This is a genomic window from Stutzerimonas stutzeri (genome assembly GCF_000952685.1).
Classification (GTDB): Bacteria; Pseudomonadota; Gammaproteobacteria; order Pseudomonadales; family Pseudomonadaceae; genus Stutzerimonas; species Stutzerimonas stutzeri_E.
In genome coordinates, this window is sequence record NZ_JYHV01000004.1 from 127,744 (window position 1) to 183,266 (window position 55,523).

General features: G+C 62.4%; 56 protein-coding genes (1 of these 56 running past the window's edge). 33 read left to right on the plus strand and 23 right to left on the minus strand.

What is annotated here, in order from left to right; all coding sequences use genetic code 11:
- The first annotated feature begins 194 nt into the window (after positions 1-194).
- Together UF78_RS01460 and UF78_RS01465 are read left to right on the plus strand one after the other, a co-directional pair.
- Positions 195-2,153 (plus strand): HAMP domain-containing methyl-accepting chemotaxis protein, encoded by a 1,959-nt coding sequence (locus UF78_RS01460; protein WP_045160254.1) that lies wholly within the window; start codon positions 195-197, stop codon positions 2,151-2,153.
- Positions 2,154-2,374: 221 nt separating this feature from the next.
- A complete protein-coding gene (locus UF78_RS01465; RefSeq protein WP_045160256.1) occupies positions 2,375-3,049 on the plus strand; it encodes a hypothetical protein in 675 nt (224 codons plus the stop codon).
- Positions 3,050-3,215: 166 nt separating this feature from the next.
- Here UF78_RS01465 and UF78_RS01470 read toward each other — a convergent pair whose 3' ends face one another.
- The 4 genes from UF78_RS01470 to UF78_RS01485 form a co-directional block, all read right to left on the minus strand.
- The gene (locus UF78_RS01470) at positions 3,216-3,662 is read right to left on the minus strand and encodes a DUF2147 domain-containing protein (RefSeq protein ID WP_045160257.1); all 447 of its coding nucleotides are present in this window, start codon (positions 3,660-3,662) and stop codon (positions 3,216-3,218) included.
- A gap of 104 nt (positions 3,663-3,766) precedes the next feature.
- Complete coding sequence (locus UF78_RS01475) at positions 3,767-4,717, minus strand: alpha/beta hydrolase (protein WP_045160259.1); 951 nt, start codon at positions 4,715-4,717, stop codon at positions 3,767-3,769.
- Positions 4,714-5,031 carry a DUF2218 domain-containing protein gene (locus UF78_RS01480; protein ID WP_045160262.1) on the minus strand — a complete coding sequence of 106 codons (318 nt, stop codon included), beginning with the start codon at positions 5,029-5,031 and terminating at the stop codon, positions 4,714-4,716. The genes UF78_RS01475 and UF78_RS01480 overlap by 4 nt, the downstream gene beginning before the upstream one ends.
- Before the next feature lie 54 nt (positions 5,032-5,085).
- A complete protein-coding gene (locus tag UF78_RS01485) occupies positions 5,086-7,224 on the minus strand; it encodes a TonB-dependent siderophore receptor (RefSeq protein ID WP_045160263.1) in 2,139 nt (712 codons plus the stop codon).
- A gap of 172 nt (positions 7,225-7,396) precedes the next feature.
- On the opposite strand from UF78_RS01485, the gene UF78_RS01490 reads away from it, so the two are divergent.
- The 5 genes from UF78_RS01490 to UF78_RS01510 all read left to right on the plus strand — a co-directional run bounded on the left by UF78_RS01490 (position 7,397) and on the right by UF78_RS01510 (position 11,919).
- Positions 7,397-8,365, plus strand: coding sequence for a helix-turn-helix transcriptional regulator (locus UF78_RS01490; protein ID WP_045160343.1), 969 nt, complete (start codon positions 7,397-7,399; stop codon positions 8,363-8,365).
- A gap of 111 nt (positions 8,366-8,476) precedes the next feature.
- On the plus strand, positions 8,477-8,800 hold the full coding sequence (locus UF78_RS01495) for a hypothetical protein (protein ID WP_052679263.1): 324 nt from the start codon (positions 8,477-8,479) through the stop codon (positions 8,798-8,800).
- A 267-nt stretch (positions 8,801-9,067) separates the two neighbouring features.
- Complete coding sequence (locus UF78_RS01500; protein WP_045160265.1) at positions 9,068-9,835, plus strand: substrate-binding periplasmic protein; 768 nt, start codon at positions 9,068-9,070, stop codon at positions 9,833-9,835.
- A complete protein-coding gene (locus UF78_RS01505) occupies positions 9,823-11,172 on the plus strand; it encodes a GGDEF domain-containing protein (protein ID WP_155397583.1) in 1,350 nt (449 codons plus the stop codon). Before UF78_RS01500 ends, UF78_RS01505 begins: the two co-directional genes overlap by 13 nt.
- Positions 11,173-11,187: 15 nt before the next feature.
- Positions 11,188-11,919, plus strand: coding sequence for a substrate-binding periplasmic protein (locus tag UF78_RS01510; RefSeq protein WP_080890533.1), 732 nt, complete (start codon positions 11,188-11,190; stop codon positions 11,917-11,919).
- A 36-nt stretch (positions 11,920-11,955) separates the two neighbouring features.
- Here UF78_RS01510 and UF78_RS01515 read toward each other — a convergent pair whose 3' ends face one another.
- Complete coding sequence (locus tag UF78_RS01515) at positions 11,956-13,575, minus strand: NAD(P)/FAD-dependent oxidoreductase (protein ID WP_045160267.1); 1,620 nt, start codon at positions 13,573-13,575, stop codon at positions 11,956-11,958.
- Positions 13,576-13,738: 163 nt separating this feature from the next.
- Positions 13,739-14,470: a carbonic anhydrase gene (locus UF78_RS01520; RefSeq protein WP_045160268.1), complete on the minus strand. Its 732-nt coding sequence runs from the start codon at positions 14,468-14,470 to the stop codon at positions 13,739-13,741.
- 301 nt (positions 14,471-14,771) lie between these two features.
- On the opposite strand from UF78_RS01520, the gene UF78_RS01525 reads away from it, so the two are divergent.
- The 3 genes from UF78_RS01525 to UF78_RS01535 all read left to right on the plus strand — a co-directional run bounded on the left by UF78_RS01525 (position 14,772) and on the right by UF78_RS01535 (position 17,131).
- Positions 14,772-16,046, plus strand: a complete 1,275-nt coding sequence (locus tag UF78_RS01525) for a PQQ-dependent sugar dehydrogenase (protein WP_045160269.1) — start codon at positions 14,772-14,774, stop codon at positions 16,044-16,046.
- A gap of 97 nt (positions 16,047-16,143) precedes the next feature.
- Positions 16,144-16,461 (plus strand): c-type cytochrome, encoded by a 318-nt coding sequence (locus tag UF78_RS01530; protein ID WP_045160270.1) that lies wholly within the window; start codon positions 16,144-16,146, stop codon positions 16,459-16,461.
- 211 nt (positions 16,462-16,672) lie between these two features.
- On the plus strand, positions 16,673-17,131 hold the full coding sequence (locus UF78_RS01535) for a DUF1456 family protein (protein WP_045160271.1): 459 nt from the start codon (positions 16,673-16,675) through the stop codon (positions 17,129-17,131).
- Positions 17,132-17,213: 82 nt separating this feature from the next.
- On the opposite strand, the gene UF78_RS01540 is transcribed toward UF78_RS01535, so the two are convergent.
- Complete coding sequence (locus UF78_RS01540) at positions 17,214-17,603, minus strand: DUF4168 domain-containing protein (protein WP_045160272.1); 390 nt, start codon at positions 17,601-17,603, stop codon at positions 17,214-17,216.
- Positions 17,604-17,755: 152 nt separating this feature from the next.
- Here UF78_RS01540 and UF78_RS01545 point away from each other — a divergent pair, with 152 nt between their 5' ends.
- Positions 17,756-19,243 carry an ATP-binding protein gene (locus UF78_RS01545; RefSeq protein ID WP_045160273.1) on the plus strand — a complete coding sequence of 496 codons (1,488 nt, stop codon included), beginning with the start codon at positions 17,756-17,758 and terminating at the stop codon, positions 19,241-19,243.
- Entirely contained in the window at positions 19,236-20,630 is a 1,395-nt protein-coding gene (locus UF78_RS01550) for a sigma-54-dependent transcriptional regulator (protein WP_045160346.1), read from the plus strand. Before UF78_RS01545 ends, UF78_RS01550 begins: the two co-directional genes overlap by 8 nt.
- An 86-nt stretch (positions 20,631-20,716) precedes the next feature.
- Here UF78_RS01550 and UF78_RS01555 read toward each other — a convergent pair whose 3' ends face one another.
- The 3 genes from UF78_RS01555 to UF78_RS01565 all read right to left on the minus strand — a co-directional run bounded on the left by UF78_RS01555 (position 20,717) and on the right by UF78_RS01565 (position 24,934).
- Positions 20,717-23,074: a putative bifunctional diguanylate cyclase/phosphodiesterase gene (locus UF78_RS01555; protein WP_045160274.1), complete on the minus strand. Its 2,358-nt coding sequence runs from the start codon at positions 23,072-23,074 to the stop codon at positions 20,717-20,719.
- On the minus strand, positions 23,061-24,149 hold the full coding sequence (locus tag UF78_RS01560; protein WP_045160276.1) for a polyamine ABC transporter substrate-binding protein: 1,089 nt from the start codon (positions 24,147-24,149) through the stop codon (positions 23,061-23,063). Before UF78_RS01560 ends, UF78_RS01555 begins: the two co-directional genes overlap by 14 nt.
- Positions 24,150-24,358: 209 nt before the next feature.
- Complete coding sequence (locus UF78_RS01565) at positions 24,359-24,934, minus strand: antibiotic biosynthesis monooxygenase (RefSeq protein WP_045160277.1); 576 nt, start codon at positions 24,932-24,934, stop codon at positions 24,359-24,361.
- Between the two features lie 470 nt (positions 24,935-25,404).
- On the opposite strand from UF78_RS01565, the gene UF78_RS01570 reads away from it, so the two are divergent.
- The 15 genes from UF78_RS01570 (at position 25,405) to UF78_RS01640 (ending at position 40,409) form a co-directional block, all read left to right on the plus strand.
- Complete coding sequence (locus UF78_RS01570) at positions 25,405-26,955, plus strand: T6SS phospholipase effector Tle1-like catalytic domain-containing protein (RefSeq protein WP_045160278.1); 1,551 nt, start codon at positions 25,405-25,407, stop codon at positions 26,953-26,955.
- Positions 26,955-27,611 carry a DUF2931 family protein gene (locus tag UF78_RS01575; RefSeq protein ID WP_045160348.1) on the plus strand — a complete coding sequence of 219 codons (657 nt, stop codon included), beginning with the start codon at positions 26,955-26,957 and terminating at the stop codon, positions 27,609-27,611. Before UF78_RS01570 ends, UF78_RS01575 begins: the two co-directional genes overlap by 1 nt.
- 190 nt (positions 27,612-27,801) lie before the next feature.
- Positions 27,802-28,176, plus strand: coding sequence for a CDP-alcohol phosphatidyltransferase family protein (locus UF78_RS23075; RefSeq protein WP_230623564.1), 375 nt, complete (start codon positions 27,802-27,804; stop codon positions 28,174-28,176).
- Between the two features lie 201 nt (positions 28,177-28,377).
- Positions 28,378-28,977 carry a lysophospholipid acyltransferase family protein gene (locus UF78_RS01585; RefSeq protein WP_045160279.1) on the plus strand — a complete coding sequence of 200 codons (600 nt, stop codon included), beginning with the start codon at positions 28,378-28,380 and terminating at the stop codon, positions 28,975-28,977.
- Complete coding sequence (locus UF78_RS01590) at positions 28,974-29,918, plus strand: phosphatidate cytidylyltransferase (RefSeq protein WP_045160281.1); 945 nt, start codon at positions 28,974-28,976, stop codon at positions 29,916-29,918. The genes UF78_RS01585 and UF78_RS01590 overlap by 4 nt, the downstream gene beginning before the upstream one ends.
- Positions 29,919-30,168: 250 nt before the next feature.
- Positions 30,169-31,128, plus strand: a complete 960-nt coding sequence (locus UF78_RS01595) for a PfkB family carbohydrate kinase (protein WP_045160282.1) — start codon at positions 30,169-30,171, stop codon at positions 31,126-31,128.
- On the plus strand, positions 31,121-33,523 hold the full coding sequence (locus tag UF78_RS01600) for a glycoside hydrolase family 65 protein (RefSeq protein WP_045160283.1): 2,403 nt from the start codon (positions 31,121-31,123) through the stop codon (positions 33,521-33,523). Before UF78_RS01595 ends, UF78_RS01600 begins: the two co-directional genes overlap by 8 nt.
- 112 nt (positions 33,524-33,635) lie before the next feature.
- Complete coding sequence (locus UF78_RS01605) at positions 33,636-34,124, plus strand: Na+/H+ antiporter subunit E (RefSeq protein ID WP_045160284.1); 489 nt, start codon at positions 33,636-33,638, stop codon at positions 34,122-34,124.
- A complete protein-coding gene (locus UF78_RS01610) occupies positions 34,124-34,375 on the plus strand; it encodes a monovalent cation/H+ antiporter complex subunit F (RefSeq protein WP_045160285.1) in 252 nt (83 codons plus the stop codon). Before UF78_RS01605 ends, UF78_RS01610 begins: the two co-directional genes overlap by 1 nt.
- Positions 34,368-34,664 (plus strand): cation:proton antiporter, encoded by a 297-nt coding sequence (locus UF78_RS01615; RefSeq protein ID WP_045160286.1) that lies wholly within the window; start codon positions 34,368-34,370, stop codon positions 34,662-34,664. The genes UF78_RS01610 and UF78_RS01615 overlap by 8 nt, the downstream gene beginning before the upstream one ends.
- Positions 34,657-35,568 carry a hydrogenase subunit MbhD domain-containing protein gene (locus tag UF78_RS01620; RefSeq protein ID WP_045160287.1) on the plus strand — a complete coding sequence of 304 codons (912 nt, stop codon included), beginning with the start codon at positions 34,657-34,659 and terminating at the stop codon, positions 35,566-35,568. Before UF78_RS01615 ends, UF78_RS01620 begins: the two co-directional genes overlap by 8 nt.
- Positions 35,565-35,846 (plus strand): NADH-quinone oxidoreductase subunit K, encoded by a 282-nt coding sequence (locus tag UF78_RS01625; RefSeq protein ID WP_045160288.1) that lies wholly within the window; start codon positions 35,565-35,567, stop codon positions 35,844-35,846. The genes UF78_RS01620 and UF78_RS01625 overlap by 4 nt, the downstream gene beginning before the upstream one ends.
- On the plus strand, positions 35,843-37,267 hold the full coding sequence (locus UF78_RS01630; RefSeq protein WP_045160289.1) for a complex I subunit 5 family protein: 1,425 nt from the start codon (positions 35,843-35,845) through the stop codon (positions 37,265-37,267). Before UF78_RS01625 ends, UF78_RS01630 begins: the two co-directional genes overlap by 4 nt.
- Entirely contained in the window at positions 37,264-38,760 is a 1,497-nt protein-coding gene (locus UF78_RS01635; RefSeq protein ID WP_045160290.1) for a complex I subunit 5 family protein, read from the plus strand. The genes UF78_RS01630 and UF78_RS01635 overlap by 4 nt, the downstream gene beginning before the upstream one ends.
- A complete protein-coding gene (locus UF78_RS01640) occupies positions 38,757-40,409 on the plus strand; it encodes a proton-conducting transporter membrane subunit (RefSeq protein ID WP_045160292.1) in 1,653 nt (550 codons plus the stop codon). Before UF78_RS01635 ends, UF78_RS01640 begins: the two co-directional genes overlap by 4 nt.
- Before the next feature lie 229 nt (positions 40,410-40,638).
- Here the strand turns inward: UF78_RS01640 and UF78_RS01645 are convergent, their stop codons facing one another.
- The 7 genes from UF78_RS01645 to UF78_RS01675 all read right to left on the minus strand — a co-directional run bounded on the left by UF78_RS01645 (position 40,639) and on the right by UF78_RS01675 (position 46,142).
- Complete coding sequence (locus UF78_RS01645) at positions 40,639-40,992, minus strand: hypothetical protein (RefSeq protein WP_045160293.1); 354 nt, start codon at positions 40,990-40,992, stop codon at positions 40,639-40,641.
- A 327-nt stretch (positions 40,993-41,319) separates the two neighbouring features.
- Positions 41,320-41,763 (minus strand): ketosteroid isomerase-related protein, encoded by a 444-nt coding sequence (locus UF78_RS01650; protein WP_045160294.1) that lies wholly within the window; start codon positions 41,761-41,763, stop codon positions 41,320-41,322.
- Between the two features lie 79 nt (positions 41,764-41,842).
- Positions 41,843-43,240: an ATP-binding protein gene (locus UF78_RS01655; RefSeq protein ID WP_045160295.1), complete on the minus strand. Its 1,398-nt coding sequence runs from the start codon at positions 43,238-43,240 to the stop codon at positions 41,843-41,845.
- The gene (locus tag UF78_RS01660; protein ID WP_045160296.1) at positions 43,237-43,914 is read right to left on the minus strand and encodes a response regulator; all 678 of its coding nucleotides are present in this window, start codon (positions 43,912-43,914) and stop codon (positions 43,237-43,239) included. The genes UF78_RS01655 and UF78_RS01660 overlap by 4 nt, the downstream gene beginning before the upstream one ends.
- 70 nt (positions 43,915-43,984) lie before the next feature.
- On the minus strand, positions 43,985-44,587 hold the full coding sequence (locus UF78_RS01665) for an outer membrane protein (RefSeq protein ID WP_045160297.1): 603 nt from the start codon (positions 44,585-44,587) through the stop codon (positions 43,985-43,987).
- A 137-nt stretch (positions 44,588-44,724) separates the two neighbouring features.
- Entirely contained in the window at positions 44,725-45,735 is a 1,011-nt protein-coding gene (locus tag UF78_RS01670; protein WP_045160298.1) for an SDR family oxidoreductase, read from the minus strand.
- Between the two features lie 137 nt (positions 45,736-45,872).
- Positions 45,873-46,142 (minus strand): hypothetical protein, encoded by a 270-nt coding sequence (locus tag UF78_RS01675; RefSeq protein ID WP_045160299.1) that lies wholly within the window; start codon positions 46,140-46,142, stop codon positions 45,873-45,875.
- A 287-nt stretch (positions 46,143-46,429) separates the two neighbouring features.
- Between UF78_RS01675 and UF78_RS22405 the strand changes: the two genes are divergently transcribed.
- Positions 46,430-47,110, plus strand: a complete 681-nt coding sequence (locus UF78_RS22405) for an acyltransferase family protein (protein WP_052679264.1) — start codon at positions 46,430-46,432, stop codon at positions 47,108-47,110.
- A complete protein-coding gene (locus tag UF78_RS22410; protein WP_052679265.1) occupies positions 47,103-47,573 on the plus strand; it encodes an acyltransferase family protein in 471 nt (156 codons plus the stop codon). Before UF78_RS22405 ends, UF78_RS22410 begins: the two co-directional genes overlap by 8 nt.
- Here UF78_RS22410 and csgH read toward each other — a convergent pair.
- The 5 genes from csgH to UF78_RS01705 all read right to left on the minus strand — a co-directional run bounded on the left by csgH (position 47,559) and on the right by UF78_RS01705 (position 50,647).
- The gene (gene csgH, locus UF78_RS01685; RefSeq protein WP_045160300.1) at positions 47,559-47,996 is read right to left on the minus strand and encodes a curli-like amyloid fiber formation chaperone CsgH; all 438 of its coding nucleotides are present in this window, start codon (positions 47,994-47,996) and stop codon (positions 47,559-47,561) included. The two genes, UF78_RS22410 and csgH, sit on opposite strands and share 15 nt — an antisense overlap.
- A 32-nt stretch (positions 47,997-48,028) precedes the next feature.
- Complete coding sequence (locus UF78_RS01690; protein WP_045160301.1) at positions 48,029-48,961, minus strand: hypothetical protein; 933 nt, start codon at positions 48,959-48,961, stop codon at positions 48,029-48,031.
- 16 nt (positions 48,962-48,977) lie between these two features.
- On the minus strand, positions 48,978-49,463 hold the full coding sequence (locus tag UF78_RS01695) for a curli production assembly protein CsgB (RefSeq protein WP_045160303.1): 486 nt from the start codon (positions 49,461-49,463) through the stop codon (positions 48,978-48,980).
- A 117-nt stretch (positions 49,464-49,580) separates the two neighbouring features.
- Positions 49,581-49,997: a curli production assembly/transport protein CsgE gene (locus UF78_RS01700; RefSeq protein WP_045160304.1), complete on the minus strand. Its 417-nt coding sequence runs from the start codon at positions 49,995-49,997 to the stop codon at positions 49,581-49,583.
- Complete coding sequence (locus UF78_RS01705) at positions 49,985-50,647, minus strand: helix-turn-helix transcriptional regulator (RefSeq protein WP_196298626.1); 663 nt, start codon at positions 50,645-50,647, stop codon at positions 49,985-49,987. The genes UF78_RS01700 and UF78_RS01705 overlap by 13 nt, the downstream gene beginning before the upstream one ends.
- 201 nt (positions 50,648-50,848) lie before the next feature.
- On the opposite strand from UF78_RS01705, the gene UF78_RS01710 reads away from it, so the two are divergent.
- The 3 genes from UF78_RS01710 to UF78_RS01720 all read left to right on the plus strand — a co-directional run bounded on the left by UF78_RS01710 (position 50,849) and on the right by UF78_RS01720 (position 53,489).
- Positions 50,849-52,549 (plus strand): OPT/YSL family transporter, encoded by a 1,701-nt coding sequence (locus UF78_RS01710; protein WP_045160305.1) that lies wholly within the window; start codon positions 50,849-50,851, stop codon positions 52,547-52,549.
- 203 nt (positions 52,550-52,752) lie between these two features.
- Positions 52,753-53,067: a hypothetical protein gene (locus UF78_RS01715; protein WP_155397584.1), complete on the plus strand. Its 315-nt coding sequence runs from the start codon at positions 52,753-52,755 to the stop codon at positions 53,065-53,067.
- A gap of 128 nt (positions 53,068-53,195) precedes the next feature.
- A complete protein-coding gene (locus UF78_RS01720) occupies positions 53,196-53,489 on the plus strand; it encodes a hypothetical protein (RefSeq protein ID WP_045160307.1) in 294 nt (97 codons plus the stop codon).
- Positions 53,490-53,551: 62 nt separating this feature from the next.
- Here the strand turns inward: UF78_RS01720 and serA are convergent, their stop codons facing one another.
- Complete coding sequence (gene serA / locus UF78_RS01725) at positions 53,552-54,781, minus strand: phosphoglycerate dehydrogenase (protein ID WP_045160351.1); 1,230 nt, start codon at positions 54,779-54,781, stop codon at positions 53,552-53,554.
- A 198-nt stretch (positions 54,782-54,979) separates the two neighbouring features.
- On the opposite strand from serA, the gene UF78_RS01730 reads away from it, so the two are divergent.
- A protein-coding gene (locus UF78_RS01730) for an FAD-binding oxidoreductase (protein ID WP_045160308.1) crosses the window boundary here: on the plus strand, positions 54,980-55,523 show its beginning. It continues 863 nt past the right edge of the window; 544 of the gene's 1,407 nt are visible here — the first part of the coding sequence; its start codon is at positions 54,980-54,982; its stop codon lies off the right edge, out of view.

Below are 55,523 nucleotides of genomic sequence, written 5' to 3' on the forward strand. Positions count from 1 at the left end.
GATATGGCTAGACCTTCCGTGAAGTCGTGTCGGCCCTATTACTCCAAACGACACCGCCATTCTAGAAAACGACCCCTATGAAGCCGATTCAGGCAGTCCAGCTAAAAACAATTGCCATGCGGTCGACAGAGTGAGAGACAGACATCTATGGCCAGTGGCCATTTCATTTGCCACACCTCGAATGGAAGATGACGATGCTCGGTTTCGCAACGGCCAGACTGGCCAATTTGGGAACGGCCACGAAGCTCGCCCTCGGTTTCGGCCTGGTCTTGCTGTTAACCGCCGTGGTCGCCGTCGTTGGACTGACAGCCTTGCGTTCGGTAGATATGCGATTCGACGAACTCAAGCACGTGTCGTCGATAAAAACCGAGGTCCTGTACATCCGCAGCATCGAGCAGCATTTCACCGCTAGCGGCGACGCTAAGCATGTAAAGGCGCTCAACGACAAAGTCGCCACTACCCTGGCCAACGTCGCGGAACTCAAGTCGCAACTTGGTGAGGCCCAGCAAGAGGGCCTCACCAGCGTTGAGCTAGCGCTCGCTGAATACCAAGATGCATTCACCCGTTTCGTGCAGGTTTCAGACGCCAAGGCCATTGCGCTCGACTCCGCCTACTGGTCAGTGGTCAGCGCTTCCAACAGTCTCGATATCCTGCAGAGTGGGCTGGTGGAAGACGGCCTCTATGATTTAAAGGAATCCCAGGGGCAGCAAGGCGCCGAAATGGTCGGCCAGGGCCAGCAGATCGCTCAGCTGTACAGCTTGATTCTTTCTGCACTGAATGAAGCCCGCCAACGCCTGCAGCAGAGCGACGAAACGTCTGCTACAACCATCCACCAGGCCCAGGCAGCGCTTGACCTCGCTAACTCGCTCATGGAGGCGCTGGACCGTGGCATGTACGGTGCGGTGTTGACCGAGGTGGTGGGCAACATCAGGTCGTTCAACGACAGATTGGGGGATTACACCCAAGCATTGGAAGACGGTGCCCGCCTTTACACTGAAATGAACAATCGTGCGGAAGGCGCGCTTGAGGCTGCGGATAAGGCCTATCAGGCTCAGCAAGACGCCATGCAGGTCGATCTAGTCGCGAGCAGCCGCTTGATTTTGCTTGCTTCCGGATTGGCGCTAATCGTCGGCATTCTCGCTTCGCTGTTGATAACCCGCCTCATCGTCCGCCCCCTGCGCGAAGTGATACAGGCCGCCAATCAGATCGCTCGGGGAGACCTGAGCGCGCAGATTGTAGTTAATCGTCGTGATGAGTTCGGCCAGCTGATGCAGGCGATGCAGGAGATGTCGAAGAGCCTGCGTGGGATCGTAGGCCGCCTGCAGGGCGCGGTGACGCAAATCGCTGACTCTGCGGAGAAGGTCGCGGGCGTTACCGCCAAAGCGAGGGACGGCGTGTTGCGGCAGAGAGTCGAGATCGATCAGGTTGCCACCGCGATGAATGAGATGTCCGTTACCGTTCACGAAGTGGCTCGCAACGCCGAGGAGGCGGCTGGTTCAACTCGAATGGCCGACCGCACGGTTGGCAACGGGCATGCGATGGTCAAACAAAGCCTGGAGCGGGTGACTCAATTGGTCGACTCGGTCCAGGAAGCGGTCCGAGGCATCGATGCGCTGAGCGAAGAAAGCCAAAACATCGGCACTGTGCTCGACGTCATCAAGAGCGTTGCCGAGCAGACCAACCTGCTCGCGTTGAACGCTGCCATCGAGGCGGCGCGCGCCGGCGAGCAAGGGCGGGGCTTTGCCGTGGTGGCCGATGAGGTCCGCTCGCTCGCCCGGCGCACCCAGCAATCGACGGCCGAAATCCAGCATCTGATCGATACGCTGCAGAACGGCGCGAAGGTGTCGGTGCGGCAGATGCAGCACAGCAACGATCTTGTCCAGTCGACAGCCACCGACGCGAACCAGACGGCACTCGCTCTGAGCGAGATCGCCGCCGCGGTATCCATCATTCAGCAGATGAACCAGCAGATCGCCACGGCCGCCGAGGAGCAGACCGCTGTGGCCGAAGAAATCAATCGCAGTGTCATCAGCATCCGGGACGTCGCAGACCTGTCGTTCACGACGATGGAAGAAACGACAAACTCGCTCGATCAGTTCAGGGAACTCAGCCATGAACTGCAGGCGCTGACCGGACATTTCCGTGTGAATTGAGCGTTGGGCAGCGGGCCCTAGGGGGGCTGTAGCCGAAAAAAAATACGGCACGCCATGGGCATTGTTTCAGCTGTGACCACAATCACGTCGCGCCTGGACTCACCGACTAATGGCGATTGAGTGTCACGGCGTTATCCGCAAGTATGCGCCCCTCTTTGACCCGTGCTGACAAGCAAGTCAGCGCATGTCGTCTGTAATCATCGGAACGGATGCCTTTCCCCATGTCTCGTCTTGTTGCGCTCGCGATTGCTTTTGTCTTGCTCAGTGGTTGTGCCTACGGTCGAAAGGCCGATTACGCACATAGCTATCCGACCCTTTCAGCCGCTCCCATCCAGGCGGTCGAAGTGCAGGTGACGGACGCACGACCGTACGTGCTATCAGGTAACAAGAAAGGCACCTTCGTTGGCCTTGTGCGCGGCAGTTATTACATCCCCTACGACGTGAACACCCGCTCGGGTCTGCCATTGGCCGAAGATCTGCAAGCTGCGTTGGTCGGTGGGTTCGAGCGCAAGGGCGTCTCGACGCACTTGGCTGAGGCAGACGCACGAAAGGCATCGAAATCGGAAACCTTGCTGCTTGCCGTCTTTGTACACGAATGGAAAAGCGAAGCCGCCTTTGGAGAAATCCTGACCTACTCGCTACGTGCGGAGCTGATCGACCAATCCGGACAGCGCCTGGCGACGGCACAGGCCAGCGGGTCGGACCGTGTTTACGACTACACTCAAGCAGGCCAGGCGGCGCTCGCTTCGCTGCTGGCCCAGCCAACGCTCATGCAGGTGTTCGGCGGTGATGCCGTGACCGACACAGCACAAGACGAGCCGGTACAGATCGCGCCGGTGCGCAAGGCGGCGGCCGAACTGTATATACCGGGCTTCGGGCGGGATGGCGTTTATTGATCGTCGCCGGCGCCCGCTTCACCGACCATCTGCCATCATCCAAGCGCCCCGCGCCAGTAACGGAACGGGGTGCTTACAAACAACCGAATGTTCGGCTATCCCGAGCCGGTCGCGCCGAGTCCCCAGCCGGTGAGCCTGCCAGGCGCGCCCCGGTAGAGGTTTAAGCTTACTGGCGAACCCAGGTCTGGGTGCGGCCCAGCGCTTCAATGCCGACGTACCCGCGCATCTCCAACTTATCCCCACCTTCGAGCAGCGTCACCTTGGCGCGGTAAGTCTTGCCTTTGGCTGGATCGAGGATGGTGCCGCCGGTCCATACACGTTCGCCGTCGGGCTTGAGTCCCCAGAGAATGGTCATGCCGGTGATCGGCTGGTCTTTGCGCTCGCCGTCGCAGGCACTGCATATCGGATTCTGGCCATGGTCCGATTGCAGGATCTCCGCCACTTTACCGCTCAGTGTTCCGTCGGCGGCCTCTTGAATGTCGACGATGGACTTGGGCTTGCCGGTTTCGTCATCGATGGTCTGCCAGCGGCCGGCGGGTGACTCGGCGGCAAGGGCCAGTGACGAGAGCGAGAGTGGCAGGGCCAGCAGCAGGGCATTGAAAAGAGGACGCATGGTGTCTCCAGTGATGGAAAAGGCAGCGCCGACTCTAGCATCGGACATTTGCCTGCACTTGCCCTGGCCGGCTGACCGGTCGGTTCTCGTCGCTTTCGTCATCTTCAGTCGTCCTGATCGCGGGATGGCTGGCGTCCGATCGCGGCCGCCAACACCAGTGCCACGACCGAGCTGTGTGCGGCGTTGGTGCCGTGGTTGGCTCCCGGAAACAGCTGGAATGCGCTGTTCAGGCCGTGGCCGGACAGCCGCTGCAGACGGTCGACCAGATCCCGGGCATTGCCGACCATGCGCCGCTCGGCCATATGGCGCTGGCGCGGGTCGTCCATGTCGGCATCCGCCGCGGGCTCTTCGGCACCGCCAGCGGTGACCAGCAGGCGCGCGGCGACAGGCTGGTCCGCGAGCTGCCATTCGAATGCGGCGAGTGTGCGTTCGACATAGCCCTGGTACCACCAGATCGACGGACTGGCGGCCACATAGCCCTGAAATGCCTGCGGATTGGTGAACAGTGTGTAGAGGGTGAACAGGCCGCCGTAGGAATGGCCGAACAGGGTCTGCCGTCGGGCGTCTACCGGGTAGCGCTTGGCGATCACGGGTTTGAGTTCGTGCTCGATAAAGGCCAGAAAGTCATCGGCACCGCCCGATGGCGGTGGTTCGCGGCCCGGCAGGCGCTGGCGATCGTCGGCTTTGGGCGTGTAATCCTCGGCACGCGCCTTGAAGTCGTACAGGGCCTCGCCGGTGTAGCCGATGCCGACCACCAGTACCGAATCGCGAAGATTAGGGGCGGGCCGATCCTCTAGGGCCTGGGCCTGGATCGCCAAGCCCGGAAACAGGGCGTTGCCATCCAGCACATAGAGCACCGGATAGCCACCCGGCGGTGGCGCGTGTCGCGGCTCCGAGACGAAGATGCGGTAGTCCTTGCCAGTGCGTTGCGAATGCAGGTCACGCTGGCTGCTGTGCGGTAGCTGAACTGGCTGCCAGCCGGCTTGTTCCCTGGCGTGTGCCTGTACGGCGGCAAGTCCCAGAATGGCGAGCAAGGCGAGCAGGGCGCCTTTCATGGCTCGGCCTGCCTGTGGCTTGGCGGTAGCGGCCCGTCCAGCCAGTTCACCTTCAGTGCTTCGTCGCCCGAGAAGCGATGGAGGTGGTCGTCGATGACGAAGCGCAGGCGCTTTTCCGCCTCGCCGGCCTCGGCCTGGCAGTCGATCAGCAGTCGCTCGTCATCGGCGAGCATCCGGCACTGGCCGAAGGCGAATTCGACCTGCGCCTGACGCTCATCCAGCTGGACTTCGGCCTTGTGCGCGAAGTGTTTGCACAGCCGCATCATGTTGCGGGACGCGCGGGGTGTCGCCACCTGGGCGTGAAAATGGGGCATGGTGATCTCCGGAAGTCAGCCGCCGACGCCTACGGGCGCAGGCGGCCAGGTGGATCAGAACTCGTAACGGGCGCCCACCGTGAAGCTGCGTGACGGCCCGTAGAAGTTGAAGGTGCCGACGCTGCCAACTCGCGAAACGTATTTGCGGTCGAGCAGGTTGTTCACGTCGAAGGTGCCGGTCAGCTTGTCGGTGATCGGGTAGGACAACTTGGCATCCACCACTGCATATCCCGGTGCGCTGAGGCGCGGGCTGCCGGCGCGTTCGATGTAGTAGTCGCTCATCGCGGTCACGCCACCACCGATCCCCAGGCCGCGCAGGGCACCGCCGGGCAGGGTGTACTTGGTCCACAGCGAGGCCTGGTGCTGGGGCATCAGCGCGAAGAGCGCGTTGTCGTCACCGGCCAGGTTCTCGGTCTTCATGTAGGTGTAGCCGGCCAGCACTTCCCAGTCGGAGGTCAGGTAGCCGCTGATTTCCAGTTCGCCACCGCGGATGCGGGTCTTGCCGGTGGCCTCGTAGACGCCGCTGATCGGCGCGCCACTGTCATCGATGGCGCCGGCCGCGCGGTTCTCGTCGGTGAGCTGGAAGGCGGTGATGCGCGCGTTCAGGTCGCCGCCGAAATAGCTGCCCTTGATGCCTACCTCGTACTGCTCGCCTTCGCGCGGGTCGATGATGCGGCCGTCGGCACCGGCCTCGCTCTGTGGCTTGAATACCTGCGAGTAGCTGGCGTAGAGGGAGTGCTGGTCATCCAGATCGAACACCAGGCCGCCGTAGGGCGTGATATAGCCGGACTCGCGCACATCCTGCGTGGCGCTGCTGTTCTCGCCTTCGAAGCTGCTGACCCGCGCGCCACCGATCAGCGCCAGGCGCTGGATCGGGCGGAAGGTCAGCTTGGCGTAGAGGCCGGCTTCGCGCTCATCGGTTTCGGTCGGTGTGCCGAAGGTGACGTTCGGCTTGCTGGTGTCGCCCGGCTGGTAGCTGGCGACGTCGATGGCGCCGAGATTGCCGCGGGCGTCCGCGTACTCGGTCTCGTAGCGTTTGAAATCGCTGCCGATGACGAACTCGCTGACCTGCCCGAGCAGCTCGAACGGCTGGCTGTAGTTGGCATCGACGGCGAGGGTGTCCTGCTCCAGATCGCGGGCGGTGTAGGCCAGGCTGGTGGCGCCGCTGTTGACGTTGCGCGCGGTGAAGGCATAGAGGTAATCGGTCGCGCGCCTGGAGCCGCGCACCGCCACGCGACCGTAGCCGCCATTGTCGAAGCGATGGGTCAGCTCGGCGACGACGTCGGTGCCGCGACTGTCGAAATCACCCCAGTCGGCGCCCAGGTAGGTCGAGCGGCTGAAGTCTTCCAGGCTGCCGTCGATGGCGGCCGGATAGCCGTTGTGCGGAAGGATGTCCTTGGTCTGGTGGATCAGCCCGAAAGACATGACGGTGGCGTCGGACAGGTCGATGTCCAGTGCGCCATAGAAGCTCTCGCTGGTGTTGGCGTTGTAGTCGACCTCGCCGTTGGTGTCGGCGCGGGAGATGACCGTACGGCCGCGCACGCGCCCCTGCTCGTCGAGCGGGCCGGACAGGTCCGCTTCCAGGTAATGGGTGTCCCAGCTGCCGTAGCGCCCGGTCAGGCTGCCCTGGACCTCGCGAGTCGGGCGCTTGCGCACCATGTTGACGATGCCGCCCATCTCGCTGGTGCTGTTGAACAGCCCGGACGGCCCGCGCATGACCTCGACCCGATCGAACGGCGACAGCGACGGCAGCGTGCCGTTGATGCTGGCCATCGGCGCGGGCAGTCCATCGATGTTGAATTCGTCGTACTCGTAGCCGCGTGCATAGATCGACGAGCGCCCGCTGTCGTTGCTCAGGGTGCGCAGGCCGGTGGAGTACTTAGCCAGGTCATCCAGGTTCACGAACTGGCGGTCGCGGATGTAATCGCTGGTGTACACGCTGATCGACTGCGGGATGTCGCGCAGTTCGGCCGGCGTCTTGGTGCCGACGGTGGCGGCCGGCACGGTGTAGCCGCCGCTTTGCTCCGAAGACGGCATGTCGTACAGGCGGTTGCCTTCGACGGTGATGCTCTCCAGCTGCACCGGTTCGGCCTGAGCGGCGACACTCTGCGCCAGGGCGCTCAACGGAAACGGGGCGAGCAGGCCGGCAAGCAGCAATGGCCTGAGGCTTGAGGTGCGGAGAATTCTGTCCATGGGCGGCTCCTGTCGCAGCGGCGGCGACGTGTTGGCAAACGTTCGCGCTACTTAATGATAATTATTTGCATCAAAAGATGTCGACGCGTAGTCTGCCACCCAGTCGCTTCGCGAACCTTTGCGGGGCCGAACATTTGCTTTGCAATCCCGTCAGTTCGAGGCGCAGCGCCGCATGAATCAAGCTGATCACATCATTCGTGGCGATGAGTTGCCGGCCATGAGCAGGCCGGGGCTGCGCCTGTCCAACGAGGATGACGACCGCCTGCTCTACGGCCGAGTGAAGTGGGCGCAGCTGCGTGATGGCCTGTCGCTGCACTGGTCCGATTGCGAAGAGCTGCAGGATTTCGTCACCGAAAACGTGGTTGGTCCGCGGGTATCGTTCGTGCTCTTTCTGCAGGGCCAGAGCCGGGTCAGCTATGGCGATCTGCCGCTGACGCTCGGTCAGCCGGCGTCGCGGCAGGCACCCGAGGGCGTGGCGGTTTCGATGAACGAACCGGTGCTGTTCCGCCGCCAGGCGCGCCGCGGCAGTCATATCCGCAAGCTGGTGGTGAGCCTGACGCCGGACTGGTTCGAAGGGCGCGGGGAGGGTGTCGGCTCGAGCGATGGCGCGATCCGTCGCTTCATGGATAGCCACCTGGCGCCGCGTGTCTGGATGCCCTCGGCGCGGCTGCTGACGTTGGCCGACCAGATGCTCAACCCGCCCGGCTACGACACGCTGCTTCAGGGCCTGTACCTGGAAAGCCGCGCACTGGATATCGCCTGCGAGGCACTGATCAGCCTGGGTGATCGCTCGGCGTCGGCGGAACAGGGCCTGCGCCCGCAGGAGTACCGCCGTCTGCAACGCCTCCTCGCGCTCCTCGACAGCGGTGAGGCTGACGACTGGACGCTGGAGCGCATCGCCCGGGAGGTGGGCGTCAATGCCACCACGCTGCAGCGGCAGTTTCGCCTGTTCAAGGGCATGACCGTGTTCGAGTACCAGCGTGCCCGCCGGCTGCAGCTGGCGCGGGAGGCTTTGGAGCGCGAAGGTGCCAGCGTCAACGAGGCCGCCTGGCGCGCCGGCTACAACAGTCCGGCCAACTTCGCCACGGCATTCAAACGCCAGTTCGGCATCAGCCCGCGGCAGGTGCGGGCGCGGGTTTGAATGCTCGGAAGGTGTGCCGTAAGACTTTTGCCCGCGGCCACATCTTGCGGCTGCTTGTTAAGCCGCCACCGCCGCGCCATGCTCGCCACCGGTATTCAAAGGAGCGATTCGATGAAACAGGGATTGTTGGCTACGGTGCTGCTGGCTGTGTTAGTGACACAGGCGCAGGCCGGTTTCCAGAAGGACAGGGAGGCGTTCGACATGCGCCAGGCCGAGCTCGACCAACGTTGCGAGTCGGCCCGGGAGGCGAAGCTGGCGCCGCTGCGCGAAGCGGCGTTTCAGGACTGCATGAGAACGACCCGCAACAGTCGCGCCGAGACCGAGTGTCGGCGCAGGACCGCCGGTGAAAACGGCAACCGGGCCGGTGGTGCGCCTCGCTTCTATGACGCGCCTGCCTGCGTAGAGGCGTTCGAGCACAAGCGACAGCGGCCCTGAGCGGGAACCGCGGGCGTGCCGCGTAACGCGTAATATAGCCCGGCTGACGATTGAACAAGCTGGCCCGGCGATCTACGCCATGTGAGCGGCGCCTCTTCCCCCACATTCCCGCCCCCATCGGGCTCGCCATACGTCGGAGAGCTGTGGACGGGCACGCCCATCTGCTCAAGTGTGATGGGCTGGCGCCGACAAAGGGGGTATCTGATTGATTCTAGTGGCCTGCCCCCGATGCCGGCCCGGGTTCCTTGATCCCTCCGAGGACACTGCATGCGTTCGTCCTGTCTCCGCGATCTGAGCGTCGCCCTTGTCCTGCTAGTGTCCGGGGCCTATAGCGCGCTCACCTATGCCCATGCAATCACCGCGGTCACCGAAGAGCTGCCCCCCTACAACATGACCATCGACGGCAAGCTGACCGGCATGGGCACCGAGGTGGTAGAGGCTGTTCTGGAAGAGGTTGGGGAAACCGCGCACATCCAATCGATGCCCTGGGCACGCGCCTACGACATCGCGCTCAATACCGAAAACGTGCTGATCTATTCAATTGCCAGAACTCCGCAGCGCGAGGCGCTGTTCAAGTGGGTGGGCGTCATCGCGCCGACGCGCTGGTACCTGTTCTCGCTACCTGGCATGCACTTCAATCTGAAGAGCCTTGAGGACGCAAAGCAATATCAGATCGCTACGGTCAAGGAGGATGTCGGAGAGCAGTATCTGATCAGCAACGGCTTTGCCGTGGGGCGCAATCTGCAGTCGAGCAATAAATACGAACACAACTACCAGAAGCTCAAGGCCGGGCGGGTAGATCTATGGATTTCCAACGAGCTCAACGCCCACTATCTGGTGCGCCAGGGCAGCGGTAATCCAAACGAAGCTGCCGTCCCTCAGTTAAGCCTGGACGACCTCGGTGGCACCAATGGACTGTGTTTGGCGTTCAGCCGCAAAACCTCGGATGAGCGCGTCGAGCAGTTCCGCCAGGCTTTGGCGCGTGTACGCGCTGATGGTCGCTATGACGCGATCGCCGCTAAATGGCTGAAATGAACGCGCACGACAGTCCTGACCCCGCAGCCCTTTTGCAGCGACGGACTGGCTCGCTCGGACGTCGTCTGGTGCTGGCCACGCTCGGTTTTTGCCTGCTGTTTACGCTGGTCACTGTCGGGGTGCGGACCTGGTCGGCCTGGCAGACCAGCCTGGCGGCGATGAATGCGGAGCTGGTGCTGATCGACCAGGTGTTTCAAAGCAACCTGGCCAAGGCGATCTGGGAGATGGACAGCGATGCACTGCGGACGCAGATCGACAGCGTCGCCAAGGCAGCCCCGGTCGGTCGCGTCGAATTGCAGATCATCCGTGCCGGGCGCGAGCCGCAAATCATTCAGCGCGAGCGCGCGCAGCAGCAGGTTCGGCACCGAGCGCCGACGTTGCAGCATTCCCTGACGTACGAGCCTTATCCGGGGGCCCTTGAGACGGTGGGCGAGCTGAAGCTGGAAGGCAATGAAGGACTGCTCTGGGAGCGGTTGATTGATGAGATCACCAACATTGTCATCACCCAGATCATTCAGTCGCTTTTGCTGGCCGGGTTGATCATGTGGATGTTCAATCGCAGCGTCACTCTGCATGTGCGCCGGATTGCCCGTCACCTGACTCGCCTGACGCCTGAGAATCTGGATCAGACCCTGCGACTCGAGCGCCCCTTGAAGCGCCACGATGAGCTGAGCCTGCTGGAATCCGGCGTCAACGGCCTGCAGGCGAAACTTTCGGCATACCTCGAACGACAACATCTGGATGAGCTGGCGCTAGCCGCGCATCGAGATCGCCTGGCCGAATTGGTCGAAGAACGTACCATCGAGTTGAGTGCCGCCAACGTGTTGCTCGAAGAGCTGTCGCGCAGCGACCCGCTGACCGGGCTGGCCAATCGTCGACATTTCGACGAGATCAAGGAGGTCGAATTTCGTCGTGCGCTTCGGTTGGGCCAGCCCCTTGCGGTGCTGATGTGCGACGTCGACCATTTCAAGCGCTACAACGATGCCCACGGCCACGCCTCCGGTGATCGCTGCTTGCAGATCGTGTCCGAGACCCTGACGAACACCTTTGGTCGGGCCGGCGAGTTAGTTGCGCGCTTGGGTGGCGAGGAGTTCGTGGTGCTCCTGCCAGGCTCGGATCGGGACAGTGCCAGGCGCGCGGCTGAACGCCTGCAACAACGGTTGGCCGAGCGGGCCCTGCCCCATGGCGACTCACCGGTTTCGTCACAGGTGACGCTGAGCATTGGCGTTGCCGCACTCGATGCCGAAACCATGGATCATTTCGACCTCTTGCTGCACAGCGCCGACGAGGCCCTCTATCGGGCCAAGGCGCAGGGCCGCGATCGGGTTGCCGACTAAGATACCGAGGCTCATATGATGCTCCCGTTTGTCGTTCGTATCGCCTTGCTGTGGACCTGTCTGGTGCCCTGCGTTCAGGCAGAGACAATCCGTGTAGTCACAGAAGAGACGTCGTTCAGTTACCTGCGACAGGGCCGGGTGGTCGGTCCAGCGACCCAGGTGGTGGAGGCAACCCTTGCGCGTGCGGGTCTGGATGATTACCGCATTGGCCTGTACCCCTGGGCACGGGCCTATGACATGGCGCTGCGCGAGCCGAACGTGCTGATCTATCTCATCGCTCGCACCCCCGAGCGCGAAGGTCAGTTTCATTGGGCCGGAGAAATCCTGCGAATCGACTACCACCTGTACCGGCTGCCCTCACGGAAAGACGTCCAGATCGCGCAGCTGGAGGATGCCAAGCAGTACCGTATCGGGGCGTTGCGCGGGGATGTCCGCTATCGCTATCTGCAGGACGAGGGATTTACCAAACTGGTGGTAACTGTCTCGAACGCAGACAGCTTCAAGCTCCTGAGCAACGGTCAGGTCGATTTGGTACCGATGTCGGAACAAGGCGTCAGGATGTTCTGCACTGAGGAGGGGCTCGCTGATGGCTGTCTGGAGCGCGTCCTTACTCTCAACACCGCCACGAGCCTTTATATGGCTTACAGCCTGCAAAGCGGTGAGGACGTGGTGCTGCGCACCCAGGCGGCTTTCGAGTCTCTGCAAGCGGATGGGACAGTAGCCCGCCTCATGGCAGGGCAGCGCTGAACGAGGCCGGCGCTGCCGACGTTACGCCCGTCTCGCTCAGCCCTGCAGGTCGGCCAGCATCGCGGTGGCCACCGCTTCGGCGACCTTGATGCCATCGACACCGGCGGAGAGGATGCCGCCGGCGTACCCGGCGCCTTCACCGGCCGGGTACAGGCCGCGGGTGTTGATGCTTTGCAGGGTCTCGTTGTCGCGCTTGATCCGCACCGGTGAAGAGGTTCGTGTTTCGATGCCGGTAAGCACCGCATCGGCGCGATCGAAACCGCGGATCTGCTTGCCGAAGGCCGGCAGTGCTTCGCGAATGGCCTCGATCACGTAGTCGGGAAGCGAAGGTGCCAGGTCGCCCAGCCGAACGCCCGGCTTGTAGGACGGCTCGACCTCACCGAATGCGCTCGACGCCCGGCCACGAATGAAGTCGCCCACCAGCTGCCCCGGCGCGCAGTAATCGCTACCGCCCAGCTCGAATGCGCGCGATTCCAATCGTTCCTGCAGCTCGACGCCAGCCAGCGGACCGCCGGGGAAATCTTCATCCGGATTGATGCCGACGACGATGCCGGCGTTGGCGTTGCGCTCGTTGCGCGAATACTGGCTCATGCCGTTAGTGACCACGCGGTTGGGCTCGGAGGTCGCCGCCACCACAGTGCCGCCCGGGCACATGCAGAAGCTATAGACCGCTCGGCCGTTCTTGGCGTGGTAGACCAGCTTGTAGTCGGCCGCGCCCAGTTCCGGGTGCCCGGCATATTTGCCCAGGCGGGCCTGGTCGATCAGTGACTGCGGGTGCTCGATACGAAAGCCCACGGCGAAGGGCTTGGCCTCGATATAGACGCCGCGCTCGTGGAGCATGCGGAAGGTGTCGCGTGAGCTGTGGCCGAGCGCCAAGACGACATAGCGGCTGCGCAGCTCTTCGCCGCTGGCCATGCGCACGCCCTGGATGCGGCCGTCTTCGATGATGAAATCGACCACGCGGCTGTCGAATCGCACCTCACCGCCCAGCGCCTTGATTTCTTCGCGCATGGTCGAGACGACGCCGGTCAGGCGGAAGGTGCCAATGTGCGGTTTGCTGACGAACATGATCTCTTCCGGCGCGCCGGCGCGGACGAACTCGTGCATCACCTTGCGGCCGTAGAACTTCGGGTCCTTGATCTGGCTGTAGAGTTTGCCGTCGGAGAACAGCCCGGCGCCGCCTTCGCCGAACTGCACGTTGGATTCCGGGCTCAGCACTTTCTTGCGCCATAGTGCCCAGGTGTCCTTGGTGCGGCTGCGTACATCACGCCCGCGTTCCAGCACGATCGGCCGGAAGCCCATCTGCGCCAGCGTCAGCGCGGCGAACAGGCCACACGGGCCGAAACCGATCACCAGCGGACGTTCGTTCAGCCCCTCGGGTGCCGTGCCGACAGGGTAATAGCCGGTGTCCGGCGAGACGCGGATATTTCGGTCATCGGCCAGGCGTTCGAGCACTTTGTCTTCGTTCGCTACGCTTGCGTCGATGATGTAGACGAAGGTGATCTCGCTGTTCTTCTTGCGCGCGTCATAGCTACGCTTGAATACACTGAAGTCGAGCAGCTCGTTGTCGCTAATCTTCAGGCGCGCAACGATGGCTTGGCGCAGGGCCTCGGCGGGGTGATCGAGCGGCAGTTGCAGTTCGTTGATGCGAATCATGGCGAGTCCTGGCCGGTAGCCCCGGCAGAGGTGAGGTGAGCGGGCGTAAACCGACGATTTGCGCGGCGCGCAGTGTAGCGGTGACGGCTCCCACTGTCATGAATTCGGAATGCCACGAACGAGCCGGCCATCGCTGATGCGACGCCCGGCTGAGCGAGTTGATCTATTGCAGGATCGTTCGCGCGTTAACGGGTTGTAGCGGACGGTTGTTGGCATGTCCGACGGCCTTCGTGAGGGCTTCGATCTGTGCATGGGATGCCGCGATAGGTTGCTTGAGAACCAGCCAGCGGACCCCTTCCGAACAGGGCGGCGTGGTGAGTGAGCCGTTGAAGCGGTAGTAATCCAGATCGGCTGGCAGCATGTCTCCGATATTCACTCGCTGCGGCAAGAGCTGCTTCGCGCCTTCGGCCGGCGGGGTGTTCCAGAGGCTGGCCAGCACGGTGTTCTGCTTGCCCTCCTTGAACATCACTGCGAGCACGACAAGGTGTCCCATCTCATCGGAATGAACCAGATGCCCTTCTAACGGATAAGAATGTCCCTTGATCTGGTTTTCGCTGGGCATGTGGAAGTGGAACTGGATGAGCTGATACTGCTTGCCGTCCAGGGTGAGGGTGCTCCCCGGCTCGTAAGCCACTTGTACGGTGTGACCATTATTGACGACCTCGCTCGCACCAGCGGTGTAGTCCAGCTTCAATGGCGTAAGTTCTGCCTCGATGAATCCGTCCAGGTTGACGGGCGATTGGTTCTGCCCCGCACAGGAATGGAATTCAGGAGTTAGTTTCGCCCAGTTCTGCGGACCTGCTTCGCCCGAATAACCCCAATGCGTACCTGGCGTGACGGCCCAGGCATTGGCGCAGGCAATCATTACGCCGATCGCAAGTGCGGCTTTTCTCATGCTCATTTTCCTTTTCTGGTTATTGATTCAACAAGCTCGAAGCGGCAGCTCTGAAATAATTTGAAATAGGACATTGCAAGCTTGACGGACCATTTACTGAGCAGCAGTCGTCTTCGACGCAATTGCTTTAGGGTCGAGGAGCAGCAGGAGCGCTGATGCAGTCGCCTGGTAATGGCCTGGGATGACGCTACGCTGTGATATAGCTCACGTTTCAATGTAGTTCATGCGCGCAGCTGCGCAGGCGCCGAGCACAACAATAAACCTCGTCCAGCGAGACGATTCCTCAATGAGGTTGGTGCCCATGAAATATGCTCCCGTTAGCTTGATCGCCTTTGCCATGTGTGTGGCTGGAGCTGCCTTGGCTGCGCCCACCAGCGACGAAGCGTTGGAGCGCATGCGGTCGATGAAGACGACCGGCCAGTCGCTCGACATGAAGACCGTGCCGCAGGACGGCGAGATCGCCGATGCCATTCGCCAGAACCTTAAGCGCATCAAATTACCGGAAGGCTTCAAGATCGAGCTGTACGCGGTGGTACCCGGCGCGCGGCACATGGCGGTGGGACCGTCCAGCGGCGTGGTGTTCGTCGGCACGCGCAAGACCGATCTCTGGGCGGTCACCGATCGCACCAAGAACCGCACCGCCGATGAAGTGAAGCGCTTCGCCCCGGCGATTTCCTTCACGCAGCCAGGGCCCTGTTTCAGTCCGGACGGTTTCCTTTTCGTCGCCGAGCACAACCGCGTACTGGTGTTTCCGGCGGCGGAATTTTTCTACGAAGGTCCGGATGTCGCGGCCGACATCGTGGTGCCGACCGGCGAGCTGATCCCGACCGACGAGGAGAGCTACAACCATGGCGCGCGGGTGTGCGCTGTGGGGCCGGACAACAGACTCACCGTCTCTCTGGGCCAACCGCATAACGTGCCGCCGAAAGACAAGCTCGAGCTGTACAACCAGCACGGCATTGGCGGCATCGTGCGCATGGAGCGCGACGGTAGCAAACGTGAGGTTTATGCCACCGGTATACGCAACTCGGTGGGGATCACTTACCACCCGACCAGTAAAGAGCTGTGGTTCACCGACAACCAGGTGGATGGCATGGGCGACGACAGTCCGCCCGGTGAAATCAATCACGCGCCGAAGGCTGGGATGAAGTTCGGTATGCCCTGGTACGGCGGCGGTCAGGTACGCACCACTGAGTACGCCGACGAGACTCCGCCGGAGGGCCTGACCTTCCCGGTGGTGGAAACCGTGGCCCATGCGGCCGACATGGGGTTGCTCTTCTATACCGGCAAGATGTTTCCAGAGAAATACCGCGGTGGCCTGTTCAGCGCGCAGCGGGGCAGCTGGAATCGCACCGTGCCGGCTGGTGCGCGGGTGATGTTCACCCCATTTCCCGCCGACGGCTCGGCACCGGCCGGCGAGACGCAGCCCTTCGCTGAAGGCTGGCTGGACGAGGAAACCGGCGAATACTACGGCCGCATCGTCGATGTGGCGCAGCTGAAGGATGGCTCGCTGCTGGTCAGTGACGACACTGCTGGGGCGATCTATCGGATTTCCTACGAGGGCGGTTCGGACTGACGTCAACCTTTTCTGCCTGGCCGTCTGGTTCGCTCATCCGAGCTCGGCGGCGTCGTTCACGGGAGACACTCGTATGGTTAGAAATCGTCGCGGCGGGATGCTCGTACCCTGGCTGATGCTGCTGACGCTGCTGTTCACGACCGAGGCGAGGGCGGCGGATATCAATGCTGGGCAAGCCAAGGCCGGGATGTGCACGGCCTGCCATGGCCTCGACGGATTGAGCAAGGTCGCCGATGCACCGAATCTGGCGGGCAACGGCGAGCTCTATCTGGTACGGCAGCTCAAGGCCTTTCGCAGCGGTGAGCGCAAGCATCCACAGATGTCGCTCGTCGCCGCCGGCCTGAGCGATGACGACATCGCCAATCTGGCCGCCTGGTACGCGGCGATCAAGGTCAGTGTCGAGCTGCCGCAATAGCACGCGCGCGCATTGCCCAGCCGTGGGCATTGATCGCAGCATTTTCCTGAAATGCCCTGCCTATCCTCTATACTCGCGGCCCATTCAGGCCGGCCTGCTTTCATTGCTGGCATCAGACCGACCCGCCGGTGACCGTTTGACGGCCGCTCGCAACGAATCAACAGATCGAGCCGCGGCGTCGCGCGCTCTCATCCACGAAGAAGGATTGCCCATGGTCAATAACGATGTGTTGCGCAGCCTGCGTTACATCCTGAACGTAAGCGACGCGAAGCTCGTCGAGATCACCCGTCTGGCCGGCTACGAAGTTGGCGAAGCCGATATGGTCGCCTTCCTGAAGAAAGATGACGAGGAGGGCTACAAGCTCTGCAGCGACGAAGTCATGGCGCACTTTCTCGATGGCCTGGTGATCTACAAGCGCGGCAAGGACGAAAGCCGTCCGACCCCGCCGATCGAGTTGCCGGTGACCAACAACATGGTGCTGAAGAAGCTGCGCGTAGCCTTCGAGTTGAAGGAAGACGACATGCACGCTGTCCTCAAGGCGGCCGACTTTCCGGTATCCAAGCCGGAGCTCAGCGCGCTGTTTCGCAAGGTCGGGCACAGCAACTACCGGGTCTGCGGCGACCAGCTGCTGCGCAACTTCCTCAAGGGGCTGGCGCTGCGCGGTAACTGATCGGACGGTTTGTTCGCCGGGCCATTTCCCGGACCGAAAAAGCCCCGCCGATGCGGGCGGGGCTCGTTGAACCTGCGATCGCTTAGTTCTGAACCATCGCAATGACCCGGTCACGCAGTTGCGGGTCGTTTTGTACCGCCTGGTTGATGGCGTTGTATTCCTCGATGCTGAGGTCGTTTTCCACCACGGTGTTCATCATTTTCTCGTTGGCTTCTTGCTGCAACTGCTGGGCCTCGGCTGGGTCACCGGTCTTTTCCAGCTTGGCGGTGAAATCCTCGCGGATCTCCATGATCTCGCCCAGCGAGTCGGCGAACTTCTCCAGCTTCTTGTCGCTGATGTCTGCTGCCTGCACCCCGGGTGCGGGTTGTGTGGCCGGCGCCTGATTCGCTTCCTGCGCCACTACCTGAGAGGCACCGGCGGCGATAAGAAGGGCGGCGAGGCTGGAAACGAGGCGGGCGTTTAGCTTGGTCATGTGCGGTTCATCCTGCGATTTAAAAGACACAAGGCGCAGTGCATCAGCCATGCCAGACCGGGTCGTTAGTTCCAAGCTATTGATACCAAAAACATTTCTCCATCCGTCCTGACGCCCTCGACGCTGCAGGACACGACCTGTATCGTGCCAGAATGGCACATGTAGCAGTTTGGCAAAGAACTTCGACGTTACGCGGCGCGCTGTTGTTGAAGGTAGTGGTGCCCCTGGTGGCGATCATGCTCGGCTTCAGCTATCTGCTGCTGTGGACGGTCGAGCGCAACAGCGAGCGGCGTTTGCAGGAAGAGGTCGAACTGGTGGCGCGGGCGGTTCGGCTGCCACTCAGCGACAGCCTGGAAAAGCAGCACGACCGCACCTCACAGCAGGTATTGGAGTCGGTGCTCGGCGTCGGCCGCGTCTACGGCGCCTATCTCTATGACGATCAGGGCGAGCTGGTGGCTTTTGCCGGGGCCATCGAACCGGATCAGGATCAGTCCTCCATTCAGGAACTCACGGCCGACGGTAAGCGTCGCGGTGGTTATCAGCGCATCCGCGGGCGCGAGGTCTATTCCTATTTTCTCCCACTTGAACAAAGTGGCGGGCGCATCAACGGCCTGTTGCAGGTCACCCGGCGCTGGAACGATTTCGAGAGCGATACCCGGCGCTTGCGCATGATCGCGGGTATTTCCGCCGCGGTGCTGGCGCTGGCCGCGGTCTGCATCGTTCTGCTCGGCCATTGGTCGGCGATCGGGCGCCACTTGCAGCAACTGACGCAGAGCATGGCGAGGGTCGCCTCCGGTGATCGTCAGCATCGCGCGCCGCGCAGTGGCCCGCAGGAAATCGCCGTGCTCGGCCGCGCACTGAACCGCATGCTCGACAGTATTGCCGACGCGGAGCAGCGCATGGCCGAGCAGAAGGCGCGCGAGGCGGAACTCGAGAGTCGGTTGCGGCGCACTCAGCAACTGGCGGCGGTAGGCCGCTTGGCTGCAGGCGTGGCGCATGAACTGGGCAGCCCGCTCAGCGTCATCGATGGCAAGGCCCAGCGCGTCTTGCGCAGTGAGACGCTGGAGGACGGCCAGCGCAAGGGGCTGCTGCAAATCCGCAGTCAGGTGCAGCGGTTGAGCGAGATCGTCCGTCAGTTGTTGGACTTTGGCCGCGCTGCCGGCCGCCCGCCACGGCGCATGCCCGCCGATGTGCTGGCGCATTCGGCGGCCGCCGCGGTGGCCGACGAGCTGGCCACGTTGAAGGTCGAGCTGCAGCTCCAGGCACCAGCGGCTGCCCTGTATTGCGAGGTGGACCCGCCACGTTTCGAGCAGGCGTTGACCAACCTGCTGCGCAACGCGGCCCAGGCCAGTCCGGGCGGACGGGTGGCGCTGCGCTGGTGGCAGGAAGCCGATTGCCTGATCTTTCAAGTCGAGGACGACGGGCCGGGTGTGGCCGAGCAACACCGCGCCGCGCTGTTCGAGCCGTTCTTCACCACCAAACCGGTGGGTAAGGGCAGTGGGCTCGGACTGGCCGTTGCGCATGGCGTAGTGGCCGAGTGCGGTGGCCGTCTCGAGCTGGTCGAGAGCCCGCTGGGTGGCGCGGCGTTTCGTATTTCCCTGGCGCTCGCCAATGAGGATGACACTCATGCAAATGGATGAAATCGCCCCGCAGCGGGTGTTGGTCGTGGAGGACGACGACAGCCTGCGTCAGTTGCTGGTCGAAGAACTGGAGGATCGCTCACTGCAGGTGCGTGCCGTGGCGAGCGCAGAGGACGCCGTGCCGCTGCTCGACAGTTGGGAGCCGGAACTGCTGATAAGTGACCTGCGGTTGCCGGGCGCTGATGGTATGGCGCTATTGCGGCGGGTCAAGGCGATGCAGGCCGCGCCGGCGTTTGTGGTGATCACCGCGTTCGGCAGCATCCAGCAGGCGGTGGCGGCGTTGAAAGAGGGCGCCGATGAATTCCTCACCAAGCCGCTGGATCTCGAACACCTCGGGCTTGCCGTGTCGCGCGCGCTGGAGACGCGGCGGCTACGCGACGAGGTGCGGCGCTTTCAGCAACTGCTCAGCGATGACCGCTTCCACGGCATGCTTGGCCGCAGTCGGGTGATGCGGGAACTGTTCGACCAGATCAGGCAGTTGGCGCGTGCCGCCGGGCCTGTGCTGGTGATTGGGGAAAGCGGCACCGGTAAGGAATTGGTCGCTCGCGCTGTGCATGCTGAGAGCGAACGGGCGCAACGACCCTTCCTGGCGATCAACTGTGCAGGCTTGCCGGCCGAGCTGCTGGAAAGCGAATTCTTCGGTCACGCGGCCGGTGCCTTCACCGGTGCCAGCCGCGCGCACAAAGGGCTGTTCCAGCAGGCCGACGGTGGCACGCTATTCCTCGACGAAATTGGCGAAATGCCGTTGCCGCTGCAGGCCAAACTGCTGCGCGTATTGCAGGAGGGCACCATTCGGCCAGTGGGCGGCGAGCGCGAACTGAGCGTCGATGTGCGCATCATCGCGGCCAGCAACCGGCCGCTGGAAACCGCTGCCGGCCGCGAGTCGTTTCGCGAAGACCTTTTTTTTCGCCTGGAAACCTTCATCCTCCAGGTGCCGCCGCTGCGCGATCGCGAGGAGGACCGCGAGTTGCTCGCCGCCGGCTTCGTCGCCCGCTTCGCTGCGCGCGACGGTCGGCCGGTGCGCGGTCTGTCGCGCACAGCCCTGGAACAGCTGAGGCGCTACCCCTTTCCCGGCAATGTGCGTGAGCTGCAGAACGCCATGGAGCGGGCGGTCACCTTCTGTCATGGCCGCAGCATCGAGCTGGAGCACCTACCAACGCGCATCGCCAGCTACCAGGAGACCGCGCCCGAAGCCCGCTCGGATGAACTGCTCGGGCTGATGATCGACGGGCCCTTGCTGCCTACGCTGGACGAGCTGGAAATGCGCTACATCCGTCACGTGCTGGAGCGGGTCGAGGGCAACAAACGACGTGCCGCTGCATTGCTTGGGATCGGTCGGCGCACCCTGTATCGCCGGCTGGGCGAGAAGGAGCAGGACGAGGCGTAAGTCAGCCGTTAACTTCGCCCATGGTTCGCGGCTTCGAGCGGGGCTCGGCATCCTGATGCCGCACCCGATTAGCCCCCCTGCGCCTGTCAGCGCAGGGCGACCATCTGCGGTTCCAGCTGCAGTTCGGCCGAGCGATTGCGGATCGCCACCCATTCAAGCAATGCGGTTACCGAGCGCGGCGGTGAAATCAGGTAACCCTGAAACAGATCGCAGCCGGCCTGCAACAATGCGGACTGCTTTTCCAGCGTATCCACGCCTTCGGCATTGACCCGTTTGCCCTGGGCCTGACAGAACGCGATGATCGCCTTCAGGCTCTCCTGCATTTCAGTACGGGTCAGACGTTCGACGATCGCCATGTCCAGCTTGATGGTATCGGCCGGGTATTCGAGCAATTGCTGGATCGACGTGTAACCGACACCGAAATCGTCGATGGCCACTCGGAAGCCGGCCATGCGGATCGCGTGCACCACTTCCATGGTGTTACGGCTCAGCTCGGCGGCGTAGGTCTCGGTGAGTTCGATCTCGATGCGGTTCGGGCAGATGCGGTAATGCGCGGCGCGCTCGATCAGGTAGTTGCACAAACGGTCATCGGTCAGCTGCGCCGAGGACACGTTGATCGCCAGAATCACCCCCTCGCCAAACAGACGAACCAGTTCTGGGTAGCCCGCCAACGCATTGTCGATCACCCAGCTGTCGATCTTCGGAAACAGCCCGGCGCGCTCGGCGATAGGAATGAACTCTCCCGGCGATACCGTGCCCAGCAACGGCGAATGCCAGCGCAGCAGCACTTCGCAGCTGGCCACGGCCCCTTGGCGATCCACCGCAGGCATGTAAACCAGGCGGAACTGCTCGTCGCCATCGAGCAGGCGCAACTGTTCCTCCACCAGGCGGATGCGCTGGTTGCGTTGCTCGAGCTCCGCCGAAAAGGCCACCGCGACGTTCTTGCTCTCGGCCTTGGCCTGATACATCGCGGTGTCGGCACGGGTCAGCAATTGGGTGATCGTGTTGGCATCGGTGGGATAGCGGGCAGTGCCGATACTGACGCTCACCGGATAGATGCGATCGTCCAAGTGAAAGCCGCCTCGGCACAGGCCCAGCAACGCGTCGGTGAGTGCCGGCAAGGTATCGTTGCCGGCATCGGCCATCAGCAGTACGGCGAATTCGTCGCCGGAAAGGCGGGCGAACGCGGCCTCGGTGTCCGGGTGGGTCTGGTGGTGATGTTCGAGCACGCCCTGCACGCGTTTGGCGAAGATTTGCAGCAGCGCATCGCCTGCATCGTGGCCGTGCTGGTCGTTGACCTGCTTGAAATCGTCCAGATCGAGAAACAGCAGTGCCAGCTGTCGACCGCTTTGTGCGCACTGATCGTACATGGCGGTGGCCAGTACGCCGAAGTGGGCACGGTTGCTGATGTGGGTCAGGCTGTCGGTCCAGGAAATCTCCTGGATACGCTGCAGCGCGGCGGTGTTGCGCTCGTGGAGGGTCTTCATGTTCAGTGTCAGGCGACCGATCTCACCGCCGTCGCTGGGCTCGTCCAGGGCGTCGCGCTTGCACAGCAGCAGGTCGGTGAGCTGGCTGTCGAGGTGGCTGATGGGGTCGGTGATGTAGCGGCGGATCAGCAACAACAAGAGCCCGATGGATATCAGGCAGATGAGCGAGCCGCCGACCAGAAAGGCCAGGCTCAGCGTTTGCAGACGTGCGGCAATGTAATCGGCCGGCGGCGTCAGCCGTGCATGCAGCGAACGTGACAGCTCGATATCGGCTGACAGACCCGGCGGGGCCGACGGCAATTTGGAGGCGATCTCGATTTGCGCGCCGTATTCCTTTTCCAGGCGCTGCTTCAGCGCGACGAAGCGGTCCGGTCGCACGGCCAGTTGCACGGCAAAGGCCTCCGTGCGCTGGCTTGGTAATGGCCGGCTGTTGGACGCCGACAGCAGAAAGTCGGTGTCCAGCAGTAGCGGTCCGCCATCGGCGCCGTCCAGGTAGCTCATAGTGCCCGTGTCGGCAGCCTGCCTGGCCTCGCGAACGAGCTGTTGCTGCCTGGCGCTCATGGTGGCGAATGGCGACAGGCTGCTTTCGAAGTAATACGCCGCCTCACCGTCGGGCTGGACGATGGCGAACGAGACGAAGGACAGCCGGCTTGTGGACAATGAGCGGATGCTTTGTTGAATACGCAAGCCCAGCGTCTCGTTGCGGTAGCCGGTATTGGTCTCGCGCAGAAACAACAATAGCGCCTCGCTCTCCATGATCGAGTTGAGCACGCTGCGGTTGAACGCCTCGTAGTCCAGGTACGCGGACTTCAGCATGGACAACTGTTGTGCCAGACGCGCCTCTTCGAGGCCGAACAGGGAAGCCCGCTGGGTCAGGTAGGCAGTGGTCGCGGCCAGCAGCTGAATGATCAGGATGACCGGAAAGATCACCAGCAGCGCGCGCTTACCGAGCGTCATGGGCGTTTATCAGTGCGCTGATGATGCGCCGCCGCGTCTGCGTGGCTTGCGGTGGGCGCGTCTCGAACGTCTGGCTGCGCTCCAGTACGTCCTCTGGCGGATAGATGGTCACATCCTGGCGGATCGCGTCCGGCAACAGGGCTCGGGCCGCGGCGTTGGGAGTCGCGACGCCCAGTTCGGTGGCGTTCAATGCGGCGATCTCGGGATCGCTGATGAAGTTCAGGAAGCGGTAGGCCAGGTCCTTGTTCGGCGTGCTTGCCGGAATCGACAGGCAATCGACCCACAGCAACGTGCCTTCTTGGGGCACTACATAGCGCCAGGGCTCCCCTTCGATGCCCTCGGTCTGGTTGAGTACCTGCTGATCGCCGCTGTAGGCCAGCGCCATGTCGGCCTGGTCGAGGTAGCGCCGCCGCCCCAGCGAGGTGATTGCGTATTCGTAGGTCAACACAGCGCTGGCCTGCGCCCGGAGCAGCTCGAACGCCGCCTTGAGTTCGTCATTATTCGAGGTGTTGATTGAGCGCCGTTGGAAGAGTAACGGTGCGGCGAGAATATCCTCGTGATCTTCCATCATGATGATGTGCGGCTTCTCGCGTTCGGTCGGCTGCAACAGTTCAGCCCAGGATTGCGGCGCCTCGGCGAGGCGATCCGCGCGATAGGCGATGCCCAGGGTGCCCCACAGGTAGGGCATGCTGTAACGCCCGCAGCTGTTACGCCAGCGCTGCGAGACGTTGCTCAGATTGGGTAGTGGCGTGTCGCTGATGGGCTCGAGCAGCCCGCGTTGGCCGAATCGATCGGAGCTGATCAGCTCGGTCAAGGCAATGTCGATCTGATGGTCCGGTTTGGCAAGGATCTCGTCGCGCTTGTCCCCGCTGTCGAAATAGATCTGCTGGATGCCCACGCCGGTTTCATCCTGCCAGCGCTGTATTACTGCTTCGCTCAGGTATTCCTCCCAGTTGAGCAGCGTCAGGGTCTGCGCCGCGCGAACGCCGGTCGATGGAAACATCAGGCCGAGGGCGACCAGCGCCGCGACGCCGAGGCGTCGGCTGTAAGAAGAGCCCAGGTTCTTGTTGTTCATCCATTGCTCCATTCGCTATGGCACTGCCCGACCTCGCCCTTGGTTTCCCGGCGGGGCGTGGCGGTGCTCGCCTGCTTTCAAACACCTGCGTATCGGCTCGAGAAGTACCGAGGGCTGAGCACGCGGGCATCAATCGGCTATCGGCTCACCTAGATGGCACTTTAATGGCGTCAGACGAATGGCGACAATATCTTTGTGGGCTGTTCCGATCAGCGGACAGGAGCCGCTTGTTTGCCGTGGCGAACGCGCGGGCGAGGCGGTGTCTGTAGCCAGGCGGTCAGCAGGCGGGTGGAGAGTGGGATGAATAGATAAGTCATCAGCGGCGTCAGCGCCAGCGTGGAAACCAGGATGCGCATTACCAGGCTGAGCTCGCTGAGTGCGCCGCCAAACAACAGGTTGAACAGCAGCGACACGGGAAAGAACGCCAACCAGATCGCCACGCTCTGCTTCCAACGAGGCGGTGTTGGGCTGTCGACGCCGCCGAACCAGGCGTCGATGCCGCGAGCGCGTTGCTCGTGGGGCTGGCCGAACAATTCGCCACCACGCTGCAACCAGGCCCGGCGTGAAGCGGAGTGCTCCCAGGTGTCGAGGGTTTGTTCGTCGGCGAAGCGGAAGACGATCTGGAATTCGTCGTCTCCGGGCGGCGGGGCCAGCACGCCGGAGCCGAGGTAGCCGGGAAAATCCGCAGCCAGCTGTTCGCCTTCGTGCAGCCAGGCGAGTAGATCTTGGTAGCGGCCATCACGCACACGGCGGGCCACCATCAGGGTGACGGGTTCGGTAGACATCGTGTATCTCCAGCATCGGACCGGCTACCCGGATAGGGTTTTCGGCAAACGCAGCGCCGGGGTGATGGGCTGCGTTATGGCTCAGGCAAGGATCATGCCCTGGTCTTCAGCACGCGCCAGACCTTGTGAGGTCGGCGCATCCGAAGGCGACGGCGCACTATACGGAGAATTTTTGCACTTGGAAGGGGCGTTCACGCCGGGAATGGGGCGGCGGCACCCGGCGTCCCGGGCCAGTACCGATTCCGCTACGCGTTTCGGCGAGATGTTCGCCGGTAAACCAGGACCGCCCCGCCTCCGTGTGCTGCTGGATACATCGCGGAACCGCAACGTCGGATGCACACTTTGTGAACGACGCGCTTGAAACGACGCCTGCGCTCAGTCCTACTAGAAGCCATGGCGCGTGCCTGTCCGGTGACGCCAACCGACGCCCTGCAATGGGCGGAAACTTCCAACCAAGGATGGTGGAAACAATGAGTGGTTACGTACCCAATATCCCGAGGGCCAAGCGCGACGCCGAGCTGAAGGAGGTCCAGCCCACCGAAATTCATGCCGAGCGCTGGGCCGAGTACGAGCTCCACAGCAGCCAACCGGCCAAATCACCCGAGAAGATCAAGCTGGCCTTGCGTATCGGCGTGTTCTTCGACGGCACCCTCAACAACGCCACCAACGCCGCGCTCGGTCTGGCATGTGGCGCCCATCACCCGATAGCGGCCGAAGATCTGAATTCCACCTGCAAGCCATATATGGCCGAGCCGGACAGCAGTTACGGAAATGATGTGACTAATGTGCGGAAGCTGATGAGCCTCCATATCGACCGGACCGATGCGGAAGATGGCGGCCCGCAGCGGCACATAGCCCTAAGGATCTATATCGAAGGAATCGGTACGGACAGCGGCGAGGAAGACAGCGCATTGGGCTATGCCATGGGGCGAGGCGCTACCGGCGTTCGCAGCTGCGTCCAGCGGGCATTCACCATGATCGGTGCCGCTATCGGTCGCGCCAAGGAGGGGAATCCCGACGGCGAAATTACTTCTCTGACCTTTGATACCTTTGGTTTCAGTCGCGGTGCTGCAGCGGCGAGGCATTTCGCCAATGAAGTCGTCAAAGGCAAACAAGGCCCTCTCGGTTCGGTATTGCAAGGCAACGCGCGCGCCTTCAGTAAAAGTTTCGTCGACCGCTACGGACGTGACATCAACGTCGGTTTTATCGGCCTGTTCGATACGGTAGCTTCGGTTGGCGGCTTAGCGAATCTGGGTAACGTCAGAAGCGCCACCACGCCATGGCTGAACCTGCATCTACCGCGCAAATACTTCGCGAATGTGGTCCAGCTGGTGGCGCGTGACGAGATACGCGCCAACTTTCCACTGAGCGAGGTCAGCCCGGACCACCCTGAGATCGTTCTGCCGGGCGTGCACTCAGACATCGGCGGAGGCTATCTGGACGATGCCGAAGAGCGAGTGCTGGTCAGCCCGATGCAGGCGCTGGTGGTGGGTCAGCGCGTCGATGTAACGACAACGTCCATCTACCAGGACGCGGTCGAGGCCAGGCAGCGGATGCTTGCCGAGGGTTGGCCGTCTGCCATGCTGGAGATCATCACCCCGGAGGCACTACTACTGCCGGTCGATCCGCAAGATCGGTTGGCGCCTCGGCAAAAGCGGGTATATGTCGGTCTGCAACTCAAGCGCAGGGTGAGTAATGCGCTATCGCGCGTCTATCTCCGAGTCATGCACGAGTTGGCAAGAAAGAATGGCGTTAGGTTTGATGATATTCCCGATGAGCCGCAATATCTCATTCCCGATGAGTTGTCAGCGATGTCCGACCGGTTTATTCGGGGCGACTACGCTCTGGCTGATGAGGAAGAACGCATTCTTAAATATCGTTATATACATGTTTCGGCACATTGGAATAATCCGTTCGGAAAGAAAGATTCTAGCGGGCTTAACTTGATCTACTTCAATGCGCCTAATTCCAGTGGGGTGCGTCAATTTCATCCTCACGTAGCTGAATGGACTTTACTGTGATTAAACTTTTTTTTGCCCTTGTCGGGATCCTGTTTTTATCGGGTTGCCAGTCTGATCCGTTATCAGGCGAGCACGATCCAAAGGATCCGTGGTGGAGCCTGGAGTTTTTTGCGCCGCTTTACATGACTGGTTGGGTTGAGGCGAGCTGGGTCGAGGATATTCACGGCGAACTGTTCAATCATGGCAGTGGTGGAATTATCGGGACTGGTAATCATGGATATGACAGTGAGCTGGCTAGAGGTTGGCCCAGGGGTAAGTCAGGAGGTATTCAGGGGGTAGTCGGCGCAGATCTGCCCAAGCGTGTCTATGTACGTTGGCAATCCATCGTGGAGCCGCAAACTTATCGAGTATGGATCGATATCCCTGAGAGAGCTCGGCAGCTTATGCACATGTCGACTCATCGGCGTTGCCCGGAAACACCGGGCCGCCCGGCCCTATACTTAGCGGCCCTTCATCTGGGTTTGGCGCCGGGCGGTATTGTGCAGGTATGGACTCGGGATGAATGCAACAGGCCGGTCAAAATCGCCCGTGCGCAAGCTGAAATCGAGCCGCTCGGTCCTTCGCAAGGGAAGACTGATGGGCGATACGCTTACAAGATCAATGAAAAAACCAAGCGATACATCGACAAGTACGGCATTCCTTACGGCAGCTGGTAGAGATGGAGAATGCTCAGGTAACTATGCGCACGGTGCGGCATAACGAGCAGAATTATTTCGAGTGCAGTTTTCTCGATAAATACGAGATAGCAGCTTTCGCTTTAAATCAAATGCGGATAAATACCAGGGAAGGGAGCGCCAAATGCAAGACAACCGAAGACCCGTTACGTCCCGATCGCAAGGTTGGGCAATGAAACTTGCCACGCTTCTAATCAACCATGGCATCTCCCCTAATCAGATCTCGGTTGCGAGTATCGGATTCGCGGCAGCGGCGGCTGCCAGTATGGCGGCGTCTATCGGTGTACTCGCTTCGCTTGTGGCGATCACATTCATCCAACTCAGGCTGGTATGTAACCTGCTCGATGGGATGGTGGCCATCGAAGGCGGGAAGCAATCGGCGCTGGGCAGCCTGTATAACGAATTTCCGGATCGCATCGCAGACAGCCTGCTGATCGTTTCGTTACGTTGGGTATGCAGCGGCCAATCCTTCGCTTGGCTGGTTTGCCGCGCTCGCCGCTGCTTTGACTGCCTATGTGCGGGTGTTTGGCGGAGCGCTAGGGCTTAAGCAAACCTTCGTCGGTCCCATGGCCAAGCAGCATCGCATGGCGGTCATGACGGCTGGCCTGGCGCTTAATATTCCAGAGTCTCTTTTGTTCTCCACACACCATAGCCTGTTTGTCGCGCTGATCACTATCGCGGCGGGCTCCGTCGTGACTTGTGTCTCCCGCACCCGAATAATCGCTGGTCAGTTGAAGGAGGCCCAGTGATGTGGATCTCCGCCCTGTTGATTTCGATTTTGCGGCTACTGCTGGGGGCCAGCGCTCGCTTCGAAAGCACGCCAGACCTGTCCGGTCAGCGCATCTATTTCGCCAATCACACAAGCCATATCGACACGCTGGCGATCATGGCGGCCCTACCGAAGGAGGCGAGGCTCAACACGAAGCCCGTTGCGGCAGCCGATTACTGGGGCAAAAACAGGTTTCTGAGATACATCGCAACGCGTGGGCTCAACTCGGTACTGATCAATCGCCAATCGAAAGACGGTGAAGATCCGCTGGAGCCGGTGCGCCAGGTGATGGAGCAGGGTTGCTCGGTGATCATCTTCCCCGAAGGGACGCGCAGATTTCAGGCGCTTCCTGGCGAGTTCAAATCAGGTCTTTACCGACTCCATAGGGCGTTTCCGCAGGCGCAGCTGGTCCCGATCTATCTGGACAACCTTTATCGCTCGATGCCGAAAGGCAAGCACGTGCCCCTGCCGATCATCTGCACCATTCGGATCGGCGATCCGCTTGCGGTTCTAGAGAACGAAGAGATCGGCGACTTCTTGAGCAGAGCCCGCGAAGCGGTGGTGAGGCTTGCCCAATGATGATCGAGAACAAGTTCTACCTGTTGATGGCCGGGGTCGTTTCCCTTTTGGCGGTCGCCACCGTCGCGGGGATGATTCTGAAGCGCTTGGTCAAGACGGAAGGCTCGATTGCGACGGTCGACAACCTGAATCTGAGAGTCAACGCCTGGTGGTCGATGATCGCGATTTTTGTCGCCTCGTATCTGATGGGGAACACGGCGACGGTGGTGCTGTTCGCATTCGTGTCGTTGTTTGCCCTGCGAGAGTTCATCTCCCTGACTCCTACCCGGCTAGGCGATCACAACGCACTGTTCGCAGCCTTCTTTATTCTCATCCCCTTGCAGTACGTCTTCATCGGTATCCACTGGTATTCGATGGTCACGTTGCTGATTCCGGTTTATGCGTTCCTGTTCTTGCCGTCGATTGCCGTGCTGTCACAAGAAACCGATGGCTTTCTCGAGCGCGCGGCCAAGATCCAATGGGGCGTCATGATCACGGTGTATTGCATCAGCCATGCGCCGGCGCTGCTCATTCTCGATCTCGAGGGGTTCAAGGGGCAGAACGCCCTGCTGCTGTTTTATCTCATGTTCGTCGTTCAGATCAGCGACGTACTGCAGTACGTGTTCGGAAAACTGTTCGGGAAAACCAAGGTTGCGCCTGTGGTCAGCCCATCCAAGACAGTGGAAGGGCTGGTCGGCGGCGGCTTGGCGGCAACGCTGGCGGGCGGCGGCATGTACTGGCTCACGCCGTTCAGCTTCTATGAATCGGTGGCCATGTCCTTCGTGATCGTGGTGATGGGCTTTTTGGGTGGTCTGACGCTCTCGGCGATCAAGCGCAGCCTGCAAGCCAAGGATTGGGGCACCATGATCAAAGGCCACGGGGGCATGCTGGATCGGATGGACTCGGTGTGCTTTGCCGCGCCGGTATTCTTTCATCTCACCCGTTATTTCTTCTCGGTTTGATGTCCATCCGCATCTGCAGTGACGGCCTTTTTCGGTTTGGATTGCCTGGATTGATCACTGCGTCGTGATGCGCTGTCGGGCGGTATCGTTCTATTCCAACAGCCTGCCGAACGATCGAGCGCCGTCCCACCGGGCCACACGTCACGGCTGACGGACGCGACCTGACTGGACTGCCGCGCTCAGCGAAACGCGAACCCTGGGCGACGGTTCAGGTCCGTTGAAGGACGAGCCTGATTCACCGGAGCCTGTCATGGACCGCCTCACGCTGCTGTCGCTGGGCAGCATTAACGCCGATTTCCAGGTGCGAGTCGATGAGCCGCTTGGCCATCGCGAAACCCTGCTGGCCCATGATCTGTGCCGCCTGTCCGGCGGCAAGGCCAGCAATACCGCCTACCTCGCGGCGGGCTTCGGCCACCGCAGCATCCTGCTAGGCCGAGTGGGTGACGACGCATTGGCCGAGCAGGCGCTTGGGCCGCTGCGCGAGGCTGGCGTTGAGGTGAACTGGGTCGGGCATGCCGAAGGGCGATCCACCGGCGTGTCGATGATCATGGTGCCGCCGGACGCGAAGAAGCAGATCGTCCTGGCCACGGAGGCCAACGACTGCTGGGATGACGCGGCTGCCGACGCCATGGCCGCCTGCATTGACGGATGCGAAACGCCGGCCAGCCTGGTGCTCGATTATGAAATTCCGGGTTGGGTCGTACGACGCGCCATCGAGGCTGCGGCACGCAAGGGTGTGCAGACGGTGCTCGATCCGTCCTTCCCCGTTCGTCTCGAGCGCGACCTGTTGGGCAAGCTGCACGCCATCACGCCGAACCTGGCCGAAGCCGAGGGGTTGGTTGGACGTGCCATCGGCTCGGTAACGGAGGCTGCCAGCGCTGCGCGCGAACTGCAACGGTCAGGCACGCCCATCGTCTGCATCAAGTTGGCCGATGGCGGCTGCGTGCTAGCCCACGAGCAAGAACTGCTGCATATCCCGCCGGGCGAGGTGGAGCCGGTGGACACAACCGGTGCTGGGGATGCCTTCACCGGCGTCTTCGCCATCGCGCTGCTGGAAGGCCGGTTGCCTCGAGAGGCCGCTGCCTGGGGCGTGGCGGCGGCCAACTTGGCGGTCACCGGCTATGGCTCGCAAGCGAGTTACCCGGCACGTAAACAGGTGGAGCAGATGGCGAACGGTCTGCTGGAGCGAGCGAGGGCAGTCGATGGGTAATCGGCAAGTGCCATGCAAGCTGCTCTTCGATCATTACGATCCGGCCGATGAGCGCCGCCGCGAGGCGCTGTTGGCCCAGGGCAACGGCCTGTTGTCCTGCCGCGCCAGCGCACCGGAAGCGTCTGCGTGGCCTGCTGCCCGCGACGGCGATCACTACGCCGGCTTCTATCGCGCCGGCTGGTATGACCAGGCACCGCGGGAGGTCAACGGCAGAGAGGTGCAGATGGCGGCGCTGGTCAATCTGCCCGATCCCTTCGGACTGAGCTTTGCGCTAGATGGCGGCGATTGGTTCCGTCTCGATGGCGTCGAATTGCATGAGTATCGCCAGTCGCTGGCGCTGGACAGCGGGCTGCTCGAACGCGAGCTGGAATTCGAGCTGGGTGGTCACAGGTTGCGTCTGCATGAAACCCGCTTCGTCAGTATGGCCGCCTCGCAGCTCGTGGTGTTGCGTTGGGAGTTGAATATCCCGCCGCAAGTCGACCGGCTGCGCTTGCGCACTGTCCTGAACGGTGGCGTCACGAATGCCGCTATCCGGCGCAATCAGGCTTATGAAGGGCCGCGGCTGCGTGACGTCGTGCTGCAGCACGAAGAGGACGGGCGCGCCGCGCTTGGCGCCGGATTGGCCGATGATCAGCGCCGGCTGGTGATGGCCACCCAGGTACTCACGCCGGGGATGGATCTGCGTTGGCAGGGCCGGCAGGCCGAGCAGAGGCTGCAGCAGGAGGCCGAATGCCGCCGTCCCGCTGACGGCCGGTTGATCATCGAGAAGCGGGTACTGGTTCGGGTCGATCAGGAGCGGCCGGCGGAGGATCGCGTGGCGCTCGCGCAGCTACTCGAGCAACTGCCGGGCGACAGCTTCATCCATTTGCATCGGGCGCACAGCACTGCCTGGGCACGGCTCTGGCAACGGATGCGCATCGATGCCGATGACGCGCGGCTCGAGCTGACGCTGCGCTTTCATGCCTTCCATCTGCTACAAACGGTGTCTCCACACAGCGTCGGGCATGACATCGGCTTCCCACCGCGCGGATGGACGGAGGGCTACTACGGTCAGGTGTTCTGGGATGAGCTGTTCGCTTTTCCGTTTCTCGCCACACACTTCCCAGAACTGGCGCGCAGCCTGCTGGATTACCGCCATAGACGCCTGGATAAGGCCCGTGAGCGGGCGCGTCGGGCCGGACTGCGGGGCGCCCTGTTTCCCTGGCGCAGCGCCCGCAGTGGCGAAGAGGAAACGCCGCCCCGGCAGTTCAATCCGATGTCCGGACGCTGGATGGCCGATCACACCTACCTGCAGCGACACATCGGCTCCGCGGTGGCCTACGACGCCTGGCAACTGTACCTGGCGACCGGCGACGAGGCGCTGCTGGCCGGGCCTGCCGGGGAAATCATCATCGAAGTTGCGCGTTTCTGGGCCAGTCTGGCGCGCTTTGACCCGGCGCGGCAGCGCTACCTGATCGGCGGCGTGATCGGCCCGGATGAGTACCACAACGGCTACCCCGACGCCGCCGAGCCCGGCCTGGATAACAACGCCTACACCAACCTGATGGCGGTCTGGACCCTGTGCCGTGCGCTGCAGGTACTGGAGCTGTTGCCTGAGTCCCGGGCTGCCGAATTGGCCGATCGGCTGCAATTGACTGCGGATGAGCTCAGTCGTTGGACGCAGATCAGCCGTCGCATGTACCTGCCGTTCATCGACGAGGATGTGCTCAATCAGTTCGACGGCTTCGAGCAGCTGCAAGCGCCGCCGCAGCAGTGGCTGCACGGGGATCGGCCGCGTCTGGATTGGATGCTCGAAGCACGCCACGACAGCAGCGACCGCTACCAACTGACCAAGCAGGCGGATGCGCTGATGGCTTATCACCTACTGTCGCCGCCGGCACTGGAGGCGTTGTGCGAACGGCTCGGCTATCACCATGACGAAAAGAGCCAGCGGCGCACGCTTGCCTATCACCTGGCCCGTATCACCCATGAGTCGAGTCTGTCCAATGTGGTCTGTGCCGGTGCCCTGGCGGCGGTCGACGGGCCGGCGTCGTGGACCTATTTCCAGCAGGCGCTGAACACCGATCTGCATGCGCCGGGCAACTCGGGGACCCAAGAGGGCGTGCATCTGGGGGCGATGTGTGGCGCGTTGGACGTGTTGCAGCGCCACTATCTCGGGGTTCGCCTGGAACTTGATGGGCTGCACATCTTTCCGGCAGCGCCGCCAGCATTGGGCGATCTGACCTGGCAGTTGGTCTACCGCCAGGCCTGGATCGAACTGCAATTGCGCGGTGGGCAGCTGCGGGTGACTTCCCATGGCGACAATCAGCGGTCGGTACCGGTGCAGCACGCCGCGGGGCTGTCGCTGCTTGAACCTGGCCAGGCGCTGCTGGTGCCATGTCGGGTGGACGTGTGAGGCGCGGCATGCGGCCGTCTTGCCGACAACGCAGCGATCCCAGCCAGCGCCAATCTCGACAGAGCGCCGCGGCGACCCTTTCGGAGTCGGCCTGCTGCAAGGAGCAACAGTGATGGTACAGATCGGGATAGGCCGCTGGGTCGATGGGCTGGGTTGGGCGCTGCTCTACGCGGCGCTTTGGGCGCTGTTCGCCGAGGGTGGCGGTTGGGCGCTGGGGGTGCCGAGCATTCTGCTCGCTGTCGCGCTGTCACTTCGGCTTGGTTCGCGGCCCTGGCAGCCCGCCTTGCGGGCGCTGCCGGGCTTTGCCTGGTTCTTCCTCGGGCGCATGACGCTGGGCGCCTGGGACGTGGCGGTGCGCGCGCTGCACCCTCGACGGTCATTGCAGCCGGCCTGGCTCGACTACCGGCTACGCAGCGAATCGCCACGGGTACGGCTGCTGCTGTCGGCATTGGTCGGGCTGCTGCCGGGCACCCTGGCATCGCGGATCGATGCCGACTGCATGCGCGTGCATGTACTGGATCGACGGCAGCGGTGGGAGCCGACGGTGATCGAACTCGAGGATCGTCTGATGCGACTGGTCGGCGACGGAGACAACCGCTGATGGCGTTGTACTCGGCGCTGTTGCTGCTGACCATCGTCGTCGGGCTGGGCCGCGTGGTGCTGGGGCCGGGGCGGGTGGACCGGCTGCTGGCGATCCAGCTGTTCGGCACGGCCGGCACGGCATTGTTGCTGGTCCTGGCGCAGTGGCAGGAGCAACCCGCACTGCGTGACGTGGCGCTGCTGCTGGGCTTGCTGGCGGCGGTCGCCAGTGCCGCACTGGTGCAGCTGCTGCGACGGAGCCGTCATGATTGATCTGCTGCTGGCAGTGTGGAGCTGGCTGCTGCTGGTTGGCGGCCTGCTTTTCTTCGCGGCCGGTAGCATCGGTCTGCTGCGTTTTCCCGATACCGTCAGCCGTCTGCACGCCCTGACCAAGGCCGATACGCTTGGCCTGGGGTTGGTGATCGCCGGTCTGTCGCTTCGCGCCGACAGCCTGCTGGAAGTCGGCCAGATGCTGTTGATCTGGCTACTGCTGCTGGCCTCCAGCGCCACCGCCTGCCAGCTGCTGGCACGCCAGGCTGGCGAGGAGCCGGACGATGACTGAGTGGCTATTCGACGGCGCGCTCGGCCTACTGTTGCTCGGCCTTGCCTTTGGTGCGCTGCATGGACGCAACCTCTACGCCAGCGTGCTGCTGTTCATTGCCTTCGGCTTGGCGCTGGCGCTGATCTGGGCGCGCCTGGGCGCGGCAGACCTGGCCCTGGCCGAAACGGCCATCGGGGCGGGGCTGACCGGGGTGTTGCTGTTCGCAGCGTTGGCACGCCAACCGGGGCCGGCGGAGCTGCCGGATATCACCCCGGTCCGGAAGCGCCTCGCCGCGTCGATGGTGGTGCTGCCCTTACTGATCATGCTCGTGCAGGGGCTCGCGCCGATGGCCGATCGCACATCGGCGCTGCCGGCAGCCATTGACCGGGTGTTGCCGCAGACCGGTGTCAGCCATCCGGTCACCGCCGTGCTGCTTAACCTGCGCGCCTGGGACACGCTGCTGGAACTGGCAGTCCTGCTGCTGGCGCTGCTCGGCGCGCGCCAGCTGGGGCCGCGCAGCCTCGATCTGGCTGAACCCTGGCCGCTGTTGCGCGCCTGGGCGCGGGTACTGGCGCCGTTGCTGGTGCTGGCGGCGGGTTACATCCTTTGGCGTGGCGCCAGCGCGCCGGGCGGTGCCTTTCAGGCGGGTTCGTTGCTCGCGGCCGGGGTGGTGTTGCTGCGCTTGTCCGGGCTGCTGCCGAGGTTGCGCTGGTCCTTTGCGCCTTTACGGCTGCTGGTGCTGGGCGGCCTGCTGGTATTTGTCGCCGTGGCCGTCAGCACTGCCTGGCTGGGGGAGGGCTGGCTCACCTATCCGGACGGATCGGCCAAGTACGTGATCCTGCTGATCGAGGCGATGGCGACCCTGTCGATCGCGGCCAGCCTCAGCTTGTTGGTGATTGGTGACGGCGAGGAATCACCATCATGAGCAGTGCGCTGTTCTGGATGGGTGTCGGCGCCGCGCTCTGGCTGCTCGGGCTGCATGGCCTGCTGACCCTACGCCAGGCGCTGAGGCGGATCATCGCCTTCAATCTGATGGGCAGCGGCGTGTTTCTGGTGATGATTGCGCTGGCAACGCGTAGCCAGCCGAGCGATCCGCTGCTGGTGGCATTGGTGGTGACCGGCCTGGTGGTGGCGGTCAGCGCCACGGCATTGGCTTTGCGGCTGGCTGGGGTGGTGCAGGGCGATGGGGAGCGGCGCCTATGAGCCTGGCGCTCCTGAGCCTGATCCTGCCCTTGCTCGGCGGACTGCTGCTGGTTCTGCTGCAGCCGCGGCATAACGGCCTGTGGGTGATCGCCATCAGCCTCGCCAGCCTGCTGGCCGCGTCTGCCGCACTGCACCAGGCGATGCAACTGGGCCCGCAATTGCTGCACATTGGTGGCTGGGATACGCCCTTGGCGATCCGCTTCCAGCTGACTCCGCTGACCGCCTTGCTGATGGTGTTTACCGCCGGGCTGCATTTGCTGGTGGCGCTCTATGCCGCGCGCAGCCCGCATGCCACTGGCAGTGAGGATTATTGGCCGCTGTCCTGCCTGTTGCACGGCGCGCTGGTGGCGCTGTGGCTGTCAGCGGACCTGTTCAATCTCTACGTCACGCTCGAATTGCTCAGCCTCACGGCGGTTGCGCTGGTGGCGCTGGCCGGGCGCAAGGCCTACCGGCCGGCGTTCAATTACCTGATGCTGTCGCTGGCCGGATCGCTTGCCTATCTGTTCGGTGTCGCGCTGTTCTACGGCCGCTACGGCGTGCTCGATGTGCTGTTGCTGGCGGAACTGGCCGAAGCGGACGCCAGCACGCGACTGGCGCTGCTGCTGATGAGCGTCGGCCTGATGCTCAAGGCGGCCCTATGGCCGCTGCACCTGTGGCTGCCGCCGGCACATTCCGGCGCACCGACGGCGGTCAGCGCGCTGCTCTCGGCGTTGGTGGTCAAGGGCCCGATCTACATTCTGTGGCTGGTCTGGAGCCAGATCGCCCCGCCGGAGCTGGGCCGCCAGGCGGGTGGGCTGTTCGCGGCCGCCGGCATCCTTGCGCTGATTTCCGGCGGCTGGTCGGCGTTGCGCGCGCCGCGGCTGAAGATGCTGGTGGCTTATTCGACCGTCGCGCAGCTGGGCTATGCGTTGCTGGCGCTGGGACTGTTGTTGAGGTGGCAGGAGCCGCGCATGACGGCGGCGCTGTGGCTGTTCATCCTTGCCCACGGCCTGGCCAAGGTCTCGATGTTTCTTGCCGCGGGTGAGTTGCAGCGGGTGCTCGGCACACGTCGGGTGCGCGCGCTGAAGGGCGCCAGTCAGAACATGCCGGTGGCCATGGCGGCTTTCGCGGTGGCCGGCGCCAGCCTGATCGGCTTGCCCCCCAGCGGCGGATTTCTCGCCAAATGGCTGTTGCTGCAGCCGCTGTTCGAGCAACCGCAGCACTGGCCCTGGGCCTTTGGCGTACTGCTCGGCACGCTGATGTCGGCCGCTTACGTGTTTCGCGTGGTGGCGCTGGGGTTCGATCGCGCCAAGCCGAATCCGCCGAGTGTCGTGCCGGACCGCCTGGCGCAATGGCTGGCCATGCTGCCGGCCCTGCTGGTGCTGAGCCTGGCGCTCATCAGCGAACCGCTGCTGCTCTGGCTTGGTGGGGTGGCGCGATGAGCTGGACCAACTGGCTGCCGTTGACGATCGTGCTCAGCTCATTGCTGCCGGGACTGCTGATATTCACCCTGCGCGAAGACCAACAGCGGACCCGAGTGGCGCTCAACCTGTGCGGAGTCGGCGTCAAACTGGTGCTGGTGGGAGCGATGATTTACGGGGTCAGTCGCGGCCTGGAGTTTCGCTTCAGTCTGCCGTTCCTGCCCGGCGCGCCGCTGGTGTTGCAAGGCGATGCGCTGTCGCTGCTGTTCGTTGCGCTGTCCTCGGTGCTGTGGATGGCGACCACCGTCTACGCCATCGGCTATCTGGAAAAGTCACCGCTGCGCTCGCGCTTCTTCGGCTACTTCAGCCTCTGCGTCAGTGCCACCGTGGGGCTGGCGCTCGCGGGAAATCTGGTCAGCTTCCTGCTGTTCTACGAGATGCTGACGCTGGCCACCTTCCCGCTGGTGGTGCATCGCGGCACGCCCGAAGCGCTGCGCGCCGGGCGGGTCTATCTGGCCTACACGGTGGGCGGCGGTGCGCTGGTGCTGATGGGTGTGGCGCTGCTGCATGGGCTGGCCGGTGGACAGGATTTCCAGCCCGGCGGCTATCTCCTGCAGGCGGTGGGCGAGCACGGTCTAACGCTGCGCGTCGCCTTTGTCCTGTTGGTCGCCGGGCTCGGCGTCAAGGCGGCGCTGATTCCGCTACATGGCTGGCTACCGCAGGCGATGGTGGCGCCCGCGCCGGTCAGCGCGTTGCTGCATGCAGTGGCGGTCGTCAAGGCCGGCGCTTTCGGTATCGTCCGGGTGGTCTATGACGTGTTCGGCGCCGAGGCGCTGTTAAAACTGGACATGGCCGGGCCGCTGCTCTGGCTGGCCGCGGCGACCATCCTCTACGGCTCGTGGCGGGCATTGCAGCAGCAGGAACTGAAGAAACGCCTGGCGTACTCGACCATCAGCCAGGTGTCTTACGTGACCCTTGGCGTAGCGCTGCTCGGGCCGATTGCGGCGGTCGGTGGCCTGGTGCATCTGGTGCATCAGGGCCTGATGAAGGTGACGCTCTTCTACTGCGCCGGCAATTTCGCCGAAACCTTGGGGATTCTCCGCATCCGCGAGATGGATGGCGTGGGCCGACGCATGCCGCTGACCATGACCGCCTTCAGCATCGGCGCCCTGGGTATGATCGGCATTCCGCCGATTGCCGGTTTCGTCAGCAAGTGGGCGCTGGGGATGGGCGCACTGGAGGTCGGCCAGGACTGGGTGCTGCTGGTGCTGATGGGCTCGGCGCTGCTCAATGCCGGCTATTTCCTACCGCTGCTGTGGCGCGGCTGGTTTGCCGCCCCGGCCGACTGGCATGAAGACAACTGGCGCGAGGAGCGCTGGGAAACGCATTGGATGTTGTTGCTGCCGGCGTTGTTCACCGCAGCGCTGTCGGTGGTGGTCGGGTTGCTTGCCGGCACCGCGCTAAGCCCGCTGGGCTGGGCGCAGCTGATCGTCCGGCGGGAGTTCGACATATGAGTTCCTGGCTGTGGCTCCTCGTCCCGCTGGCTCCATTGCTGGTCGGCTTGGGCCTGCTGATCTGGCGCGAGCGGGCCCTCGGCTGGCTCTGGCTCGGTTGTGGGCCGGCGCTGGCGATGGTCGTCTGGCCGATGCCGACGCTGGATCTGCCAATGCTCTGGGAAGGCGTACGCTGGGGGGCGGATGATGAGCTGAGCCGCGCCTGGCTGGGCTTCACAGCGCTACTCTGGGGATGCGCCGGGGTATTTGCCGTCAGCAGTCAGCGGGACGACCCCAAGCGAATGCGTTTCTGGACGTTCTGGCTGCTGGCGCTGTCCGGCAACCTGCTGCTGATCATCGCCACCGATGCGCTGAGCTTCTATCTCGGTTTCAGCGCCATGAGCCTTTCCGCTTACGGATTGATCGTGCATCAGGGCGGCCCGGGTCCGCGCCGTGCCGGACGGCTGTACCTGCAACTGGCGATCTGTGGCGAGATGGCACTGTTGGCAGGGCTGATGCTGCGCAGCCATGCCGCCGATGGCGACTTTGCCTTTGCCGCCTGGCGGACACTGCCGATTGATGGTCTGACGCTACTGCTGTTGCTGATCGGCCTCGGGCTGAAAGCCGGGTTCTGGCCGCTGCACGTGTGGCTGCCGCTGGCGCACCCGGCGGCGCCGGCACCGGCCAGTGCGGTGCTCTCCGGGGCAATGCTCAAGGCGGGCTTTCTCGGCCTCTGGCGCTGTTTGCCGGAAGCGGATCCGTTGCTGTCCGGTTGGGCCGACGGGCTGCTTGCCGTCGCTATTTTCGGCGCCCTCTACCCAGCACTGCTGGGCTTCTGTGCAGGTAAAGCCAAGGCGGTTCTGGCCTATTCCTCGGTCAGCCAGATGGGCTATCTGCTGATGCTGCTGGCGCTGGTTTGGCGTCACCCGCAGCAAGTGCAGGCGCTGACTGTCGTGCTGGTTCTCTACGGCGTGCACCATGGGCTGGCCAAGGGGGCGTTGTTTCTCGCGGCCGGCCTGATCCATGCCGGACGGCTGCCCCGTACCGGCTGGCTGCTGCTGGCCGTACCGGCACTGGCGATCATCGGGCTGCCCTTGACCAGTGGCGGGGCGGTGAAGACGGCACTGAAGGAGGCCTGGCACGGCGGTTCGTTCGAGGCCTGGCTGCCCTGGTTGAGCCTCAGCAGCCTGACCACCGCTCTATTGCTGACGCGCGCCCTGTGGCTACTGCGCCGAGATGCAGCAGATGCGCCCCCGTCGCGGCCGCCGTTGGCGCAGCTGTTGCCCTGGGCACTGCTGAGCGGCCTGGCGCTGCTGCTGCCCTGGTTCTGGCCCGCCTTGCGTGCGCCCATGTTGCATGGCGTTTATCCAAGCGGCGTCTGGTCTGCGCTGTGGCCGCTGCTGTTGGCGCTCACGTTGGCGATGCTGGCGTTGCGGCTCGGCTGGAACGTCCCGTCACGGCTGGCTGCCGGTCCGAAGCTGACGCTCTGGTTATCGCTATGGCTCAAGCGGCTGCTGCAACGGCCGCCCTTGGTGGTGCCGAACGCGAACCCGGATCGGCCCCGTTGGCGGCGGCGGGAGCGACGCTGGAACCGCTTGTGGAATACCGGCACGCTCGCCATCAGCGCCTGGTTGCTGATGGCGCTGCTGTGGTTGGGATGGTTGTGGTGAGTCTTCTCACTATACGGGGGATGATGAGCATCCTTTTTTCATAATGTGACAAACTTGCTGAAGGCAACATTCGTTGTTAGGCCGATACTATGTTTCGCTGCCGCTACGTTAGTTGCATATTCCTATGGCTCTAGACTCTATAACCCTAAAGTAATTATGCGTTTCAAAATGTTAATAACGCATCCGCAATAAAAAAGGCGCCAACGGCGCCTTGAGTGAATCGTTTGTTTCATGTCCGTCCCAAGTGGGTTCGGTCACTGCCATCTTCTGCAAGCAGCTGACCCAGCGGCGTACGGTCGAAACCATCGTCCGCCAATCGATCGGCGTGTGGAGTCAGATCGAAACCGTCCTCGGCAAGCTGTTCGCCAAGTGGGGTAAGATCAAAGCCATCTTCTGCCAGTTGTTGCCTTAGCGGCGTGCGTTCGGAGCCGTTTTCCACCAACGTGCGATCGCTCTCAACATGCTGGCGCACGGTGTCGCTGTCATGAGCTTCACCCAGCAGGGGTTGCGGATGGCTCGGCGGAACAGCGAAGGCGGTGGAGGCGGCGCTCGCCAGAATCAAACTTGCAAGTAACGTTTTCATAAGTTGTCCTCGGTAGGAGCTAGGTACGGGCCTATGCTACGGGCGAGAACTACATGGGCAAACGCGAGCGTATCAATAGTGAACATCGACAGTCGTGATAAGTCGATTGATCTTTGTATATATCGATTCGGCTAATTATATAAATCGATCGAGGCGATAGTTAAACGAGTGGCCGAATTAACTGATAAATTGCGCTGTGTACGTTTCTTTTAATTAGGCGAGAGAGGTTTATAGCGGCTATGCATGCGAACCGGAAGCGGATCGCGAAACCGAGGCGAAGACTGCCACGAAGGGGATAAAGCGTCGGGTTGTGGTTGACCGTGTCAGTCAGGGCAGGGCTTTTTCAGCGTAGGTGCGTGTCGGCAGTCCGAGCTGAGAGCGGAAGCTTTCCATGTCGAACATGGTGCAGATGTCGCGAATCTGCCCGCTCGGTGTCAGGGTCCAGAACGCCATGGCCGAGATGCTCAAGACCTTGTCGCTGGGCGGATATCCCAGGGCTGGATTCTCGATGGTGCCGATCAGCGTGCTCCAGGTGACCACTTTGTCGTCCTCGGCGATGCAGTCCTCTATCACCACTTCGAGATCGGGCATGGCGGTGCGGATCTGCATGATCATCGCGGCGAACTCGGCGCTGCTCAGGGGATGGCCAACGAACGAGCTCTTGTAGAGAAAGTCCTTGCTGTGGAACTGCTCGGCGAGGGCCATGTGGCCGCGGTTCCAGGACAGCTCGATGTGTTTGCGAACCAGCTTTTTATTGTCGCTCAATGACATTTCGATCATCCGTTGCGCGGCGGTGGTTCTACTGTAGCAGCCACTGGCGACGGGCAGCCACCGCATGCGCTTCGGCAAATCAGTCGATAGGCAGACTAAGCCTGAACGCAGCGCCGCCCAGGCTGGAATCGTCGAGCCGGAGCTCACCGCCATAGCTGTCGAGAATGTCCTTGACCACCGCCAGGCCGATACCCTGACCGGGGTGCTGGGCATCCAGACGTTCGCCGCGACGCAGGATACGTGCGCGTTGATCGACCGGCACGCCTGGGCCGTCGTCTTCGATGCTCAGCCACAGCCGATCAGCGTCCTGCTTCAAGCTGACGCGCACCTGATACAGGCAGAGGCGGTAGGCGTTTTCGAGCAGATTGCCGAGCAGTTCCATCAATGCACCCTGCTCCAGCGGTAGGGTCGCATCCTGCGGCAGCTGCAGGTCGATCTGCACCCGCTTGTCCTGGTAGACCTTGTCCAGCGTGCCGCACAGCCGTACCAGCAGCGGATGCAGAGGGACTCGGTGACGCACCAGGCCGCTCTGGCCCAGGCTCGCACGTTGCAGCTGATAGCCGATCTGTTGGCTCATTCGCTCGATCTGCGCATGCATGACGCGGGCTTGCTCGCGATTGCCCGGCTGCGCGCTCATCACCTCGCCCACGCTCTGCAGCACGGTCAGCGGGGTTTTCAGGCTGTGCGCCAGATCGCCGAGCGAGTTGCGGTACTGCTCACGCTGGCGGCGCTCGCCGACGAGCAGTCTGTTCAGTGACCGGGTCAGACGCAGCAATTCTTTTGGATGCTGTTCGCTGAGTCTGTCCAGCCGGCCGGACTCGACCTGATCCAATTCGTGGCTCAGTCGCCTCAACGAACGGAAGCCCCAGGTCAGGCCCAGCCAGAGCAGCGTCAGCAACACCAGTAAGCCGCCGCCCAGCCACAGATAGAGCTGTTGGCGGAATTCCTCGAACAGGCTGCGGTATTCGCTGGTGGGCTGCATGGTGACGAAGCTGAACGCCTGGCGCGGCTCATCGGTCAATCGCAGCTCGACGTCGTAGACGAAGTACTCGAGGCCATCGGCGTCTCGTACCCGTTTGAACTCCGTGAGGTCGCCGCCCGGGCGCGGCTGGTAGTCGATGCTTTCGTCCTCGGCCGAGCGCGACTGCCAGAGCCGCTTGCCTTGCGGGTCGAAGATGTAACCGAGCAGCTTGGCGTTCGGCAGGTTGAATTCCTCGTCCGGCAGCCGATCGGGCATCACCAAACGTCCATTCTCCAGGTGCGATGCGGTAATCAGGGTATTGGCATCGGCAGCCAGACGCTCCTCGATGACGCGTTCGAAGGCGAGGCTAAATGCCGCTTGCAACACCGGAAGCAGGGCCAGCATGAACAGAATGGCCAAGCAGGTGGCGCCGAGCATGAGCCGCAGGCGCAGCGACAGGCTGCCTCGACGGGAGGTACGCGCCAACACCCGCCAGCGGCGCCAGCGCCGACTCACCGGCAGCGCTCGGTAAACAGATAACCCAGTCCGCGCACGGTATCGATCGGTTTCAGTCCGCCGTGGGCTTCCAGCTTGCGGCGCAAACGACCGACCAGCACTTCGATGACATTGGCATCGCGCTCGTTGTCGTCCGGGTAGAGCTGCTCCATCAGTCGCTCTTTCGCGACTACCTGCTGCTGGTGGCGCATCAGGTATTCAAGAATGCGGTACTCGAAGGCGGTCAGTGCCAGCGGCTCGTCGTTGACCAGCGCCTGCTTGCGGTTGAGGTCGAGCCTCAGCGGGCCAGCCTCGATGCTGGCCTGGGTAAAGCCGGACGAGCGGCGCAGCAGCGCGTTGAGCCGTGCCTCGAGCTCCTCGAACTGGAAGGGTTTGACCACGTAATCGTCGGCGCCGGCGGCGAGTCCTTCGACCTTGTCCTGCCAGTTGCCGCGCGCGGTGAGGATGAGGATGGGGAAGCGCTCGCCATTGCTGCGCAGCTGCCGGATCAGGTCTAACCCGCTGATATCAGGCAGCCCGAGATCAACTATCGCCAGATCATGGTTGTATTCGCGGGTCTGATACAGCGCCTCTTCGGCATTGGCCACCGCATCGACGATATGGCCGCTTTCGCTCAGGCGAGTCAGTAGGTGGTGGCGCAGCAGCGCCTCGTCTTCCACCACCAGCACTTTCATTGATTACTCCCGTCATGAAAACGGCCGGGACGATCCCGGCCGTGGCTCTTCTTGAGGCAAACCGTGCGGCTTAGAAGTGATAATTCACGCCGAGGTAGGCCTGCTTGCTGCTGTGCACATCGATCGACCCGACCTTGCCAACGCCACGCTCGGACACCTCGGTGCCGGCATTGCTGCGCAGGTAGCGGTAGCCGGCCTCGATTGACGCGTTACTACCGACCTGCTGCAGCACGCCGGCTTGCAAGCCGACCAGGTAACCGACGTCGCTGTCGCGGCGGTAACCGCTGGACTCGTTCTCAAGCTTGGTCACACCGGCACTGGCACCGCCGAACAGGCGGGTGGTATCGCCTACCGGCAGAAACAGGTCGTAGCTGCCGATCAGGTTCTGCTGGCGCAGCTTGAGCGAGCTGCCGTAGTCGTCGGAGACGTTTTCGTAGGTGGCATAGTAGCGCGCTTCGTCGGTCATCTGACCGGCACGGACACCCCAGGTGCCGCTGTTCTTGATGATGTCATCGAAGCGATCCGGGCCCATGTTCTGTTTCAAAGTGCTGGAACGGTCGACATTGACCGTGCTCTCGCCCCAGGTGAGACCGGCGAAGTTATCGGCGGCGTGGGCGCCAAGGGTGAACAGGCTCAGGCTGGTGGCGATGGCCAGGGTATGCAGTTTGTTCATGTGTCGCTCCTTTGCAGGCATGGATAAGTCACGTATCCATCCTGCTTGCGACCCCCTGAACCGCGCCTGAACCCTGGCTGAACCTGAGCTGAACGACCGAGAAAAACGGCGCAGCGGGCGCGGCGCCGTCCAATTGATCAGCGGCTGCGGCGCCCTAGCAAGGCGACCAATGCGGCGGCGCCTACCGCCACGGCCGCCGTGGTTGCCACCGGGTGTTGCGTGGCGCGGGTATAGAGGCTGCGCGTCAGCACTCTGCCGGGATAGTCTCCGCTGGCCTTGCCGTCACCCGCTCGACCGACGTCGCCGGCGTACAGCGCGCCGTCGCGGTGGCGGTCCGGGCGGTCGCTCTGAAGGGCGTCGTAAACGAAGGTGCGGTTGACCCAGTCGGCCAGTCGCGGCGCATTCTGGGCCAGCCTCGACAACAATTTGGCATTGCCGATATAGACGTCGCGTTGCGGGTGCTCGGCTGCATGCAGAATCGCCCGGGCAACCACCTCTGGCGCATAGACCGGCGGTGGAAAGACCGGGGCGCTGGGGAGGTAGTTCTTCGAGTGATCCATGAACATCGTATCCGTGGAGGAGGGCCGAACCAGGGTCACAGAGATCGGTGTGCCGGATTTCTGCAGCTCGACCCGCAACACGTCTGTCATGGCCTTGATCGCGTGCTTGCTGGCGCTATAACTGCTATGAAACGGCAGGGCATTGGCGGACTCGACACTGCCGATGTTGATCAGCGCACCGCCCTTGTCGCGCAGATGCTTCACCGCGATCGAGGAGCCGTAGTGGGTGCCCCAGAAGTTGGTCTGCATGACCTGCTGGTGATCGGCGTCGCTGACCTCGTCGAAGCGTCCCCAGACCGAGCTGCCGGCGTTGTTGATCCAGGTGTCGAAACCGCCAAAACGGGCAATGGTCTCGCTGGCGACGCGTTCGAGCTGCGCGCGATCACCCACATCGGCCATCACGTGCAACACGCGGTCGCTCGCATTGAGGTCGCGCTCGATATCCGCCAAGGTCATTTCGTTGCGTGCGACCAGCACGACGCGGGCACCTTGCTCGACGGCGAGGCGGGCGGTGGCCAAGCCGATCCCGCTCGAGGCTCCGGTAATGACGATGACTTGTTCGTGCACGGGTTTGAGAGCAATGCGCATCGGGATCTCCTCGGATAGCGGTGATGTGGGTTGGCTCGGTAGAAGCCATATCGCCGCTTCCGGTTCCGGGCAAGCGATGGATGGCAGCGGCAACCGTAACGATCGCCGTGCTAAGCGCTCGCTGTGCGAGCAGACGTTCAATCGAGGCGGATGGTGGTCCCTGCTGGCAGATGTTTGATCATTCGATTGCCTTCGAGCAGGCTGCCGATCTGATGGACGTTGCGGACCTTCGCCTCCGTCGGCAGTTGCAAGCTGATGCCGTCGATGGGCTCGATGGCATTAAGGCTGATAACGATCGCGGACTCGTCGCGTTCGACATCCAGGCTCAGCTGATCACGAGCAGCCCACCACTGGCCTGCCGAACCAAGCGAGGGGCTTGAGGCGCGGCATCCAGCGCAGCCAGACATCTATCGAGGGTTCGTAGCCATTGGCATAGCGGCGATAGCTTTGATCATTGCGGTCGCCATGGGCGCGCATGATGTAAGAACCGGTTATGGACCGTACGGGTAAACCGTGCCGGCGTCCAGCCTGAGCCTTTCGGAAAATCCGCAGCTCGCTATCGAAAACCCGGAACTCTTTTGATGGCCATTTGATCTCAGTCTGGCTCGGAAGTTTCCGGCGTTTATTTCGTTGGCTAGGAAGCCTGCACAAGCATAGTGCAGCGGTATGTCTCGACGTCGAGAAAGGTGAAGGAATGAAGCGCTTTGTCGCATTGGATAGCTTTCGTGGTGTTTGTGCCGTTGCGGTGGTGTTGTTCCATACCCAGATTCTGCTGAGCTTCTCCGAGCTCAGCTTCTTTCGGCACGCTGATTTATTCGTCGAGTTCTTCTTCGTGCTCAGTGGTTTCGTCATGTTCCATGCGTACGGTACCCGCGAGTTCGACCCACCGATGCTGAAACGCTTCGTCATCAGCCGGACATTCCGCCTGTATCCGCTGCATCTCCTGATGCTGGTCGTCTTCATTGGCTTGGAGTTCGGCAAGCTCTGGGCCGAGCACCATGGATTCTCGTTCAACGACCCGGCGTTCAGCGGCAAGACCGCCCCGAGCGAAATCCTGCCCAATGCCTTGCTGCTGCAAAGCTGGATCAGCAATTTCAATAGCCTCTCGTTCAATACCCCAGCGTGGAGCATCAGCATCGAATACTACCTGTACATGCTGCTGGGCTTGGTGCTGTTGTGCGCTCCACGTTACTGCGGGCAGATACTGGCGTTGGCCACGCTGGTGTCCTTCGCGGCCCTGTATGTCGAGCTGGATGTGATCAAGCCATTCATCTGGCGTGGCGCTTCGTGCTTCTTCGCCGGCGCCCTGACCTATCGGCTCTATCGACGTCTGGAGCCGGCGATCAGTCGTCTGGACGACCTTCAGCGTGCTTGAGTTGCTCTGCCTGCTGCTTGTATACCGCACGCTCACCCACGAGGCACCGCATCAGGGCATCATCGCCAGTTTGCTGTTCTGCCTGGTGGTGCTGGTATTTGCCCATGAGCGCGGCGCGGTGTCGCAATTGCTGCAGCGGCGTGGTTTCGCCCGCCTGGGAGAGTTGTCCTTTTCCATCTACCTGACCCACGCGGCGGTAATCTTTGCCTTCACCAGCGCCGCGGTGGTGTTGTCCAAACTCACCGGAGCAGACTACACGGTCATCCTGCATCAACCGGACAGCGACCAGATCATGCGATATATCAGTTCGGGTAGCCTGCTAATTGATGATTTGCTGACGCTGCTGGAGTTGGCGATGGTGCTGGCGGTATCGACCTTGACGTACCACTACGTCGAGTTGAAGGGCATCGAGGTCGGACGCCGTCTCACGCGCAACGAGTCGCTGCGGCTATCGCAGGCGTGAGTCGGTGTCGACGAACAATTCGTCAGGTGCCTGCGGTTGTTCGATCGGCGTCGGGGCCGGTTCAGGAGGTGCCGGGCCGGTCGGTTGAGTCGATGGGTAGGCCTGGTGCAGCGGTGGCTGTTCTTCGCCATCGACGGACCAGGTCAGCGTCGCCTCGATTCGACTATCGTCTGATAAACCGAGACGATTATTCAGTGGACATTGCGCCACGGGTCCGCTGACAAGCTCGCCTGATTGGCGGCTGCGGCTGGTACCGGCACGCCCGCTAGTACGCACTTCGAGATGGTAGGTGAGTGGGCGGGGTTCCGAGCTGCTGAAGCACAATCGCAACCGAAGCCGATCGTCGTCAGGGCTCAGCTCCAGATGCGCCTGGACCGGCGCGGCGGCTGTGAGCATCAAGGTCGCCAGGGTGAGCGTAAGCATGGATGGACGACCCGCGGTTCAGCCAATGCGGCTTATTGCTGAACGATGGTGGCTTGGTTGCCGCTGCCCGACTGCTGGATCACGGCGTGCATGCCCGCGGCGCTCTGAATGATTGCCGCCTCGTTCGCCGTCCCGATCTGGCTGACGCGGGCTTCGTTGTATTCGGCCAGTTGGCGGACATCGGCCAGGTTGCCGTCGCCGTTCTGTACGACGCTTGCCTGGTTGCCATCGAACCATTGCACCAGTTCGACGCTATTGCCATTCCCGGTCGTTGAACCCCTGAAATCATGGCCTCGCCCGCTTTGTTCGATGACCAGCAGGTTATCGTCGCCCGCCTGATTGAACATGACCTCGCCGAACAGCGTGTTCTGGCTGATCTGCGCACTGTTCCGATTGCCATTTTGGGCGAGTGTCAGGTGGCCAGCGTCGCCCTGGTCGATGGTAGCCCGGTTTTCGTCACCGACCTGGTAAACGGCCAGCTGGGTGCCGTGGTAGATGCCGTCTTGGGTAAATGTCACCGAATTGTCGTTACCGATCTGACGCGCTTCGGCCTGAGCGAATCCTTGTTGGACGCCGGATACGTAATTACCGTCGCCGATGCTGCTGATCTGCAGCTCGTTGGCATACCAGGTTTGCTCGACCTCGGCGCGGTTACCTGTGCCTTGCTGATACACGCTGGCACTGGCGAAGTGACTTTCAGGCCCCTGATAGATGGACGCATCGTTGTCGCTGCCGAGCTGCACGATAGCGGCTTGGTTCGACTCGCCGGCCTCGAGCTGGTAGATCGTGCCGGTATTGCTCGTGCCGTTCTGCCTGATCAGCGCTTCGTTGAGCGAACCGGTCTGATCGACGATGGCGGAGTTATCCGTGCCGGTCTGATCGATATGTGCGCTGTTGTCAGCATGGAGTTCGCTGGTAGCAGCCAGCAGGAGGGCGAGTGCAACGAGTGGCAGGCGGCTGCGCATGGAAATTCCCTTTGTTCTAGTGTTGGACGATCTGAATCTGCTGACCGCTTCCGTATTGAATGACGCTGCTGCTCAGGCCACTGCCCACTTGTTCGATGCTGGCGTTGTTGTTGGAACCGACTTGGGCGATTGCGGCTTGGTTGTCGCTGCCGATCTGGGTGATGCCGGCCAGGTTGCCCTGGCCGATCTGGAGGATGCTGGCGAGCTGGTTTTCGCCTTGCTGAAGAATGAAGGCCTGCTGATCGCTGCCCTGTTGGACAATGCTGGCCAGTTGGTGTCCGCCGATCTGCCTGAGATCGGCCAGATTGTCGTTGCCTTGCTGCAGTACTTGGGCGGCCTGGCCGGCGGGCAGCTGAAGCGTAAGTGCTGCCGGGTTTTCCAGGCTGAGCGAGCCCTCGGCGAGATCGCCATTGTCCAGCAGGTCGGCTGCATGAAGCGAGGCGTGGCCAGTAAGCAGCAGGGCGGCAAGCAAGCCGCGGCGAAACAAGGCTAAACGATCCATGCGGGCACCTCGAAAGATTGCTCGGATTCTTGACTGAACACGAAGCGGTGAACATCCATCGAACGGTTCAAAGCAGCCGTTGCGCGATGAGTGGGACGGATTAATCCTTCTGTCAGTTCAGAGTTCATCGCGATCCATGTCGAACGTGTCTTGGAGCAGATTCTGCAGTTTGCTGCGGTTGATCTCTTCCAACACGAGTTGTGCCGCCTGCTCGGCGATCGACTCGATCTCCGCAACGTTGGGCTGCAGGAATCGGCGATAAACGGTGCGCTGGCCGTACTCCACCCAGACCAGGCTGCCCCAACGCGCCGAGGGGCGTTCACGAATCACCAGGTCGTTTTCGAGCTCACTGGCGTCTTGCAGCTGGAAGCTCAGGTAACGGTGAAAGTCATGGCCGAAGCGGGTGATCGTGTTATCGATAATCAGGCCGCTCAGCTCCGCCTCGGCTTCCGCCTGTTCCTGCGGCTCCTCCTCCTGCGCCTGTAGCGGGCTGAGCAGCAGGCACAGGAGCAGGCCGAGCGTCAGGCGTGGCACGACTCGGACCAGTCCAGCCTGCCGCGCAGCAGGAAGGCCGCTTCGGCACGGTTGGAGGCGCCGATCTTGCGCAGCAGGTTGTGAATATGGCTCTTGATAGTGTGCGGACTCAGGCACAGCTGCTCGGCAATTTCCGCGTTGGATAGTCCCTTGCCGGCGAGGCTGAGAATCTCGCGCTCGCGTAGGGTCAGCGACGGTTTGCTACCGGCCAGCTGGCGCATGCGCCGCCATTGACCGAGCAGGCGCTCGGTCAGTACTCGTGGCAACCAGTCGCCACCATCGAGCAGTACCTGAATGCCATCGAGCAGATGTTCGCGGGTAGCATGGCTGTAGAACACACCGCGAATGCCGGGGTGCTTGTCCACCAGGTGCTCGGCCTGTTCGGGTGCGATATTCACCAGCGCTACGGGCGTCTGCTCATCGAGCCGATCGAGCAGCGCCGAGAGTTGCTCGGTCTGGCTATTGCCCGCGTCGACCAGATAGAGATCGGTGGTCTCTCTGGCGGTCTTTTCGAGCCCGGCCAGCGCCACGTCCAACTGAGCCTGTTCGCCAAGAAAATGTTTGAAAAAAAGCCCCAGCAGTTCGTTGCCGGTAAGCAGGGTGACGGTGGGCCGGTTACGTTCCTGGTGGGTGAGATCCGCTTCGTCCATGTTCAATCCTTGGTTTGGGTGCCGTTATACCGCGTAGAAAAGTTACTAAACGACCGACGTAAAATGATGAAGTTCAGCGTTTACGCTGCGATTGAGGGTCGATCTGCGCTGGCGCGAAGACAAACCGACGAGTGGTTGTTTAGGCGGTCGGGGGGACTGGATGGGCTAAGGTGAGTCAATCACCCATTCGATGGAGCCGGCATGAGCGAAACCCCACGCGAACTGACTCTCCGTGCATTGCTTACGGGCCTGCTGCTCGGCGCCCTGCTGACACCATCGAACGTCTATTCGGGACTCAAGATCGGCTGGTCTTTCAACATGTCGATCATCGCGTTGCTGATCGGCTTCGCCTTCTGGCAGAGCCTGGCGCGAGCCATGCGGCGACCGGCCTGGTCGCTGCAGGAGAGTAATATCAACCAGACCGCCGCTTCGTCCGCGGCCTCGATCATCTCCAGCGGGCTGGTGGCGCCGATACCCGCTTACACGATGATCACCGGTCAGCAACTGGACACGTTGCCGTTGATGGCCTGGGTGTTCTCGGTGAGCTTCCTTGGCATCTGGGTGGCCTGGTATCTACGGCCATCGCTGATCGTTGAAGGTGGTTTGCGGTTCCCCGAGGGGATGGCAACGTTGGCGACCATGCAGCAGATCTATAGCCACGGCGCCGAAGCGACGAGACGTCTGCTGGTGCTCAGTGTCGCCGCATTGCTGGCGGCGGTGAGCAAACTGGTCGACAGCCTGCTGTGGTCGTTGCCGCGCTGGGCACCGGGACCCCAGCTGGAGCGGTTGACGTTCAGCCTCGAGCCATCACTGCTGCTGCTGGGCTTCGGGGGGATCATCGGGCTGCGGGTCGGGTTATCGCTGTTGCTCGGCTCCGTATTGGCCTGGGGAATGCTCTCGCCCTGGTTGATCGCCGAAGGACTGGTGGCGATGCCGGCGAATGCCAGCGGCCCACAGTTCGCGTTGTTGATCGAATGGTTGCTCTGGCCGGGTGTGAGCCTGATGGTGTGCGCTACTTTGACATCGCTTGGCTTGCGCACGCTGCAAGCGCACCGGGAAGATTCGACACGGCGAGTGAAGCTGACTCGACCCGATAAAGTGCCACTGCTTGGCCTGGCATCAGCCGCGCTGTTGGTGGTAGCCATGCAAATCATGCTGTTCGATATCCATTTGCTGATGGCGGCATTGTCCATTCCGCTGGCCGTCCTGCTGGCCATGGTGGCGGCGCGGGTAGTGGGGAGCACAGGCATTCCTCCGATCGGCGCCATCGGTCAGTTGTCGCAACTGAGCTTTGGTGTGATCGCGCCCGGCCAGGTGGCAATCAATCTGATGAGTGCCAACACTGCTGGCGGTGCGGCAGGGCAGTGCACAGATCTGCTCAACGACTTCAAGGTAGGCCATGCCATCGGCGCGGCGCCGTCGCGCCAGGCCGTTGCGCAATGCTTGGGGATTCTGGTTGGCAGTCTGGTCGGGGTAACCGTCTACCAGCTGCTGATCCCTGATCCACAGGCGATGTTGATCACCACCGAATGGCCCGCGCCTGCGGTAGCTACCTGGAAGGCCGTGGCCGAAACCCTTACCGCCGGAATGGACTCGATCGGCACCGACATACGCTGGGCGATGGCGGTCGGCGCGCTGATCGGTTCCGTGCTCGGAGCACTGGAAGGGCTGTTGCCCATCTCAAGGCTGCGTTGGTTGCCGAGTTCCGCGGCGCTGGGGCTGGCCTTCATCATCCCCGCGTCGATTTCGCTGATGATGGCGTTCGGCTCGCTATTGGCTTGGCTGTTCGCCGCGCGTTGGGGCAGCCTCGCCGAACGATTCGTGATCGTGGCCGCAGCCGGGCTGGTTGCTGGAGAAAGCATGGCTGGCGTGGGCATTTCGTTGTGGCAACTGCTGCGCTGAAGCGAGCGTGGAGGGTTCTCCAAGGCGATATTGGGGGCGACGAGCGGTCGTGGCCGTAATTTGACGACGAACGGTAGGCGTGCCGAGGGCAGCTGACACGGCCGTTTGGACCGGTCGAGGCAGAAATTCCATGGCCTCCGATGCAACCCCTGCGGTAGCCGGATGCTCGAATAGCTGTAACCCATGGAATGAGGAGAGCGAACATGCAAATGTCAAAAATAGCTGCTTTAACTCTGGCGGGTCTGATGTCCACGGGTGTCTTCGCAGCGGGCACAGCTGACAACGACAGTGCCACCAGCAGCGAAACCATGCAGGAGTCGATGGATGGCAAAACCACCGACGACACCAACCGCTCGGGCATGACGACCGGTGCAGGTACTACCACCGAGTCCGGAGCCGAAGCAGGGCCCGGCACTGGCACCGGTACCAGCGTGGGCAACACCACGGGTACTGGAAACAGTGCAACCGGTACGGGAACTGGTTCCGGCACTGGCAGCTCTGGTGGCACGGGCAACTGATGCGGTGCAGCTAGATCAAAGCCCCGGCCACTGGTCGGGGCTTTTTCGCTTTCAGGCAGCGCTGATGACTGGCGACCTGTTCCACTGACGCGAGGCGCCCAAGCTGCCTTATTTTCAGGAGGTGAGCCATGGATCTGCGTCTTCCGATCTTGGTTGCGGGCCTGGTATTGGCATCTGCCGTGTTGGCAACCGGCACCGGCCCGACCCTGCCGGAAAAAAGCCGCGAGCATCCGCTGGACAATCGCGAGCCGCGACAGGATGTCATCGAGCGTCAGGACGACACCCCGAGCCAGCCACGCCCGCCGACTCTCGATGCGCCGCCCGCAATGCCACCGGTGGAGCCCATCGAGCGTCGGTCCCCCTCGGAACGGCCCGAACCCCGCGGCACTGGTGCCGGCACCAAATCCGCGCCAGCCAGCTGATAGCAGAACAGCTGGTAATAAAAAGGGAGGCCGAAGCCTCCCTTTTTCCGCTGGCGTTCCGCTTAGAACAAGACGCGGCTGCGGATGGTGCCGTTGACTTGCTGGAGCTTTTCCAGGGCCAGATCCGAATATTCCGCATCGACGTCGATCACCACGTAGCCGACGCGCTCGTTGGTCTGCAGGAACTGGCCGCAGATGTTGATGCCGTTGTCGGCGAACACCTTGTTGATTTCGCTCATCACGCCGGGGATGTTCTCGTGGATGTGCAGCAGGCGATGCTTGCCCGGGTGCGACGGCAGGGCCACCTCCGGGAAGTTGACCGAGGACACCGAGGTGCCGTTGTCGCTGTACTTGACCAGCTTTTCGGCGACTTCCAGGCCGATGTTGGCCTGTGCTTCGGCCGTTGAGCCGCCGATGTGCGGGGTCAGGATCACGCGATCCAGGCCACGCAGTGGGCTTTCGAACTCTTCTTCGTTGGACTTCGGCTCGACCGGGAACACGTCGATCGCGGCGCCGATGAGGTGTTCGTCCTTGATCGCTGCGGCCAGGTGATCCAGCTCGACCACAGTGCCGCGGGCGGCGTTGATCAGGATGCCGCCCTTTTTCATCGCGCGGATTTCCTTCTCACCGATCATCCACTGGGTAGACGGCAGTTCCGGCACGTGCAGGGAGACGATGTCGCACATGCCCAGCAGTTCGTACAGCGAGCCGATCTGCGTGGCGTTGCCCAGCGGCAGCTTGGTCACCACGTCATAGAAATAGACCTGCATGCCGAGGCTTTCGGCCAGTACCGACAGCTGGGTGCCGATGGAGCCGTAACCGATAATGCCCAGCTTTTTGCCGCGGATCTCGAAGGAGTTGGCGGCGGACTTGATCCAGCCCCCGCGGTGGCAGGAGGCACTCTTCTCCGGGATGCCGCGCAGCAGCAGAATAGCTTCGGCGAGCACCAGCTCGGCCACCGAACGGGTATTGGAATAGGGCGCGTTGAACACCGCGATACCGCGCTCGCGGGCGGCGTTGAGGTCGACCTGGTTGGTGCCGATGCAGAAACAGCCGACGGCGATCAGCTTCTTGGCGGCATCGAAGACTTCCTCGGTGAGCTGGGTGCGCGACCGGATGCCAATGAAATGGGCGTCGGCGATCTTCTCCTTCAGCTCCGCATCGGTCAGCGCGGTCTTGAGGTACTCGATGTTGGAGTAGCCGGCGGCCTTGAGGGTGTCGACAGCGTTCTGGTGAACGCCTTCGAGAAGAAGGAACTTGATCTTGCTCTTGTCGAGTGAGGTCTGGCTCATCTGCATTTAAACCTTAAGGCCGAAGGGTAGGACGAAGTGTCCAGCGAAGGCTGGCCGACCCGGTATCAGCGGTGTCGGGAGTCTGCCGAGGCACGTTTCAAAAGGGTGCGTATGCTAGCATACGGGCCCCTCGAAACACCCTATGTCCTGAGCTGAAGCGTACTCAGGATGACCATGAATCGAATGAGAGTTCCCAAGATGACCGATCCCGCCCTGATCGACGAGCTGAAGACCCTGGTCGAGCCCGGCAAGGTGCTGACCGATGCCGATTCGCTGAATACCTATGGCAAGGACTGGACCAAGCAATTCGCTCCGGCACCTTCGGCTATCGTGTTTCCGAAAACGGTCGAGCAGGTACAGGCTATCGTGCGTTGGGCCAACGAGCGCCAGGTCGCCCTGGTGCCCTCCGGCGGGCGTACCGGCCTCTCCGCCGCGGCGGTCGCCGCTAGTGGCGAGGTGGTGGTCTCCTTCGATTACATGAACCAGATCCTCGCCTTCGACGAGATGGACCGCACCGTCGTTTGTCAGCCGGGTGTGATCACCGCTCAGCTGCAGCAGTTCGCCGAAGACAAGGGCCTCTACTACCCGGTGGATTTCGCCTCGTCCGGCTCGAGCCAGATCGGCGGTAACATCGGCACCAATGCCGGCGGGATCAAGGTGATTCGCTACGGCATGACCCGCAATTGGGTGGCCGGGCTGAAGGTCGTCACCGGCAAGGGCGATCTGCTCGAGCTGAACAAGG

Coding starts and splice junctions, on each gene's coding strand:
- UF78_RS01705 (WP_196298626.1), bottom strand. CDS start 50,647: ATGGACGAAGCGGATCTCACCCACCAGGAACGTAACCGGCCCACCGTC.
- UF78_RS01520 (WP_045160268.1), bottom strand. CDS start 14,470: ATGAGAAAAGCCGCACTTGCGATCGGCGTAATGATTGCCTGCGCCAAT.
- UF78_RS01635 (WP_045160290.1), top strand. CDS start 37,264: ATGAGCTGGACCAACTGGCTGCCGTTGACGATCGTGCTCAGCTCATTG.
- UF78_RS01490 (WP_045160343.1), top strand. CDS start 7,397: ATGAATCAAGCTGATCACATCATTCGTGGCGATGAGTTGCCGGCCATG.
- UF78_RS01525 (WP_045160269.1), top strand. CDS start 14,772: ATGAAATATGCTCCCGTTAGCTTGATCGCCTTTGCCATGTGTGTGGCT.
- UF78_RS01670 (WP_045160298.1), bottom strand. CDS start 45,735: ATGCGCATTGCTCTCAAACCCGTGCACGAACAAGTCATCGTCATTACC.
- UF78_RS01570 (WP_045160278.1), top strand. CDS start 25,405: ATGAGTGGTTACGTACCCAATATCCCGAGGGCCAAGCGCGACGCCGAG.
- UF78_RS01565 (WP_045160277.1), bottom strand. CDS start 24,934: ATGTCTACCGAACCCGTCACCCTGATGGTGGCCCGCCGTGTGCGTGAT.
- UF78_RS22405 (WP_052679264.1), top strand. CDS start 46,430: ATGAAGCGCTTTGTCGCATTGGATAGCTTTCGTGGTGTTTGTGCCGTT.
- UF78_RS01665 (WP_045160297.1), bottom strand. CDS start 44,587: ATGAACAAACTGCATACCCTGGCCATCGCCACCAGCCTGAGCCTGTTC.
- UF78_RS01475 (WP_045160259.1), bottom strand. CDS start 4,717: ATGAAAGGCGCCCTGCTCGCCTTGCTCGCCATTCTGGGACTTGCCGCC.
- UF78_RS01460 (WP_045160254.1), top strand. CDS start 195: ATGCTCGGTTTCGCAACGGCCAGACTGGCCAATTTGGGAACGGCCACG.
- UF78_RS01530 (WP_045160270.1), top strand. CDS start 16,144: ATGCTCGTACCCTGGCTGATGCTGCTGACGCTGCTGTTCACGACCGAG.
- UF78_RS01505 (WP_155397583.1), top strand. CDS start 9,823: ATGGCTGAAATGAACGCGCACGACAGTCCTGACCCCGCAGCCCTTTTG.
- UF78_RS01510 (WP_080890533.1), top strand. CDS start 11,188: ATGATGCTCCCGTTTGTCGTTCGTATCGCCTTGCTGTGGACCTGTCTG.
- UF78_RS01615 (WP_045160286.1), top strand. CDS start 34,368: ATGATTGATCTGCTGCTGGCAGTGTGGAGCTGGCTGCTGCTGGTTGGC.
- UF78_RS01555 (WP_045160274.1), bottom strand. CDS start 23,074: ATGACGCTCGGTAAGCGCGCGCTGCTGGTGATCTTTCCGGTCATCCTG.
- UF78_RS01660 (WP_045160296.1), bottom strand. CDS start 43,914: ATGAAAGTGCTGGTGGTGGAAGACGAGGCGCTGCTGCGCCACCACCTA.
- UF78_RS01480 (WP_045160262.1), bottom strand. CDS start 5,031: ATGCCCCATTTTCACGCCCAGGTGGCGACACCCCGCGCGTCCCGCAAC.
- UF78_RS01585 (WP_045160279.1), top strand. CDS start 28,378: ATGTGGATCTCCGCCCTGTTGATTTCGATTTTGCGGCTACTGCTGGGG.
- UF78_RS01630 (WP_045160289.1), top strand. CDS start 35,843: ATGAGCCTGGCGCTCCTGAGCCTGATCCTGCCCTTGCTCGGCGGACTG.
- UF78_RS01675 (WP_045160299.1), bottom strand. CDS start 46,142: ATGTCTGGCTGCGCTGGATGCCGCGCCTCAAGCCCCTCGCTTGGTTCG.
- UF78_RS01590 (WP_045160281.1), top strand. CDS start 28,974: ATGATGATCGAGAACAAGTTCTACCTGTTGATGGCCGGGGTCGTTTCC.
- UF78_RS01650 (WP_045160294.1), bottom strand. CDS start 41,763: ATGTCATTGAGCGACAATAAAAAGCTGGTTCGCAAACACATCGAGCTG.
- UF78_RS01540 (WP_045160272.1), bottom strand. CDS start 17,603: ATGACCAAGCTAAACGCCCGCCTCGTTTCCAGCCTCGCCGCCCTTCTT.
- UF78_RS01545 (WP_045160273.1), top strand. CDS start 17,756: ATGGCACATGTAGCAGTTTGGCAAAGAACTTCGACGTTACGCGGCGCG.
- UF78_RS01495 (WP_052679263.1), top strand. CDS start 8,477: ATGAAACAGGGATTGTTGGCTACGGTGCTGCTGGCTGTGTTAGTGACA.
- UF78_RS01645 (WP_045160293.1), bottom strand. CDS start 40,992: ATGAAAACGTTACTTGCAAGTTTGATTCTGGCGAGCGCCGCCTCCACC.
- csgH (WP_045160300.1), bottom strand. CDS start 47,996: ATGCTTACGCTCACCCTGGCGACCTTGATGCTCACAGCCGCCGCGCCG.
- UF78_RS01500 (WP_045160265.1), top strand. CDS start 9,068: ATGCGTTCGTCCTGTCTCCGCGATCTGAGCGTCGCCCTTGTCCTGCTA.
- UF78_RS01715 (WP_155397584.1), top strand. CDS start 52,753: ATGCAAATGTCAAAAATAGCTGCTTTAACTCTGGCGGGTCTGATGTCC.
- UF78_RS01465 (WP_045160256.1), top strand. CDS start 2,375: ATGTCTCGTCTTGTTGCGCTCGCGATTGCTTTTGTCTTGCTCAGTGGT.
- UF78_RS01550 (WP_045160346.1), top strand. CDS start 19,236: ATGGATGAAATCGCCCCGCAGCGGGTGTTGGTCGTGGAGGACGACGAC.
- UF78_RS01610 (WP_045160285.1), top strand. CDS start 34,124: ATGGCGTTGTACTCGGCGCTGTTGCTGCTGACCATCGTCGTCGGGCTG.
- UF78_RS01600 (WP_045160283.1), top strand. CDS start 31,121: ATGGGTAATCGGCAAGTGCCATGCAAGCTGCTCTTCGATCATTACGAT.
- UF78_RS01515 (WP_045160267.1), bottom strand. CDS start 13,575: ATGATTCGCATCAACGAACTGCAACTGCCGCTCGATCACCCCGCCGAG.
- UF78_RS01470 (WP_045160257.1), bottom strand. CDS start 3,662: ATGCGTCCTCTTTTCAATGCCCTGCTGCTGGCCCTGCCACTCTCGCTC.
- UF78_RS01695 (WP_045160303.1), bottom strand. CDS start 49,463: ATGGATCGTTTAGCCTTGTTTCGCCGCGGCTTGCTTGCCGCCCTGCTG.
- UF78_RS01625 (WP_045160288.1), top strand. CDS start 35,565: ATGAGCAGTGCGCTGTTCTGGATGGGTGTCGGCGCCGCGCTCTGGCTG.
- UF78_RS01620 (WP_045160287.1), top strand. CDS start 34,657: ATGACTGAGTGGCTATTCGACGGCGCGCTCGGCCTACTGTTGCTCGGC.
- UF78_RS01485 (WP_045160263.1), bottom strand. CDS start 7,224: ATGGACAGAATTCTCCGCACCTCAAGCCTCAGGCCATTGCTGCTTGCC.
- UF78_RS01720 (WP_045160307.1), top strand. CDS start 53,196: ATGGATCTGCGTCTTCCGATCTTGGTTGCGGGCCTGGTATTGGCATCT.
- UF78_RS23075 (WP_230623564.1), top strand. CDS start 27,802: ATGAAACTTGCCACGCTTCTAATCAACCATGGCATCTCCCCTAATCAG.
- UF78_RS01605 (WP_045160284.1), top strand. CDS start 33,636: ATGGTACAGATCGGGATAGGCCGCTGGGTCGATGGGCTGGGTTGGGCG.
- UF78_RS01640 (WP_045160292.1), top strand. CDS start 38,757: ATGAGTTCCTGGCTGTGGCTCCTCGTCCCGCTGGCTCCATTGCTGGTC.
- UF78_RS01710 (WP_045160305.1), top strand. CDS start 50,849: ATGAGCGAAACCCCACGCGAACTGACTCTCCGTGCATTGCTTACGGGC.
- UF78_RS01535 (WP_045160271.1), top strand. CDS start 16,673: ATGGTCAATAACGATGTGTTGCGCAGCCTGCGTTACATCCTGAACGTA.
- UF78_RS01690 (WP_045160301.1), bottom strand. CDS start 48,961: ATGCGCAGCCGCCTGCCACTCGTTGCACTCGCCCTCCTGCTGGCTGCT.
- UF78_RS01595 (WP_045160282.1), top strand. CDS start 30,169: ATGGACCGCCTCACGCTGCTGTCGCTGGGCAGCATTAACGCCGATTTC.
- UF78_RS01560 (WP_045160276.1), bottom strand. CDS start 24,149: ATGAACAACAAGAACCTGGGCTCTTCTTACAGCCGACGCCTCGGCGTC.
- serA (WP_045160351.1), bottom strand. CDS start 54,781: ATGAGCCAGACCTCACTCGACAAGAGCAAGATCAAGTTCCTTCTTCTC.